We start from the raw sequence: 56,167 nt of genomic DNA on the forward strand, positions 1-56,167 counted from the left end.
CGCACGTGCCGGGCCTCCTCGATGACGTGGATCCGCGACACCATCCGGACCAGCGGCTGCACGGTCTCGTCGGCGGCGGCCTCGCGTTGCAGGGCGTCCAGGATCTCCTCGGCGATGAGGATGGCCGCGTACATCCGGGGGCCGGTGGCGGTGGCGGCGATCCACTTGCCGAGGGCGTCGTCGAAGGCGCCGACCCGGTAGACCGGGCACTCCAGCTTGGCGATCATCCGGCCGAACATGACCGAGTGCCGGCACTCGTCGGCGACCTCGGTGAGGGCGTACTGGGAGTGGGCGGCGGTGGGGTCGGCGCGGTAGTACTCGCGGATCAGCAGTTGCATGAGGATGGTCTCGAACCAGACGCCGAGCCCGGCGATGCTGGCCACCTCGTGCCGGGTGAGGGTGATCCGCTGCTCCTGGCTGAGCCCCCGCCACAGGTCGGTGCCGTAGAGGCTGGAGCGGTGCTCCGGGGTGTAGAACCGGTCGCTCGCCAGCGGCGCGTCCCAGTCGATCTCCACTTCCGGGTCGTAGGAGTGCTCGGCCGACGAGCGCAGCAGCCGGTTCGCGGTCCGGTCGCGGTCGGAGACGACCATGGAGAACCTCCCAGGGGTTGACGTTACCGGAAGTAACAGCTACTTCTCGTACTATGAACTCTGCCGATGAGGGCGTCAACCGTTCCGACGGGCGCAGCCGCCGCTGGGCCGATCACCGCGAGCGCCGCCGCGCCGAGCTCGTCGAGGCGGTGATCGAGGCGATCCGCGAGCTCGGGCCCGAGCCCGGCATCGACGCCGTCGCCGCGCACGCCGGGGTCAGCAAACCCGTGCTCTACCGCTACTTCGAGGACAAGTCCGGACTGTGGCTGGCGGTGGGGCGGCAGGCCGCGACGGCAGTGGTCGAGGCCATCGCGCCGGCCGTGGCCGCGGTCCGGGAGGAACGCGACGTGGTCGCCGCGGCGATCGACGCGTACCTGACCTTCATCGAGGCGGACCCGCACGTGTACCGCTTCGTGGTGCACCAGCGTGGCATCGCCCGGGACACCGACGTGGTCGCGGACGCGATGGACACCGTGGCCAGCGGGCTGGCCCGGATCCTGGGCGACCGGCTACGGGCGCTGGGCCTGGACTCCGGGCCGGCGCTGCCGTGGGCGTACGGGATCGTGGGTTACGTCCAGACCGTCGCCGACTGGTGGCTGCGCCAGCAGCAGCCGATCAGCCGGACCGCGCTGGCGGAGTATCTGACGACATTCCTCTGGGGCGGCATCGCGGGTATCCGCACCGCCGCCGACACTCCGGGCGGGCTGGCGGTGACGGGGCGATGACCGAGGACGTTCCCGGCGAGGACGGGCGCGACGAGGACTACCGGGGCGAGGCGACGATCGAGACCGGCGAGCTCAGCGTCACCGTCGCGGTGCGGCTCTCGGCGCATTTCGAGCCGATCGAGGGCCGCTACCGCTGGGCGGGACGGGCCGCGCCCGACGACACCCTGACGGCGCGGCTGCGGGCCGGGCTGCGCGAGGCGACCGTACGGATCGGCGGCTCACCGGCCCGCGCCCGGCTCGGCGAGCCGGACCCCTGGGGCGGGGTACGCCTCACCGGGACGGGCCGGCCGCCGTGGCACGCAACTCCCGCGGGCTGACCCCGAACCAGCGCCGCGCCGCCCGGCTCAGCGCGGACTGCTCGGCCAGCCCGACCATCGCCGTGACCTGGCTCAGCGGCAGGTCGGTCTGGGTGATCAGCCGGACCGCGGTGACCCGGCGGACGTCGTCGAGGATGGCCTCGAAGGTGGTGCCCTCGGCCGCGAGGCGCCGCTGCAGGGTGCGCGGATGGGTCCGCAGCAGCCGCGCGATCGCGCCCACCTCGACCGGCGAGGTCCCGAGCGCCTGGCTCAGCAGCAGGCGCACCCGATCGGCGACGGACCGCCCCGGCGCCGGGAAGTGGCTGGTGATGTAGTCGACCGCGATGTCCCGCAGGACCTGGTTGCCGCCCGGCACCGCCATGGTGGCCAGCCCGCCGGGCACCCGCAGCACCGCGTCCGGGCGGTCGAAGCGCACATCGGCGCCGAAGAACGCGGTGTAGCTGCCGACCGGCGCGAGCGGCGCGTGCGGCAGGTGCACCGAGCGCAGCCCGTACGGGCCGCCGCGCAGCAGCACGATGATCCGGTGGAACAGGCCCAGCCCGAGGTCGACGACCTGCGGCGGCAGCAGCTCGGCGTCCGTACCGCGGTAGAGCAGTCCCACCACGCCGGGCCGGCCGGCCGGATCCGGGATCTGCGAGACGGTCAGCGCCGGGCTGTGCACGAACAGGAAGCGGTTGGCCGTCTCCAGGGCGGCGCCGAAGGTCGGGGAATTCTCGATGGCCAGGGCGAGCGGGCCGAGGACGGTGGCGTTCTGCTCCCCGGCCAGCCGCAGCCCCAGGTCCGGGCAGTCCAGCTCGGCCGCGGCGGTCTCCAGGATGCGCCCGGCGGCCGGCGCCGGGATCACCGCGTCGTCGGAGTCCAGCGCCGGCGCCGGCACCCGGAACCGAGCCAGCAGGGCGGTACCGTCGCCGCCCAGGCCGTCCACCAGCTGGGGCAGTCCGCGCAGCGACGCGGCGCGCACCATCGAGTCCATGCCGCACCCTAACCGCGGTGTCGCGCAGAGGTAAATGAGTGTCGCCTGAAGACAAGTCGGCGCCAGGCGCGGTGACCGAGACTGGCGCCATGGCCGAACACTTCGACGTGCTCATCATCGGCGCCGGCCTGTCCGGGATCGGCGCGGCGTGGCGGCTGCAACAGGAGCGGCCAGGCACCAGCTACGCGATCCTCGAGGCCCGCGACGCCGTCGGCGGGACCTGGGACCTGTTCCGCTACCCGGGCGTGCGCTCGGACTCCGACATGTTCACCCTCAGCTACCCGTTCCGTCCCTGGCAGGGTGACCGCTCGCTGGCCTCGGGCGAGAGCATCCGCGAGTACATCCAGGACACGGCGGACGAGGGTGGCATCACGCCGCACATCCGCTTCTCGGCCCGGGTCGTCGCCGCGGACTGGAGCGCCGGCCACTGGACCGTCCGGCTGGCCGATGGTGAGACCCTGACCTGCCGATTCCTGTACGCCTGCGCGGGCTACTACGACTACGCCCGGGGCCACCAGCCGGATTTCCCCGGGCTGGACGACTACACCGGCCGGTTCGTGCACCCGCAGTCCTGGCCCGAGGATCTCGACCACACCGGCCGGCGGGTCGTGGTCATCGGCAGCGGGGCGACCGCCGTGACGCTCGTGCCCGCGATGGCGGAGACGGCCGCGCACGTCACCATGCTGCAGCGCTCCCCGTCGTACCTGACCGTGCTGCCCGGCCGCGACGTGGTCGCCGACCTGTTGCGCCGGCGGCTGCCCGCCCGGGTCGCGCACAAGGTGGCCCGGGCCAAGAACGTTCTGCTTTCCCAGGCCTTCTACCAGCTCGCCCGGCGCCGCCCGGAACGCGTCAAGGCGATCCTGCGCGGCTTCGCGGTCCGGCACCTGGCCGACCCGGCGTACGTCGACGAGCACTTCACCCCCGCCTACCAGCCGTGGGACCAGCGGCTGTGCGTGATCCCGGACGGCGACCTGTTCACGGCGATCAGGAAGGGAACGGCGTCGGTGGTCACCGACCACATCGAGCGGTTCGTGCCGGAGGGCATCCGGCTGCGCTCGGGCCGCACGCTGGAGGCCGACGTCGTGGTGTCGGCGACCGGGCTGTCGCTGCTGCCGATCGGCGGCGTCACCCTCACCGTCGACGGCCGCGAGGTCGAGCCGGGCAAGAGCGTCGCCTACCGCGGCGTGATGCTCAGCGGGGTGCCGAACTTCGCCTACTGCATCGGCTACACCAACGCCTCGTGGACGCTGCGCGCCGACCTGTCGCACCGCTACGTCTGCCGGCTGCTGGCCTTCCTGGACAAGTCCGGATACGTCAGCGCCACGCCCAACGACGGGCCCGCCCACCGGCGGCCGCTGCTCGACCTGACGTCGGGCTACGTGCAGCGGGCGCTGGACCGCTTCCCGCAGCAGGGCGACCGGGACCCGTGGACGGTCCGGCAGAACTACCTGCTCGACGTGCTCACCACCCCGCGGGCCGACGTCCGCCGGGACATGACGTTCACCCGTTCGACCGCACCCGTGCTGGAGGAGATCCGATGACCGGGCTGACCCCGTACCGTTTCCCGGGCCGGACGGCCGTGCTGACCGGAGCCGCCAGCGGCATCGGTGAGCAACTGGCCCACGGCCTGGCCGCCCGCGGCAGCGACCTGGTGCTGGTGGACCGCGACGCGCTGCGGCTCGACGCCGTCGCCGAGCAGATCCGGGCCACGCATCCTGAGCGCGCCGTCGAGGCGCTGGTCGCCGACCTCGGTGACCGGGAGGCCGTGCTGAGCACCGCCGCCGGCATCCGGGAGCGGCACCCGGCGATCGGCCTGCTGGTCAACAACGCGGGGATGGCCCTGGGCGGGCGGTTCGACCAGCTCGGCGTGGCGCAATTCGAGCAGGTGATGGCGGTCAACTTCACCGCGCCCATGCTGCTCATCCACCACCTGCTGCCGGCCCTGACCGCTGCGCCGGGCAGCCACCTGGTCAACGTCTCCAGCCTGTACGGGCTCCTCGCCCCACCGGGACAGTCGGCCTACAGCGCGAGCAAGTTCGCGCTGCGCGGGCTCAGCGAGGTGCTGCGCGGGGAGCTGCTGGAGTCGGGCGTCGGTGTGACGACGGTGCATCCGGGAGGCATCCGTACCCGGATCGCGGAGACCGCGCTCATCGGCGCGGGCGTGCCGGCGGCCGACGTCGAGCCGCAGCAGCGGGTGTTCGCCGCGCTGCTGACGTATCCGCCGGACAAGGCGGCCCGGGAGATCCTCGACGCGGTCGAGCGGCGCCGCGCCCGGCTGCTGATCGCCGCGAGTGCGAAGATCCCCGATCTGCTGGCCCGGCTCATGCCGGTCGGCCACATGCGGCTGATCGGGCGGCTGACCGCCGCGGCCGGCCGGCGCGCCCGCACGGCGGTGCACCGGTGAGCGGCCCGGGCCCGGTCCGGGAGGTGACCGTCCGCGGAGCGCGGATCCGGGTGCGGGAGAGCGGCGACCCCGGCCACCCGCCGGTGCTGTTGCTGCACGGCATCGGCCGCAGCCTGGAGGACTGGGATCCGCAGCACGAGCGGCTGGCCGGCGACCACCGGCTGATCAGCGTCGACCTGCCCGGCTTCGGGCTGTCCGAGCCGCTGCCGGGCCGGGTGACCCTGGCCGCGCTGGCCGAGGGGGTGGCGGCCACCGTCGACGCGCTCGGCGAGGACCGGCCCCTGCACGTGATGGGCAATTCCCTGGGTGGCGCAGTGGCGATGCGGATGCTCGCCGTGGCCCCGTCCCGGATCGCCACGCTGACCCTGGTGAACAGCGCCGGCTTCGGCAAGGAAGTCACGCTGGCATTGCGCATTCTCGCCGTTCCGGGTCTCGGGAAAACGTTGTTGCGGCGCCTCGATGCTCGCTCGGCGTACCGGATCGAACGCAGCCTGTTCCACGACCGGGCGCACGTTACCCAGGAGCGGGTGGAATTCGCCCTGCGGGTCGCCGCCCGGCCGCACAACGCCCGGGTCTACCTGGAGACGGCCCGGGAGCTGGGCACCCTGCGCGGCATCCGCGCGCCCTGGCGGCAGACCCTGCTGGGCCAGGTGGCGGCCCAGGCCAAGCCGGCCCTGATCGTCTGGGGTGACCGTGACCTGATCCTGCCGGCGACCCACCTGGCCGCCGCCCGGGCGGCCTTTCCGCACGCCACGACGCATCTGTTCGCCGACACCGGGCACATGCCGCAGATCGAGCGGGCGGACGATTTCGCCGATCTGGCCCGGCTGTTCCTGGCCGCCCATTCCTCGCCTGTTTAGCGGACGGTCAGCGAACCGTTCCGGAGAGCAATTTGTATTGGCGCGTGCAACTTAAGCTACGTTTCCTACGTCTTGTTGCACAGCCGCTCTCCGGAAGGACCGCCCTTTGCGACCCCGCTCCGCCACGACGCTGCTGCTGGTGCTCCTGCTGCTGCCCGCGGTCGCCGCCGGGCTCGTGCTCGGCCCGGCGGCCCCGGCCCGGGCAGGCGGGTCACCACCGGCGATCGCCAACGGTGAGGACGCCGTGCCGGGGCGGTACGGCTTCGCGGTGAAGCTCACCATGACCGGGATCCCCGTGGCGGGCGGCGGGCGCCGCGACAGCTCCTGCACCGGCGCGCTGGTCGCGCCACGCTGGGTGATCACGGCCGGGCACTGCTTCAAGAACACCAGGGGGACCCACGTCTCCCGTGTCGTGGCCCGGCTCACCACGGCCACCGCCGGCCGGACCGACCTGTCCGGCACCGGCGGGCACAAGGTCAAGGTGATCGCGGTCAAGCAGTCGCCGGTCACCGACGTCGCGCTGGCCCGTCTGGCCGAGCCGATCACCGACATCGCCCCGGTCACGCTGAACCGCAAGGCCCCGAAGATGGGCACGCTCGTGCGGCTCGCCGGCTACGGCCGTACGGTCGACGACGACCCGTCCAGCCTGGCCACCCACCTGCAGACCGGCCAGTTCAAGGTCGCCTCGCTGAGCCGCGGGTACGTCGGCATGCGCGGCCACGCCCCCCGGTCCACCACCAGCCCCTGCTCGCAGGACTCCGGCGGCCCCTACTTCACCCAGCGGGGCGACGAGGCGGTGCTGGTGTCGGTGGTCAGCCGCGGGCCGTCGTGCCCGCACGCGAAGGTGGACCTGAGCGGGCGTGTCGACACCATCGCCGGCTGGATCACCGGCATCATCGGCCGCCCGGCCCCACCCAAGGCGTCCGCCCCGAAGCCGGCCAAGGCTCCGGCGAAGAAGCCCGTGACCGCCACCCCGAGCGCTCCGGCGTCCGACGACAGCGCGCTGGCCGCCGCGGTCCGCGGCCCGGGTGCCGATCCCGTGGTCCGCACGGCCCTGGCCACCTTCGTGGTCGTCGGCTTCGGCGCGGTGCCGGCCCTGGTCCTGGGCAACCGCCGCCGCCGGCGTGACCACCAGCGCAGCGGGGTACGCCGGCACCGCCGCTGACCCGCCTCCGGTCGCCCGCAGCCGGGTGGGATGAAAGACTGTCCTGATGGACGCGGTCTCGTCCCGCTCCGCCGGGAACCCCTCGGAGCTTGCCGCCCTCGTGGGCGACGACACCGACGAGCTCTACGACAACGCGCCCTGCGGCAATCTCGCCACGCTGCCCGACGGCACGATCGTGCGGGTCAACTCCACGCTGCTGGGCTGGCTCGGGCACACCCGCGAGGAGCTGGTCGGGCGGCGGCGCTTCGTCGACCTGCTGACCGTCGGCGGACAGGTCTTCCACGAGACCCACCTGGCGCCGCTGCTGCGGATGCGCGGCGAGATCAACGGCATCGCCCTGGAGCTGCGGGCCGCCGACGGCACCCGGCTGCCCGTGCTGGTCACCGCCACGGTCAAGAACGGGGCCGACGGCACGCCGCTGGTGGTGCGCATCACGATCTTCGACGCCCGCGAGCGCCGCGCGTACGAGCAGGAACTGCTGCGGGCCCGCCGCGACGCCGAGGGTGACCGGGAACGCCTGCGCGGCCTGGTCTCCGGCCTGCAGCGCAGCCTGCTGCCGGTCAGCCTGCCCGCTCCGGCCGGCCTGCGCACGGCCGGCCACTACCGGATGGCCTCGCCCGACGAGGTCGGCGGCGACTTCTACGACCTGTTCCCGCTCAGCGAGGGCCGCTGGGGCTTCTTCCTGGGTGACGTCTGCGGCAAGGGGGTCGAGGCGGCGGCCGTGACCGCCGCGGCCCGCTACACGCTGCGCGCCGCCGCGGTCTACGACCCCACGCCGGAAGCGGTCCTGCGCAACCTCAATTCGGTGCTCTACCAGGAGTACCGCAGCCAGGCCCACCGGCATTGCACAGTCGTCTTCGGCGTGCTGACACCGGACGCGACCGGCTGGACGGCCACCATCGCCGGCGGCGGGCACCCGCCCCCGCTGCTGCTGCGGCCCGACGGCACCGCCGGCTACCAGCACACCACCGGCGGCACGCTGATCGGGATCATCGCCGATCCCCGGCTGGTCACCCGCACGTTGCGGCTGGATCCGGGCGACACGCTGGTGTTGTACAGCGACGGGCTGACCGACGCGCGGACCGGCGGTGAGCGCTACGGCAGCGACGCGCTGGAGGCGTTCGCGCGCACGCTGGCGCCCACGGACGCGCCGGGTGCCCTGGCGGCGTTCGCCGAGTTGCTCGGCACGTTCGAGGAGCTCGACGACGACGTCGCGCTGATGGCCCTGAGCGTCGACCGGCCCGGCCACGGGGATAGCTCCCGCGTTCCGGCGCCGGTCCCCCTACAGTGATTCAGATGTCCTCCTGGCCGACGAACCCCGCCCATCACCGCTGGCTGGACCAGCACACCCGGGAGCTGCTGGCGTTCGGGCGCCGGACCGCCGATCCGGCCGGTGGCGCCCGTTGGCTCGACGCCCGCGGCCGGCCGGATCCGCGGCAGCCGGTCTCCACTCTGCTCAGCTCGCGGATGACCCACGTGTACGCGGTCGGCACCCTGCTCGGCGTGCCCGGCGCCGCCCCGATCGCCGAGCTGGCCCTGCGCGGGCTCACCGGCCGGCTGTGCGACGAGCAGCACGGCGGCTGGTTCCCGGCGCTCGGCGACCGCACGGTCAAGGCGTGCTACGACCACGCGTTCGTGCTGCTCGCCGGCGCCTCCGCGACCAGCGCCGGGCTGACCGGCGGTCCCGCCCTGCTCGCCGCGGCCGAGGAGGTCTTCGTGCGGCGCTTCTGGGACGAGGACGCCGGGCGCTGCGTGGACACGTGGAACGCCGGCTTCACGGTCCTGGACGGCTACCGGGGTGTCAACGGCAACATGCACGCGGTCGAGGCGATGCTGACGGTGGCCGGGGTGACCGGCGACGACGCGTGGCTGGAGCGGGCGCTGCGGGTCTGCCGGTTCGTGGCCGACACCGCGCGGGCGCACGACTGGCGCATCCCCGAGCACTACGACGAGCACTGGCGGCCGTTGCCGGAGTTCCACCGGGACCAGCCGGACCACCCGTTCAAGCCGTACGGCGCCACGGTCGGTCACGGCCTGGAATGGTCGCGCCTGTTCCTGCACGCCGAGGCCGCGCGGCCGGCGGAGTCCTGGCTCGCGGAGGCCGCCCGGTCCCTGTTCGACCGGGCGGTGCGCGACGGCTGGGCGGTCGACGGGCGGCCCGGCTTCGTCTACACCACCGACTGGACCGGCGCCGCGGTGGTCCGCGACCGGATGCACTGGGTGACCACCGAGGCGATCAGCGCCGCCGCGGCCCTGCACCGGCGCTTCGGCGACGAGCAGTACGCGACCTGGTACCGCACCTGGTGGGACTACGCGGCGGCGTACCAGGTCGACCACGAGCATGGCTCCTGGTTCCACCAGCTCGACGCGGAGAACGTGCCGACCGAGACGGTGTGGCCGGGTAAGCCGGATCTGTACCACAGCCTGCAGGCGACGCTGACCGCCCGGCTGCCGCTGACGCCGATGCTGGCGCCGGCCGTCGCGCAGAAGCTGACCGGCCCGGTGTAGGAGGGCTCACCGAGGGCGGCGCAGGGCAACCGCCAGCCCGAGGTCGAGGATGATGACCGCGGCCAGGGCCGGTGCGATGGCGGCCGGCCCGAGCCGGTCGTGGGTCAGGCCGATCAGCGGTGAGATCAGGATCGGTCCGAAGCTGGCTCCGGCGATCACCAGTGCGGTCGACGGGCCGGCCGCGGGGGTGGCCTGGACGAACCACGACAGGGCGGTGGGGAACACCGGGGCCAGGAAGAGGCCGGTCAGAACGAAGCTGTAACCGGCGGCCGGTGGCCACCAGGCCAGGGCCATGCTCACCGCGGCTAGGAGCAGGGTCAGGGGCACCAGCCGGGCCGGCGGCAGCCGCAGACTGAGCGGGGCGGCGAGCAGGCGGCCGACGGTGAAGGCGACCCAGAACGCCGCGGTGGCCCCGGCGGCGGTGTCCGCGCCGGTACCGACGACTTCGATGAGGTACGTGGCGGCCCAGCTGGCCACGCCGGTCTCGGCGCCGACGTAGAGCAGGAAGAGCACCAGGAACGCGGCCACGATCAGGGGCCGGCCGACGACTGTCCCCCGGCCCCGGGCCGGGCCGGCCGGCGGCAGGCTCCGGGCGCCGGCCAGCAGCGGCATCGTCCCCAGGGCGATGACCAGGTACGTGAGCCCGATGACGAGCCTGTTGCCGTCGGTCGCCGCCACGAGCAGCGGACCGGCGACGGCGCCCACCCCGAAGGCGGCGCTGAGCAGGTTGAGGACCACGGCGCCGCGCTCGCCGTACGCGGACGCGAAGTAGACGTTGAGGTCGAGGTCGAGCCCGCCGAAGCCCAGCCCGAGCAGGAACGCCCCGCCCAGCAGAACCGGCCAGGAGGGTGCGGCCGCCAGCACGACGGCGCCGGCAGCGACGAAGGCCAGCGCGACGAGGAACCGGGTGCGGGAGGTACTGCGCCCCGCCGCGCCCGCCGCCAGCACGCCGAGGACGGATCCGGCGAAGTGGGCGCTGACCAGCAGGCCGGCCGCGGTGGCCGAGCCGCCGAAGCTCGCGCGCAGGACGGGTATGAGCGGCCCGTACACCGCGACGAGCAGCCCGATCAGGAAGAATGCCGCACCGCCTCCGATGGCGACCCGGAGCGACGGCGGGCCGGCGAGCGACGGCGCTCGGGAGGGTGCGAAAGTCTCGGCCACGGGCATAGTATGCAGAGAACCGCAGATTCCAGCAAGAAACCTCAGAATTTCCGGAAGGAAACCGCAGATGTTCGCAGCCGAGCGCCAGGACCGGATCCTGGCCGAGCTGGTCGCCCACGGCCGGGTCACGGTGACCGCGCTGGCCGCCGCCCAGGGCGTCTCCGAGGACACCGTCCGGCGCGACCTCAAAGTCCTGGCCGACCGCGGCTACCTGCAGAAGACGCACGGGGGCGCGGTCGCCCTGGATCCGGCCCGGATGGCCTGGACCGCCCGCTCGGACCTGCACACCCAGGCCAAGGCGGCGATCGGCGCGGTCGCGGCACCGCTGGTCTCCCCCGGGCAGACGATCTTCCTGGACGCCGGCTCGACCGTGCGGGAGCTGGCCCGGCAGCTCACGACCCGCCCGCTGACCGTGATCACCAATTCCCTGGACATCGCCGCCGTGTTCGCCGACGACCGGCAGGTCCAGCTCACCGTCACCGGGGGCGACTGGCAGCCGGAGGGTCGCCTGCTGACCGGCTCGGCCACGCTGGCGGCCCTGGGCGCCCGCCGCGGCGACTGGGCGTTCCTGGGCGCCTGCGCGATCGACCCGCAGGTCGGCGTGACCGCGGAATCCGACCCCGACGCCCAGGTCAAGCGGGCCATGTCCGGCGCCGCCCGGCACACGGTGGTGCTGGCCGACCGCACGAAGTTCGGCTCGATCAGTCCGTACCTGGTCGCGCCGGTCACCGACCTGTACGCCGTGGTCACCGACGACGCCGCGGCCGCCGAGGCGCTACGCGCAGCCGGACTGCCCCGGGCCCTGCACGCGCCCGGCGCTCGCCCCGCCGGCGCGCCTCCGGAGTGAGCGCGGCCCGGCCGTCCACAGCGGACGGCCGGGCCGGACGTGCGTCCCGGTCAGACGCCGGCGAGCTTGCGGCTCGACGAGCGCAGGTAGACAGCCCAGGTGACCAGCACGCAGAGCGCGTAGAAGGCGATGAACGCGATGTACGCGGCGTCCGCGGTCTGGTAGGTCAGGAACGACTGCCGAAACGCCAGGTTGACCAGCACCCCGCCGAAGGCGCCGATCGCCCCGGCGATGCCGATCACCGCGCCGGACAGCCGCCGGGCCTCGTGCTCGTCGGCCGGGTTCTTCAACGCGAAGATGCGCGGGATCATCTTGTACGTCGAACCGTTGCCGATCCCGCTGAAGATGAACAGCGCGATGAAGCCGACCAGGTAGAGCGGTAGCGAGCGCAGTTGCGAGGCCAGCAGCACGATGCTCGCGCCGGCCGCCATCGCGACGAAGTTCCAGAAGGTGACCCGGGCGCCGCCGAGCCGGTCGGCCAGCGCCCCGCCGACCGGGCGGATCAGCGAGCCCAGCAGCGGGCCCAGGAAGGTCAGGTACGCGGCCTTGACCGGGGTGTTGAAGTCCTCGGCGAACTGCACCTGCAGCACCTGGCCGAAGGCGAAGCCGAAGCCGATGAACGAGCCGAAGGTGCCGATGTAGAGCAGCGCCATGATCCAGGTGTGACCCTCACGGGCGGCGTCGCGCATGCCGCGTTTCTCGTTGCGGGCCTGGGTCAGGTTGTCCATCTTCAGCGCCGAGCCGAGCACGGCGAGCACGATCAGCGGGATGTAGATGCCGGCCACGATGCCCGGGTGCCCGGCGCCGAAGACGGCCAGCACGAACAGGCCGATCAGCTGCACGGCCGCGACACCGAGGTTGCCGCCGCCGGCGTTGATGCCCAGCGCCCAGCCCTTGAGCCGGTCCGGGTAGAACGCGTTGATGTTGGCCATCGACGACGCGAAGTTGCCACCGCCCACACCGGCGATCGCGGCGAGCACGATCAGCGTCGTGTAGGACACGCCGGGCTCGATCAGGAAAGCGGCCAGCACCGCCGGGATCAGCAGCAGGGACGCGCTGATGATGGTCCAGTTACGGCCGCCGAACCGGGCCACCGCGAAGGTGTACGGGATCCGCAGCGCCCCGCCGACCAGCGCGGGCACGGCGGTCAGCAGGAACTTGCCGGCCGGGTCGATGCCGTACGCGGGGCCGAGGAACAGCACCAGCACCGACCACAGCGTCCACACCGAGAAGCCGATGTGCTCGGAGAAGATCGAGAAGACCAGGTTGCGCCGGGCGATCGGGGCGCCGGTGGTGTCCCAGAACGCCCGGTCCTCGGGCCGCCAGTCGTCGATCCAGTGTCCGCGGACGGTTTTCGCCGCGGGACGTTCCAGGGTGCTTGCGGTCATGACGGGACCTCCGAAGCGGTGAGCGACGAGATGACGAGGTGACCGTCGGCGTCGACGGTGACGGGGTAGACGGTGAGGTCGCTGATGCCGGACAGCGAGCAGCCGGTGGTGATGTCGAAGGCCATCAGGTGCAGCGGGCAGACCAGCACCTTGTTGTCGATCTGGCCGTCGGCCAGCGGCCCGCCACGGTGCGGGCAGACGGCGGACAGCGCGCGCACCGAGCCGTCGCGCAGCCGGAAGACCGCGACCATCTCGCCGTCGACCTCGTAGGTGCGTCCCTCGCCCAGCGGGATGTCGGTGACCGGCCCCAGGATCCTCATCGGACCGGCACCTGCGGCAGCACGACCAGCGGCAGCGACGTACGGAACTGCCCGGGAGTGGCCGGTTCGGCGCGTTCCTTCCACGGATCGCGGTAGGCGGCGACCGAGGCGGCCATCGCGGCGTCCAGGTCGGCGGCGATGCCCTCGGCGTCGTCCACGACCACCGCGCGGATGTGCTCGATGCCCAGCCTCGGCACCCACGCGTACGTGCGCTCCAGCCAGTTCGCGCTCTCCCGGTAGTACTGCAGGAAGCGCCCGGTCAGCGTGATGACCTCTTCGGGCGACTCGACCGTGGCCAGCAGGTCGCCCTTGCGGACGTGGGCGCCGGCCGCACCACCGACGTAGAGCTCCCAGCGGCCGCCGTCGATGGCCACCACGCCGAGGTCCTTCACGTACGCCTCGGCGCAGTTGCGCGGGCACCCGGTGACCGCGAGTTTCATCTTGCCGGGCCCCTCGATGCCCTGGTAGCGCTCCTCGAGGGCGATGCCCAGCGCGGTGGAGTCGCCGACGCCGAAGCGGCAGAAGTCAGAGCCCACACAGGTCTTCACCGTGCGGAAGCTCTTGCCGTAGGCGTAGCCCGAGGGCATGTCCAGGTCGGCCCAGATCTTGGGCAGCGTCTCCTTGGGAATCCCCAGCAGGTCGATGCGCTGCCCGCCGGTCAGCTTGACCATGGGTACGGCGTGCTTCTCGGCCACCTCGGCGATCCGCCGCAGCTGGGCCGGGGTGGTGACGCCGCCCTTCATCTGCGGCACCACCGAGAACGTGCCGTCGCGCTGGATGTTGGCGTGCACCCGGTCGTTGATGAAGCGGGCGTCGCGCTCGTCGATGTAACGGTCGCCCCACATCATCTTCAGCAGCGACGCCAGGCCCATCTTGCTCTTGGCGTCCTCCTCGCCACCGGGCACGAGCTTGGCGAAGACCGACGACACCGAACGCAGGTCGTACTTACGGATCGCGGCCATCAGCTCGGGCTTGGGCATCGGGACGCCGGGCACGTACCAGCTGGCCTTGGGGTCCTCCTCGACGGCGCCGCCGGCGGCCCACTCGACGATCTGCGCGACCAGGCTCTTGCAGGTGCCGCAGCCCTTGCCGGCCCGGGTCCTGTCCATCACGCCGCTGACCGTCTTGCAGCCGCCGTGCACGGTCTCGGCGATCGTGCCCTTGGTGACGCCGTTGCAGTTGCAGACCTGGGCGTCGTCGGCCAGCTCGGCCGCGCTCACCTCGGCGGGCGGACCGCCCAGGTCGAACATCAGCTCCACGCGGTCCTCGGGCAGGGCCAGCCCGCGGTCGAAGGCCTGCATCAGGAACGCGACCTTCTTGACGTCGCCGACCAGCGTCGCACCGACCAGCCGGCCGTCGCGGATGATCACGCTCTTGTAGATGCCCTTGCGCGGCTCGCTGAAGACCAGCGTCTCGTCGTCCTCGCGGTCGGACTCCTTCAGGCCCATCGAGGCGACGTCGACCCCGGCCACCTTGAGCTTGGTGGCGATCCGGGAACCGTGGTACGCGGCCTGCGGGTCCCGGCCGGTGAGGTGGTCGGCGAGCACCTTGGCCTGGTCCCAGAGCGGGGCGACCAGGCCGTACGTCTCGCCGCGGTGCTGGGCGCACTCCCCCACCACGTAGATGTCCGGCTCGTCCTGGGCGCGCATCTGGTCGTCGACCACGATGCCGCGCTCGACCACCAGCCCGCTGGCCGCGGCCACCTCGGTGTTGGCCCGGATGCCGGCGGCGACCACGACCACGTCGCAGTCGATGACCCGGCCGTCGGAGAGCTTGACGCCGGTGACCGCGTGCTTGCCGAGGATCTCGGTGGTCATCGCGTCGCAGACCACCTCGATGCCCAGCTTCTCCACGCTGCGCTGCAGGATCGCGCCGGCCTGGGCGTCCAGCTGGGTGTTCATCAGGTGGCCCATGGCGTGCAGCAGCGTCACCTGGGAGACGTGGTTCTGCAGGCCGCGGGCCGCCTCCAGACCGAGCAGGCCGCCGCCGATCACCACCGCCCGCTCGTGCTCGCGGGCGTAGCGGATCATGCTGCGGGTGTCGTCCAGCGTGCGGAACGCGAAGACACCCTGGTGGTAGCCGCGGCCGGGACGGTGGATGCCGGGGATCGGCGGGACGAACGCCCGGCTGCCGGTGGCGATGATGAGCTTGTCGTACGGCGTGGCGGTGCCGTCCTCGGCGTACACCTGCTTGGCGAACCGGTCGATGCGGCTGATCCGGCGGCCGGCGTGCAGGGTGATGCCGTTGTCGGCGTACCAGCTCAGGTCGTTGAGGAAGATGCCGGACTCGTCCTCGACCCCGGCCAGGACGTTGGACAGCATGATCCGGTTGTAGTTGCCGTACGGCTCGTCGCCGAACATGGTGATGTCGAAGTCGCCGCCGCGGCTGAGGATCTCCTCCACCGTCCGGGCGCCGGCCATGCCGTTGCCGATGACGACCAGGCGCGGGGCCATCAGACCTCCACCAGCCCGAGATCGAGGACCACCGTGCCGGTCACTCCGGCCGGTGCGGCCAGCCACAGCTCGACGGCCGTCCCGGAGTCCAGATCCTCGACGACGCGCAGCGGGACGTGCACATCGGACTTGGCACCGATCGGGAAGTAGCGCATCTGCTTGCCGTCGCGCATCAGCACGACGCAGATCAGCTCGTCGGCCGAGTTGCCGCCGCGGAAGTAGACGGCCTGCGCCACGACGCCGGCGGGCACGACGTAGCCCGGCACGCCGATCGGGGCCGGCTGGTCCAGGCCCTTGCCCTCGAAGGGCAGGACGCCCTGCAGGAAGCGGGGTGTGGAGTTCACCTAGGTGTTCCTTTCGTGATGGCGACCGCGCACGCCTTGAAAGCGGGCATCTTGGAGTGCCGGTCGAGGGCCGGGTCGGTGAGCAGGTTGACGGCCTGGTCGCCGCCCCAGTGGAACGGCGCGAAGACGGTGTCCGGCCGGATGCCGGGGTTGAGCCGGGCCCGGAACACCGCCCGGCCGCGGCGGCTGGACAGCTCGACCATGTCGCTGTCGGCGATGCCGAGCCGGCGGGCCAGGTCGGGGTGCAGCTCGACGCGGGGCTCGGGCAGGGAGACGGTCAGGGCGGAGACCCGGCGGGTCTGGTTGCCGCTCTGGTACTGCTGCATGTTGCGCCCGGTGGTGAGCACGTACGGGTAGTCCCGGTCGGGCATCTCGTGCGGGTCGCGGTGCTCGACCCGGACGAACCTCGCGCGCCCGTCCGCGGTCGGGAACGTGTCGGCGAACAGTCGCGGCGTACCCGGGTGGTCCTCGGCCGGGCACGGCCAGAAGACGCCCTGCTCGGCCTCGATCCGCTCGTAGGTGATGCCGGCGTAGTCGGCGATCCCGCCGGCGCTGGCCCGGCGCAGCTCGTCGAAGACGGTCCGCGGGTCGTCGCTGAAGAACCGCCCGCGGCCCAGCCGGTCCGCCAGCCCGCTGAGAAACTGCAGGTCGGTACGCACGTCCGGCGGCGGCGGGAGCGCCATCCGGCGGCGGATGACCCGGCCCTCGAGGTTGGTCATCGTGCCCTCCTCCTCGGCGAACTGGGCCGTGGGCAGCACCACGTCGGCCAGCGCCGCGGTCTCGGAGAGGAAGATGTCGGAGACGACGAGCAGGTCCAGCGCCCGCAGGCGCTCGATGACGTGCCCGGCGTGCGGGGCCGAGACGGCCATGTTGCTGGCCAGCACCAGCAGGGCCCGGACCCCGCCGTCGGTGCCCAGGCGGTCGAGCATCTCGTACGCGGACTTGCCCGGCTGCGGAAGCTCGTCCGGGTCGACGCCCCAGACGCCGGCCACGTGCGCCCGCGCGGCCGGGTCGTCCAGCCGCCGGTAGCCGGGCAGCTGATCGGCCTTCTGCCCGTGCTCGCGCCCGCCCTGCCCGTTGCCCTGGCCGGTGATGGTGCCGTAACCGGAGTAGGGCCGCCCGACCAGGCCCAGCGCCAGGGCCAGGTTCAGGTACGCCTGCGCGGTGTCGGTGCCGTTGCTGTGCTGCTCGGCGCCGCGGGCGGTGAGGATCATCGAGGGGCGCTCGGTGGCCAGCAGCCGGACGGTCTCGCGCAGGTCGGCCTCGCTGACCCCGGTCATCCGCTCGACGCGTTCGGGCCAGTAGGCCGCGACCGCGGCGCGCACGCCCTCGAAGCCGGTGGTCCGGTCCCGGATGTAGTCCTCGTCGACCAGGCCCTCCCGGACCGCGATGTGCAACAGGCCGTTGGCCAGCGCCAGGTCCGTGCCGGGCAGCGGCTGCAGATGCCGGTACGCGCCCGCGGCGGTCGGCGTTCGCCGCGGGTCGACGACGATGTGCCGCGCACCCTCGGCCCGCCCGGCATCGAGGTACTGCATCGACGGCGGCATCGCGTCGGCCGGGTTGGCCCCCACCAGCAGCACCGTGCGGGCCTGCGCCACGTCCTCCAGCGGGAACGGCAGCCCCCGGTCGACACCCAGCGCACGGTTGGCCGCGGTGGCGGCCGACGACATGCAGAAACGCCCGTTGTAGTCGATCGACGCCGACCGCAACGCCACCCGGACGAACTTGCCCAGCGTGTACGCCTTCTCGTTGGTCAGGCCACCACCGCCGAAGGCGCCGACGCTGTCGGGGCCGTACTCCCGCTGGCACCGCTCGATGCCGGCGACGATGCGCTCGTACGCCTCGTCCCAGCTCGCCTCCCGCAGGGGGCTCCCCCGGTCCGCGGGATCCTTGCGCACCAGCGGCGTGAGCAGCCGGTCCTTGTGGTCGAGCAGCTCGGCCGCGGTCCAGCCCTTGGCACACAGACCACCCCGGTTCACCGGGAACTCGGTGGGCTCGAGCCGGACCCGCGGGATCTCAGGCGTCAGCGCGATGCCACACTGCAGCGCGCAGTACGGGCAATGCGTCTCGGTCACCGTCACACCGAAGATGCTTGCCGGTAACCGTTTCCTCACCGGACCGCCGCGGTTGCCGCAGCGTTCAGAAAACCCTACAAGGGGCCCGGCGCCGTTGTGAGGAAGATCGTGGCGAGGTCAGTCGGCCTGCAGGCCGGCGCTGCGCCGCTCCTCGGTCGTGAGAGCGCGCACCGGGTGGGCGAGAAGCTCGGCATCGGCGGACCCGTCATCGGCCGCGACGGACCAGGTGAAGATCCACCCGTCGGCCGTCGTGACGGAGATGCTCCGGCGCTCACTGTGCCAGATCATCGCCAGCGCGTCGGCGGCGCCCGGCAGGTCCAGGACACCGAGACACTGGCCGGAGGCGGGATCCCACAGGCGCAGGGTGCGGTCATGAGGGTCTCCGCCGAGACTGGCGAGGTAACCGGTCGCACGGTCCCAGGCCAGCGCCCGCACCCGGCCGAGACGCAGACGTCTATGACGTGCGGTTCGCCGTCACCACCCCGGCGGCGGCCGTCCGCAGCGGTGTGCCGGCCAGGTCCTCGTACCGTCGCAGCACCAGGTCCTCCACGGCCGGGTCGGCGCACAGCGGCGGCGTCACCAGATCCGCACCCGCCCGGTGCAGTGACCGGTAGAACAACCCCTCCGCCAGCAGATAAGCCGCTACCGCGATCCGCCGGGCGCCCTGCTCGCGGAGCCGGGCCACCACCTCGGGCACCCGCAGCTCGGCGCCGGACGCATAGGCCACGTGGGCTCCCAGCTGCGCGGCCACGCCCGCGATGTCGGCCCGCCACGCCGGGTCGGAGGACCCCGCGGCCGCCAGCACGACGGCGTCCGCGTCCGCCCCCGCGATGCCGCGTTCGAGGCTGCGCGCCAGCAGCGGATCCGGTCCCAGCGGGGGCGCGGCCACCGCGTCGTTCGCGGCGACGGCCTCGGCGATGTCGACCCGGACGTGGTAGCCGGCCGAGAGCAGCAGCGGCACGGCCACCGCGCGCAGGCCCTGGATCGCCTCGCCGACGCGGGGCTGCTGCACGTCCACATAGGCCAGCCGGACGTCCAGGTCGGGGCGCCGGCAGGCCACCCGGTCGACCAGGTCGCGGATCTGCGCCTGGCCGGCCGCCGAACGCGTACCGTGGGCGACCGCCAGCAGGACCGGCGGCCGGTCCGTCGGGGCGGTCATCCGGCCGGCTCGTCGACGCGCAGCCGGTAGCCGCGTTTGATGATGGTCTCGATGTGGCCGGCCGGGCCCAGGGCCGTCCGCAGCCGGGCGATCGCGACGTCGACGGCGTGCCCGTCGGTGCCGCGCGGCAGGGCGGCGGCCAGGCGGTCCTTCGAGACCACGGCGCCGGGCCGGCCGGCCAGGGCGGTGAGGATGGCCATCGCGGCCGGGGGCAGGGCCTGCAACCGGCCGTCGATGAGGACGGCGTGTCCGCGGATCTCCAGGACCGTGCCGGCGACGCCGAGCCGCACGGCGCGGCGTGGCAGCTCGTCGGTCACCACCTTGACCAGGGCACCCAGCCGGGAGCGGTGCGGGGTGACCACGGGGACGTCCTGCTCGACCAGGGAGGCGGCGGTGACCGGCCCGACGCAGGCGGCCATCGTGGCGCCGCGGAACCGGTCGAGGACCTCGTGCGCGCTGTCGCCGGCGATCTCCAGCAGCGCCTGGACGGCGGGGGCGCTGGTGAACGTCACGGCGTCGACCTGGCCGGCCGCGAGCTGGGTGACGAGACGGCGTACCGGGGCCAGGTCCGGCGGCAGCGTCCACCGGTAGACCGGGACCTCCACGACGGCGGCGCCGGCGGCCCGCAGGGCGCCGGTGAATTCCGCCTGCGGGCCGCCGTGCAGCTGCACGGCGATGCGCCGGCCGGCGATGCCCTGCTCCAGCAGCCGTTCGAGGATCTCCTCGGACGACTCGGAGACGGCCGACCAGTCCTCGGTGAGGTCGGCGGCCCGGATGGCCCCGCACGGCTTGGCGCCGCGGGCGATGAGCCGGGCCCGGCTGAGCGCCGCCCGCAGCGTGTCGCCCATCCCCCAGCCCTCGGCCGCCTCCAGCCAGCCGCGGAAGCCGATCCCGGTGGTGGCCACGACGATGTCGGGGGCCAGGCCCACGCAGGCCTCGGTGGCCGCGTGCAGCGCCTGGTCGTCACCGAGCGGCACGATCGTGATCGCGGGCGCCACCAGAACCTTGGCGCCACGCCGTTCGAACAGGGCGGACAGCTCCTCCCGGCGCCGTTCGGCGGTCACGGCGACGGTGAAGCCGGCCAGGGGCGCGGCGGGGGTTGCGGGTCCGCCGACGCCCGCGGGCGTCACCGGCCCGGTCGAGTCGGCCATGGCAGCAGGCTCTCCACCAGCCATTACCTCCGGGGGTAAGACGTGTTACGACGGTGAAAACCATGACTCACTTCGCCGATCTTGATGCGGTGAGGCTCGTCTCAGCCGTTCGGGGTCGGATGTTCCGCCCGGATTGCCGTCCACCCGGCCGATGGGCACGTCGCCGGCGGCTCTCGGGCGTTCGACGTGCGTAGTCGCCCGAACCTCGTGGATGTGAGTGCTGTGAGACGTACCTTCACCCTGCTGGCCCTGGCCGGTCTCGGTGGCGCCGCCCTGCTGGTCCTGCCGCACGCGTCGGCCTCGGCGGTACCGGACACCACGCCGGCCCTGGTCGCCACCGGAACCGATGCCCTGCGCGTGGTCTGGCACGGTTCCGCGCCGCGCCGGCTGCACGAGCAGGTCTCGACGCTGGGGCGCTGGGCCGAGGCGACGACGTTCACCGGGGCCCGGCCGCTGGACGACACCAGCGGGGTCGGCCTCGGCGCGGACCCCGCCTCAGGTCAGGTGCTGGCCGCGACCGTCGCCGACGAGCAGGTCTGGGTGCGTACCGCTGCGGGTGGCCCCTGGTCCGGCCTCGGCGGCTCCGCCACCGGCGCGCCCGCCGTCGCCGGTCTCGGCGGCGGCGCCTTCGCCGTCGTGGTCCGCGACGACGAGGGTACGGTGCGCGTCCGTCAGCTGCGGGGCGGCCGGTGGAGCGGCTGGTCGTCACTGGGTGGCCGGTTCAGCACCTCGCCGGCGGCGGTGGGCCGGTCGGGGAGCCTGGTGATCGCCGTGGCGGGCCGGGACCGCAAGGTCCGCACGACCGTGGTCACCGGCGGCCGGCCGTCGGGCTGGCGCGACACCGGCGTGGTCTCGACGGCCACGCCCGGCCTGGCCGCCGAGCCCGGCACCGGCCGGCTGCACCTGATCACCCGCAACCGGGACCTGACCCCCTCGGCGCGGGTCTCCGTCAACGGCGCCCGCACCTGGGGCCGGGCCACCCGCCTCGACGGGCGCCTGGGCTCGGGCATCGCCGCCGCCTCGGGTGCGGCCGGCACGGTGGACATCGCCGCCCTAGGTCTGGACGGGCGGGCGGTGCAGAGCAGCCTGCGGTCGGGCCGGTGGAGCGACTTCCGCCTCATCGCGGCGAGCACCGCCACCGTGCTGCCCGAGACCGCGGTCACCGCGGTGACCGGCGACCCGGCCGGTCGGCAGACGCTGCGTTTCGCCCCGGACGCGCGCCTGCCCCGGCCGGGCGAGATCCTCGCGGCGACCAGCACCCCGGTCACCCCGCACGGCCTGCTGGTCAAGGTGCGGTCGGTCGACGGCCGCACGGTCGAGGCCATGCCGGCCCGGCTCACCGAGGCGATCCCGGAGGGCACCATCGACGAGACGTTCACCCTGGGGGCCGGCGGGGTCACCGCCCGCTCGGCCGGCGACCCGGTGGTCCAGCCGATCAGACAGACCGTGCCCTGCTCCGGCGGGGCGACGGCGGAGATCACCGGTTCGGTGAGCATCGCGCCGCGCTTCGACCTCGACGCCTCGTGGACCTCGCGCGGCGTCTCGGCCGTGTCCTTCACCGGCACTCTGACCGAGGACGTGCAGCTCAAGACCTCGATCAACGGCAGCGGATCCTGTTCGCTCAAGGAGACGGCGCTGCTGGCCGCGCCGATCCGCTTCCAGCCGGTCACGTTCTCGGTCGGCCCGGTGCCGGTCGTGATCACCCCGGAACTGCAGCTGTACCTGGACGCCACCGGCTCGGTGCGGGCCGCGCTGGCCACCTCGGCCGGGCAGACCGCGTCGGTCACGGCGGGCCTGGCCTACCGCGACGGTACGGTGCGCCCGGTCGCCGACTTCAGCGCCAGGTTCACGTACCAGCCGCCGACGGTGAGCCGGAACGCGACCGCGCAGGCCGGGGTGTCGCCGAAGTTCAGCTTCCTGATCTCCGGGGTCCCCGGGCCACGGCTGAGCTCCCGCGCGTCCGTCCGCCTCGGCGGGACGCCGCAGTGGACGCTCGAGGCGGGACTGACCGCGGGTGTCCGGCTGGCCGTCCCCCAGCTCGGCGTGGACCACGGCCGGGACGACGTCGTCCGGTACGAGCAGGCCCTCGCCACCTCCAGCAGCCCGGCCACGACCCCCGTCGGAGGGTGAACCGAATCGGGGGCGGTCCGGCGTGAACCGGGCCGCCCCCGCGCCCGGCAGGATGCCGGGGCATGGATGTGGTGCTGACCTGCGCTACCGCAAGGCGGTCACGTACGGGTTCCCCGTGCTGCTCGGCGCCCTCGAGCAGCACGAGACCGCGACCTCGTCGCCGCCGGGGGTGACCCGGCCGGCGCGCCCGGTCTGGTCCACCGCGACGGCACCCGGACCGACGAGCCGGACCTGGCCCGGCCCCGCCGACCAGCCGGCGTGGGGCCGGCATCCGACGATGCCCGGGGTGCTGACCCGCGCGGGCCGGTCGCTCAGGGCCCGGCCAGCAGGCGTCCGACCGCGTCCCCCGCTTTCAGGGCCGAGCCGGTCAGGATGACCACCGTCGTCCCGCCGGGACGCAGCGTGCCACGGCGCACGAACTCGCGGATCGCCGGGACCACGATGGAACTGGTCGGCTCCGCGTACAGGCCGCGGCGGGCCAGCTCGAACGTCGCCGGGGCGATGGCGGCCTCCGGCACGGCCGCCAGGTCGCCGTCCGACTCGCGGATCGCCGCGAGCACCTCCCGGTCGCGGACCGGGACCGCGATCGCCGTGCCCTCGGCCACCGTCGGGCTCCACGGCCCGGGCGAGACCGCCGGGGCCCCGGCCGCGAACGCGGCGACCAGCGGGCTGCAGTGCTCGGGCTGGGCGACCAGCAGGCGGGGACGGCGGTCGATCGCGCCGGAGCGCAGCAGCTCGCCGAAGCCGAGGTGGAAACCCAGGACCAGGCTGCCGGCCCCGGCGGGCAGGACGACCGCGTCCGGCGCGCGGAAGCCGAGGTCCTCCCAGATCTCGTACGCCAGCAGCTTCGTTCCCTGCAGGAAGTAGGGGTGCCAGTTGTGGCTCGCGTAGAAGGTGGCAGCCGAACGCCGGACGGCCTCGTCGGCGGTGGCCTGCCGGCTGCCGGGCACCAGCTCCACCACGGCCCCGTGCACCCGGCTCTGCTGGATCTTCGCCGGTGAGGTCGACTCGGGCGCGAGGATGGTGGCCCGGATCCCGGCCGCCGCGGCGTACGCGGCCACCGACGAGCCGCCGTTGCCGCTGCTGTCCTCGAGCATCGCGGTGACGCCCTGCGTGGCCAGGGCCGACATCATCACGGTGGTGCCGCGGTCCTTGAAACTGGCGGTCGGGTTGAACCACTCCGGTTTGACCGCCAGCGGCACCCCGTCGACGTCGAAGTCCAGCAGCGGGGTGAGGCCCTCGCCGAGGGTGATCCGCCGGCCGAGCGGCTGCGGGAGGGCGGCCGCGTACCGCCACTGGGAGCGCACGGTGCTGTCCACGTCGTCGCGGGTGATGCCGGGCATCGGCTCGACCAGCAGCGGCGATCCGTCGTCGCCGCGCCAGCGCGGCTCGTCCAGCGGGTAGCGGCGCCCGGCGCGGTCCACAAGCATGCCCCCGATCTTGCCAGAGCCGTGATTTTTTCCGGAAAGGGTTGGCACTCATCCGGTGACAGTGCTAAAAAATGTCTTGTCGCTGCTGCTCACCGCGGTGATGGACCACCACGATGCGCGGCGCGACCTCGGCAGATCTGATCTGAGCCGAGCGCCACGAGCCCGCCGGACAGGCCGGCGGGTCACGTCGAGGAGGTGGATCCCGTGGTGCTGACTTTTGATCCTTTCCGCGAGTTCGACCGGCTGGCCGGGCAGGTGTTCGGCGCCGCCGCAGGCGGTTCGGCGACCATGGCGATGCCGATGGACCTGTACCGCTCGGGTGACCACTTCGTGCTGCACTGCGATCTGGCCGGCATCGACCCCGGCTCCGTCCAGGTGGACGTGGACAACCGGACGCTGACCATCCGCGCCGAACGCAGTGCCCGCACCGACGCCGACGTGCAGTGGGTACGCCGCGAGCGCGCGACCGGCACCTTCGAACGCCGGCTCACCCTGGGCGACGGTCTCGACCTCGACAAGGTCGCCGCGACCTGGCAGGACGGTGTCCTGACCCTGACCATCCCGGTGGCCGAGGCCGCCAAGCCCCGCCGCATCGAGATCGCCACCGGCACGCCCGCGGTCACCAGCGAGGCCGCGCCGCAGCAGGCGATCACGAGCTCCTGACCGCACTCCTCCCGAACGCCCGGCGGGCGGTTGCGCCCGCCGGGCACCAATCTCAGCGCGTCACCCGGATCGAGAACTCGTTGTTCGCGTCGTAGTGCGGCTGCATCGTGACACCGCCGGTGGTGATCGGCGGCAGCACGTACGCGACGTCCTTGCGGGCCACGTCGTCCAGGAACCGGCCCGGCCGGACCGCGGGTCGTCCCGGCGGGTAGCGCAGCCAGAGCTGCCACGTGCCCGCCGGCAGCGCGCCGATCCGTACCGCGAACCCCGTACCGGTGATCGAGCCCGGCAGCTCCCGGGTGGCGGCGCTCCGCAGCTCCAGCACCGGGTCGGCCGCCACCGCGCCGATCAGGCGGCCCTCGATCCGCAGGCCGTCCGCGTCGATCAGCACCGCGCCGATCTCGGCGTACACCGGCCGGTCCCGGACCGCCGCGCCGTCCGGGGTACGCAGCTGCCAGTCCCCCTCCGTCAGATCGCCGCCGACCGGCACCTTGTCGTCGTCGCGGCACCAGACCAGCTCCGCGTCGTCCGCCAGCACCAGCTCGCCGGCCGCGGTGACCAGCGCGTCGACGGTCGGAACGGCGGAGGTCGGGGCCGGGCCGAGCACCGGCTGCGGCGTGGCCGGCCGGTCCGGGCGGTGCCACCAGCGCCGGCGGGTGGCCTTGCGGGTGGCGAGACGTTCGAACAACTGCTCGTACTGCTCGGCGATCAGTGCCGGGTCGTAGCGCTGCGAGCGCGATCGCGCCCTTGGCCCACTCCGTCTCGATCGGCGTGTACGGGCCCATCATCAGCACGTTGTCGTGCAGCCCGAGCTCGGCGACCAGAGCGCGCAGCTCGTTGCGGAGCCTGCCCTGGCCGTAGACCCGCAGCTGCCAGTCCGGGCGTTCGGCCGTCACCGCGGCGAAGGCCCGGATCAGCAGGTCGTACCGCTTGCCCTGGACCAGCCGGCCGGCCGCGACCACGATCTTGTCCCGGCCGTGCGACGGTGGCACCGACGGCACCGGCACGCTGTTCGGGATGAACGTCAGCTCGGTGTGCGGGAGCCGCACCACTCGGCACCCTAGACCGGTCGCGCAACCGGCTGTCCATCCCGGGACCGGTCGCGGACCGCTCAGGAGCCGCCGTGGCGGGCGGGCGGCCGACGGGGTGCGGCAGGCGCGGGAGATCATCACCGGCAGCGCCGACGCTGACCGGCCGGGGGAACCGGTGCCGTGGTCAGCGGCCCGTGACGTCGTCGTCGCGGTCCGGGCGCCGTCCGCGCAGCAGCTTGCCGCCCAGGTTGACCAGGTCGTCGCCGACCAGCAGCAGCTCACCGACGTAGGCCGAGGCCCGGTCCATCACCAGCAGGGCCCGGTCCAGGTCCTCCGGGTCGTCGCGCAGCGCCCACAGCCGCTCGGCCTGCTCCCAGGCGTGCGCCCGGGTCACCGACACCAGCACCCGCTGGCTCCAGTCGTCCAGGCTGCCGACCAGGCGGTCGATCGTGAGCTGGAACGGCGTCGAGTAGCGCCGCCGCAGGGGCGGGATCTCCTCGAAGAAGATCTTGTTGACCAGCAGGTAGTCCGGGTGCTTCTCGTCCTCGTCCGGCGGGCCCAGCTGCTCCCAGGTGCTGACCAGGGCGAGCGCCAGGTCGTGGTTGATGTGCGCGTTGACCCCGAGCATGGCGGCGGCCAGCGGGGTCACCCGGTCGTCCTGGGCCCGGCGGAACAGCACCTCCCAGGCGTCCGGGGTGGCGGTGTCGTCGTCACCCCAGAGCCGCAGCGCGGTGAAGTAGCGCTTGGCGAACTCGACGTCGAGCAGCTCCAGGAAGTCCTTGTCGCGCACGTCCGCGGTGCGCAGGGCCTGGGCCACCCGGTCGGTGATGGTGAAGTACAGCGAGTTGAAGGCGGCGACCCTGTTCTCGGCCGGCGGGGGCAGGCGGTCGAAGATCTGCTGGGCGGTGGTCAGGTGCTTGAGCACCGTGCCGATGTCGGGACACTCGGCCCCACAGAGGTCCGCGACCTCGATGTGCGCGGGTGCCCAGCCGCGCCCCCGCGGCACGGCCGGCTGGAGCTGCAGGCGCTCCTCGCGCAGCACCCCGGCGCTGCGCTGGGCGTCGTCACGGTCGAAGGTGACTGTCATCGATTCCTCCACGCCGTACACCATGGAGAACACGGTCCCGGCTGACCAGGGTCCCGGCGGCTACCCGACAGTAAACGCCGGATTGACCAGCTCCGCGAAGCGTACGGCGTCGACGTTGCCGCCGGAGAGGATCACGCCGGTCCGGCGCGGCAGCGGCCGGACCCGCCCGGCGAGCAGCGCGGCCAGGCCGGTGGCGCCGCTGGGCTCCAGCACGATGCGCAGCCGCTCGAAGGCGAACCGCATGGCGTCGCGGATCTCGTCGTCGCTGACCAGCACGACCTCGTCGAGCAGCCGGCGGTTGATCGAGAAGGTCAGCTCGCCGGGGATGTCCGCGGCCTGGCCGTCGGCGATCGTGCGGGGCACCGGGATCGCGACCCGCTCCCCCACGGCCAGGGACCGCCGGGTGTCGTCGCCGTCCTGCGGCTCCACGCCGATCATCCGGATCCCCGGGTGCACGCCCTTGGCCGCCGTGGCGCTGCCGGCCATCAGCCCGCCGCCGCCCACCGGCGTCAGCAGCGCGTCGAGTTCGCCGGCCTGGTCGAGCAGCTCCAGCGCGGCGGTGCCCTGCCCGGCGATCACGTGCGGGTGCTCGTACGGCGGGATCAGCGCGAGCCCCCGCTCGGCCGCCAGCGCCGCGCCCAGCGCGACCCGGTCGCCGGTGTAGCGGTCGTAGGTGACGATCTCGGCGCCGTACCCGGCCGTGGCCTCCTGCTTGGACGCCGGGGTGTCCGCCGGCATCAGGATGACCGCGGTGGTGCCGAACTCCCGGGCGGCGAGCGCGACGGCCTGCGCGTGGTTGCCGGACGAGTACGCGGTGATGCCCCGGGCCCGTTGCTCCGGGTCGAGCCGGGAGACCGCGTGGTACGCGCCGCGGAACTTGAAGGCGCCGATCCGCTGGAAGTTCTCGGCCTTGAGGTGCACCTCGGTGCCGGCCAGCCGGTCCAGGGTGCGCGAGCGCAGCACGGGCGTGCGGTGCGCGACGCCGTGCAGCCGGGCGGCGGCGTCGCGGACGTCGCCGAGCGTCACACTCACGCGGCAGCACCGCGCAGAATGGCGTCCACCAGGTGCTCGGCGAAGTCGTCCTCGGGGACCTGCGGATTCCAGTGCACCATGTTCTGCATCGCGGCCGGCCCCGAGAGCATCAGCAGGGTCAGCTCCACGTCCAGGTCGGCGCGCAGCTCGCCGGTGGCGATGCCCCGGCGCAGCACGCCGCGCATCACCTCGCGCCGCGGCTCGATGACGCCCTGGTAGATCCGCCGCATCTCGGGGCTCTTGGCGATCTCCGGCAGCAGGCACATGGTGATCTTCCCGTAGTGCTCCATCCGCTTGTTGCGCATGGCGGAGATCAGCATGATGAGGTCGTCGCGGACCGAGTCGCCCACCGGCTCCGGCAGCGGGCCCTTCATGGCGGCCACCGCGTCGACCAGCAGGGCCTCCTTGTTGGGCCAGCGCCGGTAGATCGTCGCCTTGCCCACACCCGCCTTGGCCGCCACCGCCTCGATGGAGACCGCGTCGGCGCTCTGGCCCGAGCTGAGCAGGTCGAAGACCGCCTGGATGATGGCCTGGTCGGCCTGCGCGTTGCGCGGCCGGCCAGGAGCCTTGCGGTCCTGGCCGGCCGATTCGTGCACGCTGACCGTCGTCATGGGCTCCATTGTTACCGAGCCTTCATGGCGCGGCCACCTGCCCCGGTCATGACGCGTCGACCAGCGCGATGCCCTGCTCCTCGGCCAGCCCCTCGGCTGTCGTCGGGGCGGAAGCGCCGGCCGGCGGCTTGCCCGGCAGCCAGATGGCCGCCACGAGCGCGCCGAGCAGCGCGAAGATCGTGCTGCCGATCGAGGCGTAGTGCATCGCGGTGATGAAGGCGTCGTTGGCCGCGCCGATCAGCGCGTCGCCGCCCGGGCCGGCCTGGGCCGCCACCCCGTACGCGCCGGAGATGGATTCGCGGGCCACCTCGCGGGCGGCGTCCGGCAGCCCGGCAGTGGCCGTCGTGACGTCGTCGCGGTACGAGGAGGAGACGACCGCACCCAGCGCGGCCACACCCAGGGCGCCACCGATCTGCCGGATGGTGTTGCTGACCGCCGAGCCGACACCGGCCTTCTCGCGGGGCAGCACGGACATGATCGCCTCGGTGGCCGGCGGCATCACGTTGGCCATGCCCACGCCCATCAGGAAGAACAGCGCCCCGACGACCCAGATCGGCGTGGTCGCGCCGACGACCATCCAGCCGGCCAGGCCGGCCGCCACCAGGAGCAGGCCGACGGTGCTGACCAGCTTCGGGCCGAACCGCTTGACCATCGCGGCACTGCGCGGCGCGAAGACCATCTGGGCCACCGCGAACGGCACGAACAGCGCGCCGGAGGCCAGCGGACCGTAGCCGCGGACCAGCTGCAGGTAGAAGGCGCTGAAGAACATCGCCCCCATGGCCGCGAAGAAGACCAGGCCGATGGCGCCGACCGAGGCCGAGAACTGCGGGATGCCGAAGAGCTTGACGTCCAGCGAGGGGAAGGTGATGCGGCGCTCGTACAGGATGAAGGCGGTCAGGACCGCGACCGAGGCGACCAGCGTGCCCCAGGCCTCGGGCCGGCCGAAGCCATTCTCGCCGCCCTCGATGACGCCGTAGGTGAGCAGGGTGAGCCCGACGATGCTGAGCAGCACGCCGACGATGTCGATGCGGCCGGGCCGCGGGTCGCGCGATTCGGGGACCAGCATGCTGACCAGCACGACTCCGGCGATGACGACCGGCACGTTGATCAGGAAGACCGAGCCCCACCAGAAGTGCTCGAGCAGCAGGCCGCCGACGATCGGCCCGATGGCGACGCCGAGGCCGACGGCGCCGGCCCAGACGCCGATCGCCCGGCCGCGCTCCCGCGGGTCGAAGACGTTGGAGATGATCGACAGCGTCGACGGCATGATCGCGGCGGCGCCCAGGCCCATCAGCGCGCGGGCCCAGATGAGCTGGTCGGCCGTCTGGGCGTAGGCCGACACCAGCGAGGCCAGGCCGAACAGGACCAGGCCGACGTTCAGGGTGATCCGGCGGCCGAGCCGGTCGGCCAGGATGCCGGCGGTGAACAGCAGGCCGGCGAAGACCAGGGTGTACGAGTTGATGGCCCACGCGAGCTGGCTCTGGCTGGCGCCGAGCCCCTCGTCCGGGTCGGCGATGGTCCGCAGGGCGACGTTCAGGACGGTGTTGTCCAGCACGACCACCAGCAGGCTGATGACGAGTACGGCGAGAATGGCCCAGCGCCGGGGATGCCCGGTGTTCTCTGCGGTGGGAACGTCCATGCGGTGCCACTCCTGAACTCTGGCGGCGGATCCGATACGGAACAGTTCCGTATCTCTGGCCGACCGTAGACCCGTCTCCGGCGATACGGAACAGACTCGTATCGTATTGTGGGCGCCGTCACCCTCGGTCAGGTCGCTAGAGTCGGCGACCGTGCGCGCCGTACGGCCGGCCACCGGCTTCCTCACCGGTGTCCTGACCGCCGTCCTGGCGCTCGGGGGCCTGGTCATCGGCGGGCTCGGGCTGCTGCCGGCGTTCCTGTGGCCCGGCTCGCGACCCGCCGCCAGGCGCTGGGCCCGGGCCGGGGCCGACCGGCTCGCCGCCGTCGAACTGCGCCGCCGCTCCCTGTTCTTCGGTGAGCAATGGCCGCCTGCCCGGCAGCCGCTGCCCTACCTGCTCGCCCGCGTCGGTGCCGGGCTGCTCTCCGGCGTCGTGCTGGGTCTGCTCGGGGTGGGTCTCGTGCTGGCCGTGCTGGTCGTGCGCGGGCTGCTGCGCGGCTCACTCGGCGGCTGGGACCTGCTCGCCCAGCTCGTGCTCGGCGGCGTGCTGCTCTTCCTCGACCTGCAGGGCATCGCCGCCCTCGCCCGGCTCGACGCGCGGCTGGCCCGCCGGCACCTCGGGCCGCCCGAGCACGAGGTGCTGCGGCGCCGGATCGCCGAGCTCTCCGCGAGCCGGGCCGGCATCGTCCAGGCGGTGGACCGCGAACGCCGGCGCATCGAGCGCGACCTGCACGACGGTGTGCAGCAGCGGCTGGTCGCGCTGGCCGTGCTGCTCGGCCGGGCCCGGCGCCAGCGTGACCCCGCGGCGGCCGCCCGGCTGCTGGCCCAGGCCCACCAGGAGTCCGAGGACGTGCTGGTCGAGCTGCGCGAGGTCGCCTGGCGGGCCTACCCGACGGTGCTGGACGACCTCGGGCTGGCCGAGGCGCTGACCGGCGTCGCGGAACGCTCCGGGATTCCGGTGCACCTAAAGCTGCGGGTGGACCGGCCGCTGCCGCGCCCGGTGGAGACCGCGACCTACTTCGTGGTCTCCGAGGCGGTCACCAACGCCGTGAAACACTCCGGCGCGGCCCGGATCGACGTCACCGTCACCCGGACCGCCGCCGGGGTGTCCGTCCTGGTCGCCGACGACGGTGCCGGTGGTGCCGACCCGGGCGGCAGCGGCCTGTCCGGGCTGGGCCTGCGGGTCGCCGCGCTGGACGGCGTCCTTACCGTGCACAGCCCGGCCGGTGGGCCGACCGAGATCAAGGTGGAGATCCCGTGCGACTGATCCTGGCCGAGGACTCGACCCTGCTGCGCGAGGGCCTGGTCCGCCTGCTCGCCGAGGAGGGCCACGAGGTGCTCGCGGCGGTCGGCGACGGTGACGCGCTGCTGCGGGAGGTGGAACGGCACAGCCCCGAGGTGATCGTCGTGGACGTGCGGATGCCGCCCACCCACACCGACGAGGGGCTGCGGGCGGCGCTGGAGGTCCGGCGCCGGTGGCCGGCCGTGGGGGTCCTCGTCCTGTCCCAGCACGTCGAGAAGACGTACGCCACCCAGCTGCTGGGCGCCGACTCGGCCGGCGTCGGCTACCTGCTCAAGGACCGGGTGTCGCGGGTGGACGAGTTCCTCGCCTCGCTGGAACGGGTCCGCACCGGCGGCGCCGCGATCGACCCGGAGGTGGTCCGCCAGCTGCTCGCCCGGACCTCCCACATGGACCCGCTGGCCCGGCTCACCGAGCGGGAACGCGCGGTGCTGGAACAGATGGCGCAGGGCCACACCAACGCCGCCGTGGCCGCGAAGCTGCACGTGTCGCAGAGCGCGGTGGAGAAGCACGTGAACGCGATCTTCGACAAGCTGGAACTGAACCGGGCGGCCGGTTACAGCCGCCGGGTCCTGGCCGTCCTGCGTTACCTGAGCTCCTGACGGGCCCGCGATCCGGCCCCTGCGGAAACCTCGGGGCAGGGGTTTGTTGCGTCGCGGTAAAAGTCTCGATCGCCCATTGACCGGCGCCACCGCCGCTGCCGATCCTGTGACGACGGAGAGGCGGCCCGCTCCTCGGCACGGCACGTTCGTTCGGCGAAGGGACGCGGGCATGACGATCGTCATCATCGGAGCCGGAATCGTCGGGTGCGCCCTGGCGGACGAGCTCACGCTGCGCGGCCGCACCGACGTGACGGTGCTGGAGCAGGGCCCGCTGTTCAGCACGGGCGGATCCAGCTCGCACGCGCCCGGCCTGGTGTTCCAGACCAATCCGTCCCGGACGATGGCCGCTCTGGCCCGCTACACCGTGGCCAAGCTGACCAGGCTCGGCTGCTTCGACGCGGTGGGCAGCCTGGAGGTGGCTACCACGCCGCAGCGGCTGCGCGAGCTGCACCGCCGGCATGGCTTCGCGACCGCGTGGGGCATCGCCGCGGAGGTCCTCGGGCCGGACGCCTGCCGGGAGAGGTATCCGCTGCTCGGCGACGTGCGGGGCGGGCTGCACGTGCCCGGTGACGGACTGGCCCGGGCGGTCGACGCCGGCGAGGTCCAGGCCCGCCGGGCCATCGCCCGCGGCGCCCGGTTCCTGGCGCACCAGCGCGTGGTGGCGGTCGAGCACAACGGCGGCCGGGTGACGGGGGTACGCACCGACGACGCCACCTATCCGGCCGACATCGTGGTCAGCTGCGCCGGCTTCTGGGGCCCGGCCGTCGGTGCCCTGGCCGGCGTGCCCGTACCCCTGCTGCCCATGGCCCACCAGTACGCCCGCACCGCGACGCTGCCCGGCCCGCTGCCCACCCCGATCCTGCGGCATCAGGACCGCGACCTGTACTTCCGCTCGCACGGCGACCGGCTCGGCATCGGCTCCTACCTGCACCGGCCGATGCCGGTCGAGCTCAGCGAGCTGGCCGCGGGCCCGCAGCCGTCCATGCTGGCCTTCACCCCCGGCGACTTCGCCGAGTCGTGGACCGCCGCCACCGAGCTGCTGCCCACGCTGGCCGGCAGCGCGGTCGAGGAGGGCTTCAACGGCGTCTTCTCGTTCACCGCCGACGGCTTCCCGCTGCTCGGCGAGTCCCGGGAGGTGCGCGGCTTCTGGACGGCCGAGGCGGTCTGGGTGACGCACTCCGCGGGGGTGGCCCGGGCGATGGCCCAGTGGCTGGTCGACGGGCGGCCGGGCCTCGACCTGCACGAGTGTGACCTGAACCGCTTCGACGTGTCGCAGCTGTCCCCGGCGTACGTGCGGGAGCGCTCGGTGCGCAGCTTCGTCGAGGTGTACGACATCATCCATCCGCTGGACCCGCCCTCGGTCCGGGACCTGCGGGTGAGCCCGTTCCACCCCCGGCAGCGCGAGCTCGGTGCGGTGTTCGGCGAGGCGGCCGGCTGGGAGCGGCCGCTCTGGTACGAGGCCAACGCCGGGCTGCCCCGTACCGCCGTACCGCGCGACGAGTGGTCGGCCCGGCACTGGTCCCCGATCGCGGCGGCGGAGGCCCGGGCCACCCGGGAGCGCGTCGCCCTGTACGACATGACCCCGCTGACCCGCCTGGAAGTGACCGGGCCGCTCTCCTTCCTGCAGGGGCTGAGCAGCAACGACCTCGACCGGCCGGTCGGCACGGTGGTCTACACGCTGCTGCTGGACGAGGCCGGCGGCATCCGCAGCGACGTGACCGTGGCCCGCCTGGCCGAGGACCGGTTCCAGGTCGGCGTCAACGGGCCCCTGGACCTGGACTGGCTGCTGCGGCGCGCGCCGGCCGGGGTGGTCATCCGGGACATCACCGGCGCCACCTGCTGCGTCGGCGTGTGGGGTCCGCTGGCCCGGGAGCTGATCGGGCCGCTGGCCGACATCGACGTCTCGCACACCGCGTTCGGCTACTTCAGGGCCCGGCGCGCCCATCTGGGTCCGGTGCCGGTCACCATGCTCCGGCTGTCCTATGTGGGCGAGCTGGGCTGGGAGGTCTACACCACCGCCGAGCTGGGGCTGCGGTTGTGGGACACGCTGTGGGAGGCCGGCGCCGGGCTCGGGGTGGTCGCGGGCGGGCGGGCCGCGTTCACCAGCCTGCGGCTGGAGAAGGGCTACCGGGCCTGGGGCACCGACATGACCGCCGAAAACGACCCGTACGAGGCGGGCCTGGGTTTCGCCGTCAGGCTGGACCGCGGTGACTTCGTCGGGCGGTCCGCCCTGTTGCAGCGGCGTGAGCCCGCGCGCCTGCTCACCTGCCTGGTGCTGGAGGACGAGGGCTGCGTGCCGATGGGCCGGGAGCCGGTCTACGCGGACGACCGGCCGGCGGGCTTCGTGACCAGCGCGGCGTACGGGCACACCGTGGGCGCGCCGATCGCCTACGCCTGGCTGCCCGCCGAGATCGCCGTGCCCGGTACGGCCGTGCAGATCGGCTACTTCGACCGGCTGCTGCCCGCCCGGGTGACGGCCGAGCCCCTGTTCGACCCGAAACACGAACGCATCCGGCGATAGGAGCCAGCGTGGCCGCATTCGACGTCATCGTGGTCGGACTCGGTGGAATGGGCAGTGCGGCCGTCCACCAGCTCGCCGAGCGCGGGGTCCGGGTGCTGGGCCTGGAGAAGTTCGGCCCGGCGCACGACCGGGGAGCCAGCCACGGCGGCTCCCGCATCACCCGGCAGTCGTATTTCGAGAGCCCCGACTACGTGCCCCTGCTGCTGCGCGCCTACGAGCTGTACGACGCGCTGGCCCGCGACTCCGGCACCGACGTCGTCACGCTGACCGGCGGGGTGATGGTCGGGCGCCCGGAGAGCCTGACCGTCTCGGGCAGCCGGCTCAGCGCCGAGCGCTGGGGGCTCGAGCACGAGATGCTCGACGCGGCCGCGCTGCGCCGGCGCTTCCCCACGCTGAGCCCGCGCCCGGACGAGGTCGCGCTGTACGAGGCCAAGGCCGGCTTCGTGCGTCCCGAGGCCACCGTGTCGGCCCAGCTCACCCTGGCCGCGCGGGCCGGCGCCGAGCTGCGCTTCGACGAGCCGATGACCAGCTGGGCGCCGGGGCCGGGCGGCGGTGTGCGGGTGGAGACCGGATCGGGTTCGTACACGGGCGGGCAGCTGGTCATCACCCCTGGGCCGTGGGCGCCCCGGCTGCTGGCCGATCTCGGCGTGCCGTTCACCATCGAACGCCAGGTGCAGTACTGGTTCCAGCCGGTCGGCGGGGTGGCGCCGTTCACCCCCGAGCGGCACCCCATCTACATCTGGGAGGACGCCGCCGGCAGCCAGATCTACGGCTTCCCGGCCATCGACGGACCGGACGGCGGGGCCAAGGTGGCGTTCTTCCGGCGCGGCGTCGTCACCACCCCGGAGACCATCGACCGCGAGGTGCATCCGGACGAGATCCGCGCGATGGCCGACCGGACCCGGCGCAACCTGCCCGACCTGCCCGGCACGTTCCTGCGGGCCAAGACCTGCCTGTACAGCAACACCCCGGACGAGCACTTCGTGATCGCCCGGCACCCGGCGCACGAGGCGGTCACCGTCGCGTGCGGGTTCTCCGGGCACGGCTTCAAGTTCGTGCCGGTGGTCGGCGAGATCCTGGCCGACCTGGCCACCACGGGCGCGACGGCGCACCCGATCGACCTGTTCCACCCACGCCGCCTCACAGGGGTGACCTCATGACCATGACCGAGCTGCCGGCCAGCCTGCTGCGGACCCTGCCGGGCACCTACTACACCGACCCCGCCGTCTTCGCCGCCGAGCAGGAGCGGATCTTCGAGCAGATGTGGTTCTGCGCGGTGCGCGGCTCGGACATCGCCACGCCGGGCGCCTTCCGCACGGTCCGGGTGGGCCGGGAGAGTGTGCTGGTGACGCGCAACGCGGCCGGTGCGGCGCGCGCTTTCCTCAACATCTGCCGGCACCGCGGCGCCCAGCTGTGCGCCGACGACAGCGGGTCGGTCCGGCGGACGTTCCGGTGCACGTACCACGCGTGGGCGTACGACCTGGACGGCAAGCTGGTCGCGGCGCCCAACCTGGTCAAGATGCCCGACATCGACCGGGTGGAGTACGGCCTGAACGCCGTGCACGTCCGCGAGTGGCTGGGCTACGTCTGGGTCTGCCTGGCCGCCACCGCCCCGTCGTTCACCGAGACCGTGCAGGGCGCCTGCGAGCAACGGCTGGGCGACCTGGCGTCGGTCGAGCGCTACGGGATCGAGAACCTCACCGTCGGCCGGCGGATCCGCTACGACGTGCGGGCCAACTGGAAGCTCATCATCGAGAACTTCATGGAGTGCTACCACTGCGCGACGATCCACCCGGAACTGGTGCACGTGCTGCCGGAGTTCGCGGGCGGCTACGCGGCCCAGTACTACGTGGGTCACGGCGCCGAGTTCGGGCCGGACGTGGAGGGCTTCACCGTGGACGGCAGCGCCGGGACGGCCCCGATCGCGGGCATCGACGCGAGCCAGGACCGGCGCTACTACGCCGTGACCATCCGGCCGCAGGTGTTCCTCAACCTGGTGCCGGACCACGTGATCCTGCACCGGATGTACCCGCTGGCGGCGGACCGCACGGTGGTCGAGTGCGACTGGCTGTACCCGCACGAGGTGGTCGCCGAGGGCCGGGACCTGTCGCGCTCGGTGGAGCTCTTCGACCGGGTCAACCGGCAGGACTTCGACGCCTGCGAGCGCTGCCAGCCGGGGATGGCCTCGCGGGCGTACGCCGGCGGCGGGGTGCTGGTGCCCAGTGAGCACCACATCGCCGGTTTCCACGACTGGCTGCGTACCCGGCTGGCCGGCTGACCGGGTCGTAGGGTGGGTGCATGATCATCGCCCTGACCGCGGCCGGCGTCACCGTGCTGATCGACGGCACCGCCGGGCGGCTGCCCGCGGTCACCTATTGGGGCCCCGCCCTGCCGGAGCTGGACGAGGAGCAGGCCGAAGCGCTCGTCGCCGCAGCCCAGCCGGTGACCGGCTCGAACGACCCGGACGTCCGGCCGCGGATCGCGGTGCTGCCCGGCCACGACACCGGCTGGACCGGCCGACCCGGCCTGCGCGGCTCCTTCGCGGGCGCCGGCTGGTCCCCCGCGTTCGGCGTCACCGGGCTCACCGTCGACGACGTCCCGGTGGGCGCCTTCCACGCCGGTGGTACCGGGCGCGTCGAGGCCCGGGCGGTGGACGACGCCGGCCGGCTGGAGCTGCGGCTGACCCTGGAACTGCTGCCCACCGGGCTGCTGCGGGCCCACGCGGCGGTGCGCAACCTCGCCGGCGAGCCGTACGCCCTGGACGACCTGGTGCTGGCGCTGCCGGTGCCGGCCGAGGCCACCGAGCTGCTCGACTTCACCGGCCGGCACAACCAGGAACGGGTGCCGGTGCGGACACCGTTCCCGGCCGGCACGCACCTGCGGGAGAGCCGCAAGGGCCGCACCGGGGCCGACAGCGCGTACGTGCTGCACGCCGGCACGGCCGGGTTCGGCTTCGCCGCGGGCCGGATCTGGGCGGTGCACACCGCGTGGAGCGGCAACCACACGCACTACGCCGAGCAGGTGCACAGCGGCGAACGGCTGCTCGGCGGGGGCGAACTGCTGCTGCCCGGGGAGATCCGGCTGGCCACCGGCGAGAGCTACGAGAGCCCGTGGCTGTACGCGGCGTACGGCGACGGCCTCGACCAGATCGCCCGGCGTTTCCACCGGCACCTGCGCTCCCGCGAGCCCGAGGTGTCCACCCGGCGCCCGGTGACCCTCAACGTCTGGGAGGCCGTCTACTTCGACCACGACACCGACCGGCTGATCGACCTGGCCGAGCGCGCTGCGGCCGCCGGCGTCGAGCGGTACGTGCTGGACGACGGCTGGTTCGGCTCCCGCCGCGACGACACGTCCGGGCTCGGCGACTGGGTGGTCTCGCCGCAGGTCTGGCCGGCCGGGCTGCATCCGCTGGTGGACCGGGTCCGGGCGCTGGGCCTGCAGTTCGGCCTGTGGTTCGAGCCGGAGATGGTCAACCCGGACTCGGACGTGGCCCGGACCCACCCGGAGTGGATCATGTCCGCGCGTGCGGCGTGGCCGGTCGAGGCCCGCACCCAGCAGGTGCTCAACCTGGGCATCCCGGAGGCGTACGAACACGTCAGGAACCAGATCCTCGCGGTGCTGCGGGAGTACGACATCGGCTACCTCAAGTGGGACCACAACCGCGACCTGGTCGAGGCCGGCGACCGGACCCGCGGCGGGCGGCCCGGGGTGCACGCGCAGACCCTGGCGTTCTACCGGCTGCTGGACGAGATCCGCGCCGCGCACCCGGAGCTCGAGATCGAGTCCTGCTCCTCCGGCGGGGCCCGGGTCGACCTGGCGGTGCTGGAGCGTACCGATCGGGTCTGGGTCTCGGACAACATCGACCCGCACGACCGCCAGCGGATGATGCGCTGGACCACCCAGCTGGTCCCGCCGGAATACCTCGGCTCGCACATCGCCTCGGGCCGCTCGCACGTCACCGGCCGCCGCCACGACCTCGCGTTCCGGGCCGGCACGGCGATCTTCGGCCACCTGGGCATCGAATGGGACCTCGCCGAGGCCACCGCGAGCGAGACGGCCGAGCTGCGCGAGTGGGTGGCGTTCTACCAGCGCGAACGCGACCTGCTGCTCGGCGGTGACCTGGTCCGGCTGGACGGCTACGAGGAGCGCGTGCTGGTGCACGGCGTCGTCGCGCCCGACCGGTCCCGGGCGCTGTTCGCGATGGCGGTCACCGACAGCATCGCCCCGGACCCGGGCGCCCGGCTGCGCCTGCGGGACCTGGACCCGCAGGCCCGCTACCGGATCCGCCCGGTCATCATCGGCCCGGAGCCGTCCGGCCTGATCGCCCCGCGGTGGTGGGGCCCCGACCGCTCGGGCCGGATCCTGACCGGCGCGGCACTCGAACACGCCGGCGTCGCCTCTCCCCGCGTGCACCCGGACCAGGTGCTGCTCTACGCGGTCGACAGGGTCCAGCCTCGCGGCAGTGCCGGTACGAGATCACCCGGGAGTGACGATGACCCGAGCTGACGGCAGCGACGACCAGTGGGACGCCGACGAGGACGACATCGCCCGCCGCGGCACGGAGCAGGACCCGCGCTCGGGCCGGCTGTACGCCGAGGACGAGGGCCTCGGCCCGGACGAGGAGCGCGACGCGGTCGCCTTCGACGCGGGGATCGACTCCGGCACGGCGAGCGCCGAGGAGGCCACGATCCACATCAGTGACGACCCGAACGGGCCCGGCGAGGGCCCGCGGCGCTAGCGGCTCCCCGCGCCTCCCGGCCCATCCGCCCACCGGTCTCGTGACCTTGGGCGGGTGGGCTTCCGCGTGTCCGGGCAGGTCACCGCCTTCGCGCCCGGGACGGCACCGCCCGTGCATGCCGCCGAGGCCGACGTCCGGGCGCGACCGGGCGACGGACGGATGACCTCCGTCGCGTGATTACCGGACCGGGCCGGTTCACCTATGTTTCGAGGGGCCACACATCGACCGGACCCACTGAATGGATCAAGAGCCCCGATGACCCCCGGACCCGGCACCACCGCTGCGGCGGGCCCCCGCCACAGCGCCGGCAGCACCCGGATCCCCGTGCCGCGGCTCGCCGGTCAGCAGACCCGGCGGGTGACCGTGCGGCCGCGGCTGCTGCGGGTGGTGGCCGTCGTGCCGTCCTGGTCATGGACGCCGACACGACGTTGTCGCCGGAGTTCCTCGAGGTGGCCGAGCGCAACCTCACCTCCGGTGTCGGCGGCGTCGGCGGGACCTTCGCCGGCCGGCCCTGCGCGAGCGCGCTGGGCTACCTGCAGCGCATGGAGTTCCACCGGTACGGCCAGGTCGCCAAGCGGATGGGTGAACGGGCCTTCGTGCTCACCGGCACCGGCACGCTGTTCAGCTACGGCGCCCTGCTCGACGTGCGCGAGCAGCGGCGGACGGCGACCCTGCTGCCGGCCGGGCGCAGCTTCTACGACACGCATTCGCTGACCGAGGACAACGAGCTCACCTTCGCCCTGCAGACCTGCGGTTACGCGGTGCGCTCACCGGTCGGCATGTGGGCCACCACCGACGTGATGGAGACCGTGGGCAAGCTGGTCGGGCAGCGGGAACGCTGGTATCTCGGCGCGCTGCGCAACATCGCCCAGTACGGCCGGCTGATGCCGTTCCACATGCGCTGGACGTACTGGCGGCAGCAGGCCGGCCTGCTGCTCTCCGCGCTGGTCGCCGCTTTCTACCTGGTTGCGCTCGCGGTGTCGGTCATGCTGCTCGGCGGCGTGGACTTCCGCTGGTACTGGACCCTGCCGTCGCTGATCCTGCTGGCCGAACGGGTCTGGAGCGTCTGGGCCATGGGCCCGCGCGCCCGCCTGTACGCCGCCCTGTTCCTCCCGGAGCAGCTCTACACACTGCTGCTGACCTTCAGCTACGCCAGGGCTCTGGTCAAGTTCGTCCGCGGCGACAAGGGCGCCTGGGTCGCCACCTGATTCCGGCGACCATCTTCCATCGACGAAAGGCACCGAGACGTGTATTCCGCCATGCTTCCCAAGACCGGCATCGGCCTCACCCTGGGCGGGGTGACGATGAGCGTCCTGAACCTGCTCTGGCTCGGCATCGCCGTGGCGGTGCTGGGCGGCGTTCTGATCACCCTGACCAAGTTCGGCCCGCGGATCGCCCTCGAGCCGGTGCCGGTGGGGGTGCGCGGCAGCCGCTTCCGGCTGACCTTCAACGGCCGGCCGGTGACCGCCCGCAGCGCCCCGCGACACCGGCGCCGCTGACGTCCCCGCTCAGGCAGCCTCCGCCAGGGCTGCCTCGGCCTCGGCCAGCACCGCATCCGGAGCCGAGGTCGTGAGCACGTGTTCGAGGGCCTTGCGGTACGCGAGATCGAACGCCGCCGCGGCCGGCACCCCGATGTCCGGCACCACGCCCGTGCCCTCCCAGTTGCCGCCGGTCACCGGGTTGACCGAGCGGGCCAGGGGCACGGTGATCTCGACGGTGGCGGTGATGGGGAAGACCTCGGTGGGGTGGGCTCCGCCCCGCGTGGTCTCCCCGATCAGCGTCGCGCGGCCCAGCGCCTGCAGGTTGTAGCAGAACTCCTCGCCCGCCGAGAACGTGGCCCCGCTGGTCAGCACGAAGACGGGCCGGTCCGGGTACCGCTCACCGGGCAGGTGGGCGAGGCTCCAGAACTGCCGGGTACGGCCGGACGGGCCGTCGTAGATGTCGTTCAGATGCGTCTCGTCGTCACGGAACAGATAGCTGAGCCAGAACGTGACGCCGTTCGGCACGCCGCCGCGGTTCCGGCGCAGGTCGATGATCAGGGCCTCGGTGTGCACGATCAGCTCCATCGCCGCGGCGATGGCCCGGCCGCCCACCGCGGCCTCGGCGATCTGCCGCAGGTCGAGGTAGCCGACGTTGCCGTCGAGCCGTTCGACCCGGGCGATGCCGTAATTGGCGTGCCGCAGACTCTCCCGGTAGGCCGCCTCCAACTCGTCCCGGGTCAGCACGTCGTGCAGCGCCGCCTCCCGGGTCCGGACGCGCAGATGCTTGTCGGCGCAGACCTCGGCCAGGTCGGCGGTGAGCCGCGCCGCCAGGGTCTCCTCGTCCAGTCCGTCGTACTCGCCGGCCGCCCGGCGCCGACGGATCGCGTCGGCTGCCGCCGCGGCTTTCTCCGGGAAGATGTAGTTGGCGCAGAGCAGATCCAGCGCTGGGTCGATGATGTGCGGCGACATGCCGGCCAACCTAACCGGATCCGGCCGGTCCCGGTGCCCCGTCCGGGAGCCGGCACCGGACGACGTCCCGGTGCCGGCTCCGGCGATCGGTATCTCAGGTGGCCGGGGTGCCGGTCACCTTCAGGGCGTCGAGGCGGCCGATGTTGTCGAACGAGCCGAAGCCGACCCGCCCCGAGCCGAACGTCGTGTCGCGGGCCGTCATCAGCGGGTCCCGCGATCCGTCCACGTACACCGCGATCTCGCCGGTCGCCGGCAGGTGCCGGACCACCACGTCGTGCCAGTCGCGGTCGACCACCGCCGGGTTCGCGCCGCGGGAGCGGCCGTTCCACTGGTAGTCGAGGCGCTCCCGGTCGGCGTTGTTCACCTTGAAGATGCCGTTGTGCGGGTAGATCGTGTTGTCCGTGGACAGGTGGGCGTAGTAGAACTCCGTGTCCGAGCGGTAGCCGAAGACGATGATCACGTCGCGGTTGGTGACCTCGACCGGTTCGTCCAGGCGTACCGTCGCCTTGATCTCGACCGACGACAGGGCCGGGCCCGCCGTCAGGACCGCGTACTCGAACGGGCGCCGCGGGCCGGGGCGCTGCACGCCCGCCTCCGCGAGGATCACCTCGTCGCCGGTGAGGCGCCACTTGGCCGGGGTGACCGGCGCCCAGCTCGCCGGTTCCATCGTGGGCCGCACCCGGGTGTGGCCCACCGGCCCGGCCGCGAAGGTACGGGTGCCGGTCACCTTCCAGACCTTGCCGTTCGCCTTGGCCAGCAGGTAGAGCTCGCCCCGGGCGTCGGTGCCGAACCGCAGGTCGACCCGGTTGGGGTCGCCGGGCGCGCCCGGTCCGGACAGGTCCTGCATGCGCACTGCGGTGCCGGAGGCGTCGAACAGCTGGAGCCGGTGGATGGTGGCCGCGGGCCGGCCGCGGCGCATCTCGCTCGCCTCGGTGTAGAGCACCCGGCCGTCGACCAGGTCGCCGAAGACGTACTTGCCGCGCAGGGCGGGCACGTCGCGGCCGCGGTAGACGAAGCCGCCGGCCACGGCCACCCCGACGTCGGAGGTGCAGTTCCAGCCCGGCGGCGGGTTGTGGTCGTACGCGGCCACCGGGTACGTGTAACCGGCGTCGTCGGCCGGCAACGGCAGCAGCCGGTCGCACGGGTTCGTGGCGCTCCTGTCGTAGACGTACGTGCCCTCGCGCTCGCTCCAGCCCAGGTTGTCCCCGGCGCGCACCTCGTAGATGGCCTCGACCGCGTGCTCACCGATGTGGCCCAGGTACAGCCGGCCCGTCGCCCGGTCCCAGCTGAACCGGTGCGGGTCGCGCATGCCGTACGCGTAGATCTCGCCCAGCCGCCCGGCCTGCCCCACGTACGGGTTCGACGCCGGGATGCCGTACCTGCCGTTCGGCGCGTTGGTGCCGCTCGGGTCGATGCGCAGCAGCTTGCCGTGCGGCAGTGCCAGGTTCTGCGGGTCGGTGTTGTTCGCGCCCTGGCCCCCGTCGCCGACGGCCAGGTAGAGCAGTCCGTAGTCGGCGTCGCCGGGCCGGGCGGTGGAGTTGAAGTTGATCTCCTGGATGCCGTGGATCTGGCCGCCGAAGCCGATCCGCAGCACCTCGCGGTGGGTGCCGGCGAAGGTGCGGGCGGCCGGGTCGGTGGCCTTCCACTCGGTGATGACCCCGTGGAACAGCACGGTCGTCTGCCGGTAGTCCGGGACGTCGCTGGTGATCGCCCCTTCCTCGGTGTGGATGGTGTAGAACAGGCCGTTGCGCTGGAAGTCCGGGTGGAACGCGACGTACCCGAAGCCCTGGCCGAGGCCGCGGCCGGAGAAGAACTCCGGCTGGAAGGTCGCGGCCACGTCGAGGTAGACGTGCGGCACCCCGTTCTCCACGAAGTACAGGTTGCCGTTCAGGTCGGGCACCGCGCGCCGGCCCGAGCCGTCCGGCACCTCCATGATGGTGTTGATCCGGGCGACCCGGTTGAGCCGCTGGTCGATCAGCGGCGGGTCGGTGGACGACTGCGGGAAGCTCGCGTACTCGGAGAGCACCAGGCCGAGCCGGGAGGTCACCGGTTCGGTGGGTATCGGGTCGTGGACGGCGCCGTCCGCGGCCTGGGCCGCCTGGGGCAGACCGACCAGAGCGGACAACAGCAGGGCGGCGACGGGCAGGATCCTTCGGAACATCATTACCCCCGGGTCATGAAGCGGTACTGGCTCGCGACGTCGCGCGCCGGGAGCGAGCGGTCGAGGAGCATGAGCGCGTCCATCCGGCAGTCGCACGGGTTACGGTCCGGCGAGCCCTGCCAGGGGAAGCTGCCGCCGATCTTGATGCCGCGCGGATCGGTGGCCGTGGTGACGTGCGGTCCAGGGCCGTTGATCAGCCACGGGTCGTCGGTACGGGTGGAGAAGCCCTCGACCGCCCGGCCGTTGCGGTAGAGCGCCATGGTGCCCGTGGTGAAGTCGAACGTGGCGGTCAGGTGCACCCACTCGTCCTTGGGCAGCAGGGTGCGCCAGTCCTCGTTCGCGGCGAACGTCTGCGAGGTGCCACCGTCGATGCGGCGGCCGAGCGCGACCAGGCGCAGCGTGCCGTTGACGTCGATCAGTTCGAGCAGCGCGCGCACGGCGTGCCCGTCGGAGTCGCCGGTCAGGACGCCGGCCAGGCCGATCGCGTTGAAGCCGGCGGCCGGGCCGTCCATCGAGCGTTTGAACCAGCCCATCACGGTGGTGCCCTCGGCCGCGTTGAAGGCGCGCAGCGTACGGACGCCGCTGGCCGACCAGATGCCCGCCTTCCAGTCGTCGGTGGTGCCGGCGGCGACCGGCCGGGTCTGCAGGACCTTGCGGCCGCCGGGGTAGGCCCGGTCGGTCACCCGCATGGCGGCGCCGCCGTTGACCAGCTCGATCTCGGTGCCGGAGCGGCCCCGGTCGGCCTCCAGCGCGGGATCCGAGGGCATCGGGTGGTCGAAGTCGTAGAAGGCGACCAGGCTCGATCGCAGCGACGGATGGACGTCACGCGGGCCGGTGGAGCCCGCCTGCGCCGGGACCGCGGCGGCGCCGATCGCGACGACCACGGCGGTGGCGAGGAGTGCGCGCCTCATCGGAACACCTCTCAGCTCTTCGGAGTGACTTTCGGCTCGGCGGGACGGCCACCGAGGTAGAGCTCACCGAGCTGGGGATCGGCCAGTAGCTGGGCGGCCGGGCCGGAGATGTGCACCCGGCCGAGGTCGAGCACGCAGCCGATGTCGGCGGTCTCCAGCGCCCGCCGCGCGTTCTGCTCGACCAGCAGCACGGCTGTGCCGGCGTCGCGCATCCGCGCGACCTGCTCGAAGATGGTGCTGGTGGCCTTCGGGTCGAGGCCCATCGAGGGCTCGTCGAGCAGCACCACCTTCGGGTCGACCATCAGCGAGCGGGCGAACTCGACCTGCTTCTGCTGGCCGCCGGAGAGCAGGCCGGCGAGCGATCCCCAGCGCTCGGCGACCACCGGGAAGAGGTCCTTGACGAAGGCGGCCCGGTCGGCGGCCTTCGCCTTGTCCTTCAGGGTGTAGCCGCCGAGCAGGACGTTCTCCTCGACGGTCATCTCCCGGAAGACGCTGTGGCCCTGCAGCACCAGAGCGACGCCGGCGGCCAGCATCCGCTGCGGGCCGGTGCCGGTGACGTCCTTCCCGCCGACCAGGATCCGCCCGGACCGGGGCTTGAGCAGCCCGCTGGCCACCTTGAGCACGGTGGACTTGCCGGCCCCGTTCGGCCCGACCAGGCAGACCACCGAGCCGGCCGGCACCGCGACGCTGAAGCCGCGCAGCACCGGGGCGGCCCGGCCGTAGCCGGCCTGGACGTCGACCAGTTCAATTTCACTTTGTGAATTTGCCTGGGTTTTCCGCCGCGGGGATTCAGCTGCCAAGGTAGGCCCCCAACACGCGCTCGTCGGTGCGGATCAGCGACGGCGGGCCCTCGGCGATCGGGCGGCCGCGGTCGAAGACCACGATGTGGTCGCTGATGCTCATCACCAGGTCCATGTTGTGCTCGACGATCACGAAGGTGCGGCCCTCGGCGTTGAGGTCGCGCACCAGGGTGCCGATGCGGTCGAGCAGTGCCGGGTTGACGCCGCCGGCCGGCTCATCGAGCAGCACGGTGGCCGGCTCGCCCATCAGCACCCCGGCCAGCTCCAGCAGCTTCTGCTGGCCCCAGGACATGTTGCGGGCCTCGATGTCGATCAGGTGCTCGATGCCCAGCCGGGTCAGCCAGCCGCGGGCCCGGTCGACCTCGGCGCGGTGCCGCGCGCCGCGCAGCCCGCCGCTCACCCCGCCCGGGCGTACGGCGGCCAGCACGTTGTCCAGCGCCGTCATCCGGGGGAACACCCGGCAGAGCTGGAACGTACGGCCCACCCCGGCCCGGGCGATCGCGTGCGGCGCCTTGCGGGTGATGTCGGTGCCGCCGTACGTGACCGTGCCGCTGTCGGCCCGGATCATCCCGGTGACGCAGTTGAAGTAGGTGGTCTTGCCGGAACCGTTGGGCCCGATGAGCGCGTTGATCCGGCCCTCGCGGAAGGTCACCGTGGCACCGTCGAGCGCCACCACTCCCCCGAACGCCTTGCGCAGGTCCACCGTCGCGAGGCTCACTTGGCCACCTCCGCCCGTTGCCGTTCGGTCTGCAGGTCGGCCGCGCTGACCTCGCGGATCGAGCTCTGTGGCGACTTGCGCAGGCGCTGCCACAGGCCGGTGATCGCGGGGAGCACGCCGTCGGGCATGAACATCACGACCAGCCCCAGTAGCACACCGGTGGCGACCAGGTGCAGCGGGGTGTTGCCGAACTGGCCCTTGAAGTACTCCAGCGCGGTGCCCACGATCAGCGCGCCGGCCAGCGGGCCGAACAGGTTGCGCACGCCGCCGAGCAGCGCCATCAGCACCAGGTAGGAGCCGGTGAGGATGGAGAACTGGAAGACCGGGTCGAGGTCGCCGAACCACAACGCGTAGAGGCCGCCGGCCAGCGCGGTGAAGCCGGCCGACACCACGAAGACGATCAGCTTGTACGTGAACGTCGGGGTGCCCAGCGCCTCGGCCTTGTCCTCGTCCTCGCGGATGGCCTTCAGGCCCAGGCCGAAGCGGGAGCGGTCGATGACCCACCAGGCCAGCAGGGCGAGCGCCAGCAGGCCGGCGAACAGGTAGTAGAAGACCCGGTGGTGTTCCGGGCGCAGCAGGTCCGGGAAGGGCCGGGGCACGACCAGTCCCCGCGAGCCGCCGGTCACCGAGGACCAGCTCTGGAACACCAGCAGCAGGATCAGCACCAGGGCGATCGAGACGATGACGAAGGACGCACCGCGTACCCGCAGCGCGGCCAGGCCGATCGGCACCGCCAGGGCCGCGACCGCCAGCGCGGCCACCGCCAGGGCCACGAAGCTGGGCAGTCCCGCCTTGGTGACCAGCAGCGCGGTGCCGTAGCCGCCGAGGCCGGCCAGCGCGCCGTGCCCGAGCGAGATGTAGCCGGTGAAGCCGCCGACGAAGTTCCACGAGGTGGCCAGCACCGCGTAGTTCAGCACCACGATGCCGGCCGACAGGATGTACGGATTCGGGGCCAGGCCGGGGAACGACAGGACCGCCGCGGCCAGCACGACCAGCCCGACCGCTCTAGAAACGCTGAGCAAGGCGACCTCCGAAGAATCCCTGCGGCCGGAACGCCAGCGTGGCGAAGAGCGCCAGGTAGAAGATGGTCTGCGCCCAGGTGGTGCCGAGCGGGATCTGCAGCAGGCTCTGGATCAGCCCGAGCAGCACCGCGGCGGCCGCCGCCCCGGGCACGCTGCCGAGCCCGCCGACCACGATGATGGCCATCAGCGGGCCGATCCAGTGCCAGTGCAGCGACGGGTAGATGGTGGTGTCCAGCGACAGCGCCGTGCCGCCGATCGCGGCCGTGGCCAGCCCGAGCCCGAAGCCGTAGCCGGCCACCCGCTCGGTGTCGATGCCGACCAGCCGGGCCGCGTCGCGGTGCTGGATGGTGGCCCGCAGCGCCCACCCGAAGGTGGTCTTCTTCATCAGCAGGTACAGCGCGGCGAGCGCGAGCACGGCCAGCCCGAAGGCGATCAGCTTGACCACCGCGATCCGTGCGCCGAACACCTGCAGGCCGGCCGAGCCGTAGCCGAGCTGGATGCGGCGCTGGGTGCCGGTGAACGCGTACCCGAGCAGTCCCTCGATGATCAGCGCGACGGCGAAGGTCAGCAGCACCGACATCATGGTCAGCGTGATCGCCCGCAGCCGCGACAGCAGCCCCCGCTGCAGGAGCACGCCGGCGCCGAAGAACAGCGGCACGGTCACGATCATCGAGAGCAGCGGGTCGATGCCCAGCCGGGTGTGCGTCCACCAGGCAAGGTACGCGGCCAGGATCAGGAACGCCGAGTGCGCGATCATGACCACCCGCATGATGCCGAAGTAGAGCGTGAGCCCGGCCGCCAGCAGGGCGTAGAGCCCGCCGAGCAGCAGACCCAGGATCACACTCTGGAACAGCAGGGCGCCGGAGGGCATGAGCGCCTCACCAGGCCGGCTTGGGGTAGACGAACTCGGCTTCCTTGACCGCCTCCGGCAGCACGATCCTGATCCTGCCGCCGACCCACTGCTGGATCATGTGCGCACCCTGCGGCTTGCCGGTCTGGTCCCAGCTCAGCGGCCCGACCACGGTCTCCACCTTGTTGCCGTGCACCCAGTCGACCAGCTTCTTCTGGCAGTCACCCTGCTCGGCGCAGCCCACGGCGGTCACCGCGGCCGCGACGACCTGCCCGGTCGTGTACGCGTTGGCCTGGTCCTCGTCGGGCGCCTTGCCGAACTGCGCGGTGAACTTCTCGACGAACTCCTTGTTGCTCGGGTACGGCGCGTCCGGGCTGTACCCGGTCGGCGAGAGCACGCCCTCGGTCTTGTTGCCGATCGCCTTGGCGAACTCGGGGTTGGTCGGCGCCCCGGAGAAGGCCGCGAGCTTCGGCTGGTAGTTCAGCTGTTGCAGGGCGACGATCAGGTTGACGCCGTCCTGGTACTGCGAGCCGCCCACCAGCATGTCCGCCTTGGACGAGGCGATCTTGGCGGCGATGCTGCTGAAGTCGGTGGTGTTCGGCGGATAGACCTCGTTGACGACGGTCTTGATCCCGGCCGCCTCCAGCTTGTCCTTGAGGCCGTACGCCGTGCCCTGCGCGAACGGGTCGTCCATGGCCGCGTAGGCCACCGTCTTCGGCCGCTTGTCGGCCGGCAGCGCCAGCAGGTATTCGGCCAGGTGGTTGTAGTGGTCGTTCGCCACCGCCGGGGCCGCGTAGAACAGGTTCTTGAAACCCTGGGAGAAGACCTCCTTGGCCGCGCCGGCCGGCTCGACGAAGAGCATGCCGTACTCCTCCGCGACCCGGGCCGCGGGCACCACGAGGCGGGTGGAGAACGGGCCGACCACGAGGTCGGCCTCGTCGCTGCCGATCAGCTGCTCGTAGTCGGCGACGACCCGGTCCGCGTTGGACTGGTCGTCCAGGATCTTCAGCTGGATCTGGCGCCCGAGCAGGCCGCCCTTGTCGTTGGTGATCTTGGCCCAGGCCTCGTAGCCCTGCTGCACGCCCTTGCCCGGCTCGGAGAAGTCGCCGGTCAGGGGCAGTGAGATGCCCACCAGGATGGGGTCGTCGGTGGCGGTGGAACCGCCGTCGCCGTCGCCGCTGCACGCGCCGAGGGCGAGGATCGTGGTCGCGCCAAGGGCCGTGGCCCAACGTGTACGCCGTAGTGATGAACGCATCCTCGGAAGCTCCTTTGCCCCGGACGTAAGCGCTTGCGAAAGCGCTTACGTAGCCTAGGGTGTGGTTCACGTCACTGGCAATAGCGGCGTAACCTCAGCTTCACCGTCGGTGATCAACTACGTGTGACCGTTTCCGTGGAGAGTGGACGGATGCCCAAGCCCGGTCCGAGGCTGCGCCTCGTCGACGTCGCCGAACGTGCCGGTGTCTCGCTGGCCACCGCCTCCCGGGCCCTGGCCGGCCGCGACGGGGTCAGCGAGGAAGTGGCCAACCGGATCCGGCAGATCTCGCGCGAGCTGGGCTACGTGGCCAACCCGTACGCCCGGACCCTGGCCGGCGGGGCCAGCTCCACCGTGGGCCTGGTCGTGCACCAGGTGGACGACCCGTACTTCTCCGAGATCGCCGGCGGGGTCATCCAGGTCGCCGACGAGCAGAGCCTGCTGGTGCAGATCTGCCACTCCGGCCGCGACCCCGGCCACGAGCTGCGCCAGATCCGCAACCTGATCGCCCAGCGGGTCGGCATCATCATCGTGGCCGGCTCGGGCTACGACGACCCGCGCATCGAGGCGGAGGCCAAGGCCGACCTGTCGGCGTTCCAGAGTCTCGGCGGCCGGGTCGCGGTCATCGGCCGGCACTCGCTGGGCGTCGACGCCGTGCTGCCCGACAACGAGGCCGGCGGCCGCGCGCTCGGCGACCACCTGGTCGGGCTCGGCCACCGCCGGATCGCGGTGGCCGCGGGCACCCCGGGCCTGACCACGGTGGCCGACCGGCTCGCCGGGGTGGCGGCGGGACTGCGCGCGCACGGGCTCTCCCTGGCCGGCCTGCCGGTCGTACACACCGACTTCACCCGCGACGGCGGCCGGGCCGCAGCCGACCGGATCATCGACGAGCACCCGAACACCACGGCGATCGTGGCCCTCAACGACGCGATGGCGATGGGCGTGCTGTCCACGCTGCGCGCCCGCCGGATCCGGGTGCCGGAGCAGATGTCCGTGGTGGGCTTCGACGACGTGTCGGTGGCGGCGGACCTGGCGCCGAGCCTGACCACGGTCCGGCTGCCGATGACGGACATGGGGCGGATGGCGCTGGACCTGGCCCTCAAGCCCCGGTCGGCCCGGCCCCGGCGGCGCCCCACCGGCCATCAGCTGATCGTCCGCGACTCGACCGGGCCGGCACCCACCCGCTGACTACGCGGCCGGGGCGACCTCGCGCCGGGCCCGGACGAATCCCCGCACGGCCTGGAAGACCGTGAGGTAGCCGTAGCCCTGCACGGTGGTGGCGATCCACCACCTCGGGCTGCTCCAGTGCCAGCCCCGGACCAGCTCGAAGTCCACCAGCCACCACCCGGCCACGACGGCGGCCAGACCCACGACACCGCGTACCACTGCTCCCGTTGTGCTCATGGGAACGACGCTATCGACGACGCGGCCCCGGCCTCTTCCCTCTCGCGACCGGAACCGGCTATGCCTCAGGCACTAGGTGGGCCGGCTTCGACGAAAGCCGGGCCTCGCCGAGGACAATGGCTTCCATGAACGCCAGCGATGACGGCACGATGACGGCGGACGGCCGCTACCTCGTCGTCTCCGGCCGCCGGCGGCAGGCCGCCGACCCCGCCATCCCCGAGCCGCTCCGCCGGGAACTGGTGAGCGAGTTGACGGCAGCCCGTCGGCTCCTCGGCGACGACCCGGACGCGGCCCGCCCCCGGGTGCGGGATGCCGAGGTGGCGCTGGCCGAACGAGGCGATCCCTGGTGGGAACCGACGCCCGACGGCCGGCGTGCGCGGCTGGCTGCCGCAATGCGCGCACTGTTGCGGCACCGCCGCCCCGATGCGACCATCTGCCCCAGCGATGCGGCCCGGGCCGTTGGCGGGGCGGAGTGGCGTGACCTGATGGGCACCGCGCGGGAGGTGGCCGCCGAGCTGGCCACAGCGGGAATCATCGCCGTTCGCCAGCACGGCGCCGACGTCGACGTGGCGACCGCGGCCGGGCCTGTCCGCCTGGCCCGGGGGCCTGACTGGTCAGGCTGACCGTCGCGGTCAGGACGGCTGCGGCAGGTGCTGCGCGATCTCCCACATGGTGCCGGCCGGGTCGGCGAAGGCGGCGGTCCGGCGGCCCCACGGGCGGTCGACCGGGCCGTTGAGGATGGTGACACCGTGCTGCTGGAGCTCCTCGCATACGGCGTCGGCATCATCGACCTGGATGGTGATCAGCAGGCGGGCGCCGTTCTCCGGGGTGCCCACCGGCTGCGGCTCGATGAGCGTTCCGGCCCGGTCGGCGCGGAGGACATTGATCATCAGGTTGTCCAGCCGGACCACGGCCGACGCCTCGTCCGCGTAGACGACCTCGAGCCCGAAGACGTTCTCGTAGAACGCCCGCGTGGCGGCGAGATCCTCGGCGAACACCGTGATGACCTCGATCTTGCTCAGTCCCTTGATCACGCGCCAGTTCCTTCTCCCCCGATCGATCACGCGGCGCCTGCCGCCTGGCGGGACAGTAGCGGAACCCGGGCGTCCCGGCCGCCCCGCCGGAGGCCGGCTGCTACTCGACGTGCTCCCGGTAGCGTTCCAGGGTCTCGGTGAGGACCTCCCGGCCCGGACGGGACCAGACGTCCTCGGCGAAGACCTCCACCTCGACCGGTCCCGCGTACCCCGCCGCGTCCACCGCCTCCCGGAAACGGCGCAGCTCCACGCAGCCCGTACCGGGCAGCCCCCGGCCCAGCAGCACGCCGGCCGGCAGCGGCGTCACCCAGTCGGCCACCTGGAAACAGGCGATCCGCTGCTCGCGGCCGGCCCGGGCGATCAGCTCCCACACCGCGTCGTCCCACCACAGGTGGTACGTGTCCACCACGACCCCGACCGCCTCCGCCGGGTACGGCCCCGCCAGGTCCAGCGCCTGCCCGAGGGTGGACACGACGCAGCGGTCGGAGGCGTACATCGGGTGCAGCGGCTCGATCGCCAGCTGCACGCCCGCGTCCAGCGCGTACGGGACCAGCGTGCCGATCGCCTCGCCAACGTGGGCCCGGGCCGCGTCGATGTCCCGGCTGTCCTCGGGCAGGCCACCGGAGACCAGCACCAGCGCCGGGGCGCCCAGGGTGGCCGCCTCGTCGATCGCGCGCTTGTTCTCGTCCTGCCAGCCGTCCTGCTGGAAGAAGCCGCCCCGGCACAGCGACGTGACGGCCAGCCCGGCGTCGCGGACCAGCGCCGCCGCCTTCTCGACGCCGTACGCCTGGACGTCCTCGCGCCACAGGCCGACGCCGGTCACGCCGGCCTCGACGCAGCCGGCGACCAGGTCGGGAAGCGGCCAGTGCTTGGTCGTCGCCTGGTTCAGGGAGAAGCGCTTCACGGCTGCGCCACCCCCACGGTCGTGAGCCAGGCCCGGGCCCGGTGGGCCGCGAGGTCAGCGTCGGGCAGCAGCCCGGCGGCATCGGCCAGCCGCAGCAGCTGCGCCAGGTGCCGCGGGGAGCGACCGCTCTGCACGCCACCGACCATCGTGAAGTGGTCCTGGTGGCCGGCCAGCCAGGACAGGAACACGATGCCCGTTTTGTAGTACCAGGTCGGGGTCTCGAAGAGGTGCCGGGACAGGGTCACGGTCGGGGCCAGGATGCGGTCGTAGAGCTCGAGGTCGCCCGCGTCCAGGGCCCGCAGCGCCGCCGCGGCCGGGGGTGCGATCGCGGCGAAGACACCCAGCAGCGCCTCGGAGTGGCCCTGCTCGTCGCCGCGGATCAGCACCGGGTAGTTGAAGTCGTCGCCGGTGTAGAGGCGTACGCCGGCCGGGAGCCGCCGCCGCATCGCCACCTCGAAGTCCTCGTCCAGCAGCGACAGTTTGATCCCGTCGACCTTGCCGGGGTGCGCGGCGATCAGCTCGGCCACCGTGTCGGCGGCCCGGCCCTGCTCGCCGGCTCCCCAGTAGCCGGCGAGCAGGGGGTCGAAGGCCGGGCCGAGCCAGTGCAGCACCACCGGCTGGTCGGAGTCGTCGATCAGCTGGCCGTAGACGTCCAGGTATTCCTGGGCCGTCCGGGCCGCGGCGGCCAGGTGCCGGCTGCACATCAGCACCGGGACGGCGCCGGCTTCCTGCACGTCGGCCAGCTGTTCGCCGTACGCCTTGCGGATCTCGTCCAGGGTGGCCGGGCCGGGCGCGAGCTGGTCGGTGGCGACACCGGCGACGACCGTGCCGCCCACCGCCGCCGCCTCGCGGGCCGAGCGGCGGATCAGCTCGCGGGCCGCCGGATAGTCCAGGCCCATGCCGCGCTGCGCGGTGTCCATCGCCTCGGCCACGCCGAAGCCGTGCGCCCAGAGGTGCCGCCGGAAGGCCAGCGTGGCGTCCCAGTCCACCGCGGGCGGTGCACCCGGCACGTTCTCGGCGGCGGGATCGGCCACGACGTGGGCGGCGGCGTAGGCAACCCGGCTGGTGAACGGCGCCCCGGGCGTGGCCCACTCGGCGCCCGCGCCGGACAGGGTCAGCGGCCCGTCCGGCAAGTGCAGCAACCGGGTCACTGCTCCAGCTCCGGGATCTCGATGCGGCGGCCCTCGCGGGCCGACTGCAGGCCGAGCTCGGCCAGCTGCACGCCGCGCGCCCCGGCCCACAGGTCCCAGGTGTACGGAGTGTCCTCGGCGACGTGGCGCAGGAACATCTCCCATTGCGCCTTGAAGCCGTTGTCGAACTCCTCGTTGTCCGGCACCTCCTGCCACTGGTCGCGGAAGGAGTGGGTCAGCGGCAGGTCGGGGTTCCACACCGGCTTCGGTGTGGTGGCCCGGTGCTGGATCCGGCAGTTGCGCAGGCCCGCCACGGCGCTGCCCTCGGTGCCGTCCACCTGGAACTCGACCAGCTCGTCGCGGTTGACCCGGACGGCCCAGGAGGAGTTGATCTGCGCGACCACACCCCCGTCGAGCTCGAAGATCCCGTACGCGGAGTCGTCGGCGGTGGCCTCGTACGGCTCGCCGCGCTCGTCCCAGCGCTGCGGGATGTGCGTGGTGACGTGCGCGGTGACCGCCCGGACCGGGGCGAACAGCTGCTCCAGCACGTAGTGCCAGTGCGGGAACATGTCCACCACGATGCCGCCGCCGTCCGCGGCCCGGTAGTTCCAGCTCGGACGCTGGGCGGCCTGCCAGTCCCCCTCGAAGACCCAGTAGCCGAACTCGCCGCGGATCGACAGGATCCGGCCGAAGAAGCCACCGCTGATCAGCCGTTCCAGCTTGCGCAGGCCGGGCAGGAACAGCTTGTCCTGCACCACGCCGTGCTTGACCCCGGCCGCGTCCGCCGAGCGGGCCAGCTCGATCGCGCCGTGCAGCGTGGTGGCCAGCGGCTTCTCGGTGTAGATGTGCTTGCCGGCCTCGATGGCCAGCCCGATGGCCTTCTCCCGCTCGCTGGTCACCTGGGCGTCGAAGTAGATCTGCATGTCGGGGCGGGCCAGCGCCGCGCCCAGATCGGTGGTCCACTCGGTCAGGCCGTGCCGGGTGGCCACGTCCCGCAGCTTGGCCTCGCTACGGCCGACCAGCAGCAGCTCCGGCCAGAGCACGGAGCCGTCGCGCAGCGGCAGGCCGCCGCTCTCCCGGATGGCGAGCAGGGAACGCACCAGGTGCTGGCGATAGCCCATCCTTCCGGTGACACCGTTCATGACGATCCCGATCGGGACGCGAGCGGACATGGGCCGACCCCCTAGGTAAGCGCTTTCCCGGCAGGTTACCGGCGCGCGGACACTCCAGGCAAGCGGTTGCTCCGGGCCGCTGATGGACTAGTGTTCTCTTCCGTGGCGACTCTCGCGGACGTCGCGCGGCGGGCGGGGGTCTCGACCGCGACCGTGTCCCGCATCATCAACAACAGCCCCAAGCCGGTCGCCGAGGCACTGCGCGAGCGCGTCCTCGCGGCCGTCGCCGAGCTCCAGTTCGTGCCCAACGCCAACGCGCAGCAGCTGGCCCGGGCCGACCGCACCGCCGTCGGCGTGATCGTGCACGACGTCTCGGACCCGTACTTCGCCGAGATCACCCGCGGCCTGCAGCGGGTGGCCACCGACCACGGCCGGCTGGTCATCATCTGCAACAGCTACCGCGATCCGGAACGCGAGCTCGCCTACGTCGACCTGCTGCACGCCCACCAGACCGCCGCGATCGTGCTGGCCGGCTCGGGTTACGTCGACGCGCCGATCACCGCCCGGCTGGACGGCAAGCTGCGGCTCTACCAGAGCACCGGCGGCCGGGTCTCGGTGATCGGCCGGCACGAGCACGCCGGTGACGCCGTCGTTCCGGAGAACGAGCCTGGCGGCTACCTGGCCGGTGACGCGCTCTACCGGCTCGGGCACACCGCCGTCGGGGTCATCGCCGGGCCGCGGCACCTGACCACCACCACCGACCGTCTCGCCGGGCTGCGCCGGGCGGCCAAGGAGCACGGGCACCGGCTGGGCGCCAAGCAGGTGGTCTACGCCGACTTCGACCGCAACGGCGGCGCGGCGGCGGCCGCGACCCTGCTGGAGCAGAACCCGGGACTGACCGCCATCGCCGCGCTGAACGACTCCATGGCCGTGGGGGCGCTGGCCTGCCTGCGGGAACGGGGCATCGACGTCCCCGGGCAGGTGAGCCTGATCGGCTTCGACGACATGCCGATCTCGGTCGATGTGACGCCGCCGCTGAGCACCGTACGGCTGCCGCTGGAGGAGATCGGCGTCCGCGCCATGTCGCTGGCCTTGCGCGACGGCGACCGGGAGGGTCCGCTGGTGGAGCACGCGGCGGCGAAGCTGGTGCTGCGGGGCAGCACCGCCGCCCCGCCCGCGCGTTAGGCGGCCAGCTGGG

General features: G+C 72.9%; 54 protein-coding genes and 1 pseudogene (2 of these 55 only partly in view). 23 read left to right on the top strand and 32 right to left on the bottom strand.

Translation table 11 applies throughout. From position 1 onward, the window contains the following. Window positions 1–590, bottom strand: partial view of an AurF N-oxygenase family protein gene (locus Aau02nite_RS14915; protein ID WP_212989004.1) — the 5' portion only. The gene continues 295 nt to the left of window position 1, outside the view; only the first 590 of its 885 coding nucleotides appear in the window; the start codon lies at window positions 588–590; its stop codon lies off the left edge, out of view. Window positions 591–643: 53 nt separating this feature from the next. Between Aau02nite_RS14915 and Aau02nite_RS14920 the strand changes: the two genes are divergently transcribed. Both Aau02nite_RS14920 and Aau02nite_RS14925 read left to right on the top strand, forming a co-directional pair. Beyond that, the gene (locus Aau02nite_RS14920; protein WP_212989005.1) at window positions 644–1,315 is read left to right on the top strand and encodes a TetR family transcriptional regulator; all 672 of its coding nucleotides are present in this window, start codon (window positions 644–646) and stop codon (window positions 1,313–1,315) included. Continuing rightward, window positions 1,312–1,632: a DUF4873 domain-containing protein gene (locus Aau02nite_RS14925; protein WP_212989006.1), complete on the top strand. Its 321-nt coding sequence runs from the start codon at window positions 1,312–1,314 to the stop codon at window positions 1,630–1,632. The genes Aau02nite_RS14920 and Aau02nite_RS14925 overlap by 4 nt, the downstream gene beginning before the upstream one ends. On the opposite strand, the gene Aau02nite_RS14930 is transcribed toward Aau02nite_RS14925, so the two are convergent. Further along, window positions 1,586–2,605, bottom strand: coding sequence for an AraC family transcriptional regulator (locus Aau02nite_RS14930; RefSeq protein ID WP_246595156.1), 1,020 nt, complete (start codon window positions 2,603–2,605; stop codon window positions 1,586–1,588). The genes Aau02nite_RS14925 and Aau02nite_RS14930 overlap by 47 nt on opposite strands. An 89-nt stretch (window positions 2,606–2,694) precedes the next feature. Here Aau02nite_RS14930 and Aau02nite_RS14935 point away from each other — a divergent pair, with 89 nt between their 5' ends. The 6 genes from Aau02nite_RS14935 (at window position 2,695) to Aau02nite_RS14960 (ending at window position 9,542) form a co-directional block, all read left to right on the top strand. Then, entirely contained in the window at window positions 2,695–4,146 is a 1,452-nt protein-coding gene (locus Aau02nite_RS14935) for a flavin-containing monooxygenase (RefSeq protein ID WP_212989007.1), read from the top strand. After that, the gene (locus Aau02nite_RS14940; protein ID WP_212989008.1) at window positions 4,143–5,009 is read left to right on the top strand and encodes an SDR family NAD(P)-dependent oxidoreductase; all 867 of its coding nucleotides are present in this window, start codon (window positions 4,143–4,145) and stop codon (window positions 5,007–5,009) included. Before Aau02nite_RS14935 ends, Aau02nite_RS14940 begins: the two co-directional genes overlap by 4 nt. Next, the gene (locus Aau02nite_RS14945) at window positions 5,006–5,869 is read left to right on the top strand and encodes an alpha/beta fold hydrolase (protein WP_212989009.1); all 864 of its coding nucleotides are present in this window, start codon (window positions 5,006–5,008) and stop codon (window positions 5,867–5,869) included. The genes Aau02nite_RS14940 and Aau02nite_RS14945 overlap by 4 nt, the downstream gene beginning before the upstream one ends. A 106-nt stretch (window positions 5,870–5,975) precedes the next feature. Then, window positions 5,976–7,034, top strand: a complete 1,059-nt coding sequence (locus tag Aau02nite_RS14950) for a S1 family peptidase (protein WP_246595157.1) — start codon at window positions 5,976–5,978, stop codon at window positions 7,032–7,034. Window positions 7,035–7,080: 46 nt separating this feature from the next. Then, complete coding sequence (locus tag Aau02nite_RS14955) at window positions 7,081–8,325, top strand: PP2C family protein-serine/threonine phosphatase (RefSeq protein ID WP_212989010.1); 1,245 nt, start codon at window positions 7,081–7,083, stop codon at window positions 8,323–8,325. Window positions 8,326–8,330: 5 nt separating this feature from the next. Beyond that, window positions 8,331–9,542, top strand: coding sequence for an AGE family epimerase/isomerase (locus Aau02nite_RS14960; RefSeq protein ID WP_212989011.1), 1,212 nt, complete (start codon window positions 8,331–8,333; stop codon window positions 9,540–9,542). 6 nt (window positions 9,543–9,548) lie between these two features. On the opposite strand, the gene Aau02nite_RS14965 is transcribed toward Aau02nite_RS14960, so the two are convergent. Then, a complete protein-coding gene (locus Aau02nite_RS14965) occupies window positions 9,549–10,703 on the bottom strand; it encodes an MFS transporter (protein ID WP_212989012.1) in 1,155 nt (384 codons plus the stop codon). A gap of 67 nt (window positions 10,704–10,770) precedes the next feature. Here Aau02nite_RS14965 and Aau02nite_RS14970 point away from each other — a divergent pair, with 67 nt between their 5' ends. Beyond that, a complete protein-coding gene (locus Aau02nite_RS14970) occupies window positions 10,771–11,550 on the top strand; it encodes a DeoR/GlpR family DNA-binding transcription regulator (RefSeq protein WP_212989013.1) in 780 nt (259 codons plus the stop codon). 50 nt (window positions 11,551–11,600) lie between these two features. Here Aau02nite_RS14970 and Aau02nite_RS14975 read toward each other — a convergent pair whose 3' ends face one another. The 8 genes from Aau02nite_RS14975 to Aau02nite_RS15010 all read right to left on the bottom strand — a co-directional run bounded on the left by Aau02nite_RS14975 (window position 11,601) and on the right by Aau02nite_RS15010 (window position 20,440). Further along, a complete protein-coding gene (locus Aau02nite_RS14975; protein WP_212989014.1) occupies window positions 11,601–12,938 on the bottom strand; it encodes a nitrate/nitrite transporter in 1,338 nt (445 codons plus the stop codon). Continuing rightward, complete coding sequence (locus Aau02nite_RS14980) at window positions 12,935–13,258, bottom strand: Rieske (2Fe-2S) protein (RefSeq protein ID WP_212989015.1); 324 nt, start codon at window positions 13,256–13,258, stop codon at window positions 12,935–12,937. The genes Aau02nite_RS14975 and Aau02nite_RS14980 overlap by 4 nt, the downstream gene beginning before the upstream one ends. Beyond that, complete coding sequence (gene nirB, locus Aau02nite_RS14985) at window positions 13,255–15,711, bottom strand: nitrite reductase large subunit NirB (protein WP_212989016.1); 2,457 nt, start codon at window positions 15,709–15,711, stop codon at window positions 13,255–13,257. Before nirB ends, Aau02nite_RS14980 begins: the two co-directional genes overlap by 4 nt. Beyond that, window positions 15,711–16,055, bottom strand: coding sequence for a molybdopterin oxidoreductase (locus Aau02nite_RS14990; RefSeq protein ID WP_212989017.1), 345 nt, complete (start codon window positions 16,053–16,055; stop codon window positions 15,711–15,713). Before Aau02nite_RS14990 ends, nirB begins: the two co-directional genes overlap by 1 nt. After that, complete coding sequence (locus Aau02nite_RS14995) at window positions 16,052–18,136, bottom strand: molybdopterin oxidoreductase family protein (RefSeq protein ID WP_212989018.1); 2,085 nt, start codon at window positions 18,134–18,136, stop codon at window positions 16,052–16,054. Before Aau02nite_RS14995 ends, Aau02nite_RS14990 begins: the two co-directional genes overlap by 4 nt. A gap of 111 nt (window positions 18,137–18,247) precedes the next feature. Further along, entirely contained in the window at window positions 18,248–18,565 is a 318-nt protein-coding gene (locus tag Aau02nite_RS15000) for a WD40 repeat domain-containing protein (protein WP_212989019.1), read from the bottom strand. Window positions 18,566–18,584: 19 nt separating this feature from the next. Next, window positions 18,585–19,289 carry a sirohydrochlorin chelatase gene (locus Aau02nite_RS15005; protein WP_212989020.1) on the bottom strand — a complete coding sequence of 235 codons (705 nt, stop codon included), beginning with the start codon at window positions 19,287–19,289 and terminating at the stop codon, window positions 18,585–18,587. Then, the gene (locus Aau02nite_RS15010) at window positions 19,286–20,440 is read right to left on the bottom strand and encodes a uroporphyrinogen-III synthase (RefSeq protein WP_212989021.1); all 1,155 of its coding nucleotides are present in this window, start codon (window positions 20,438–20,440) and stop codon (window positions 19,286–19,288) included. Before Aau02nite_RS15010 ends, Aau02nite_RS15005 begins: the two co-directional genes overlap by 4 nt. A 222-nt stretch (window positions 20,441–20,662) precedes the next feature. Between Aau02nite_RS15010 and Aau02nite_RS15015 the strand changes: the two genes are divergently transcribed. Next, window positions 20,663–22,570: a DUF8189 domain-containing protein gene (locus Aau02nite_RS15015; protein ID WP_212989022.1), complete on the top strand. Its 1,908-nt coding sequence runs from the start codon at window positions 20,663–20,665 to the stop codon at window positions 22,568–22,570. A gap of 311 nt (window positions 22,571–22,881) precedes the next feature. Here the strand turns inward: Aau02nite_RS15015 and Aau02nite_RS15020 are convergent, their stop codons facing one another. Continuing rightward, complete coding sequence (locus Aau02nite_RS15020; protein WP_212989023.1) at window positions 22,882–24,000, bottom strand: pyridoxal-phosphate dependent enzyme; 1,119 nt, start codon at window positions 23,998–24,000, stop codon at window positions 22,882–22,884. Window positions 24,001–24,204: 204 nt separating this feature from the next. Between Aau02nite_RS15020 and Aau02nite_RS15025 the strand changes: the two genes are divergently transcribed. Continuing rightward, window positions 24,205–24,663 carry an Hsp20/alpha crystallin family protein gene (locus tag Aau02nite_RS15025; RefSeq protein WP_212989024.1) on the top strand — a complete coding sequence of 153 codons (459 nt, stop codon included), beginning with the start codon at window positions 24,205–24,207 and terminating at the stop codon, window positions 24,661–24,663. Between the two features lie 52 nt (window positions 24,664–24,715). Here the strand turns inward: Aau02nite_RS15025 and Aau02nite_RS15030 are convergent, their stop codons facing one another. The 6 genes and pseudogenes from Aau02nite_RS15030 to Aau02nite_RS15055 form a co-directional block, all read right to left on the bottom strand. After that, on the bottom strand, window positions 24,716–25,351 hold the full coding sequence (locus tag Aau02nite_RS15030) for a hypothetical protein (protein ID WP_212989025.1): 636 nt from the start codon (window positions 25,349–25,351) through the stop codon (window positions 24,716–24,718). A gap of 43 nt (window positions 25,352–25,394) precedes the next feature. Then, window positions 25,395–25,832, bottom strand: a pseudogene (locus Aau02nite_RS47860) (glycosyltransferase); the annotation flags it as partial. A gap of 46 nt (window positions 25,833–25,878) precedes the next feature. Continuing rightward, window positions 25,879–26,781, bottom strand: a complete 903-nt coding sequence (locus Aau02nite_RS15040) for a DUF5995 family protein (RefSeq protein WP_246595158.1) — start codon at window positions 26,779–26,781, stop codon at window positions 25,879–25,881. A gap of 60 nt (window positions 26,782–26,841) precedes the next feature. Further along, complete coding sequence (locus tag Aau02nite_RS15045) at window positions 26,842–27,813, bottom strand: threonine ammonia-lyase (protein WP_212989027.1); 972 nt, start codon at window positions 27,811–27,813, stop codon at window positions 26,842–26,844. Then, window positions 27,810–28,424: a TetR/AcrR family transcriptional regulator gene (locus tag Aau02nite_RS15050; protein WP_307857891.1), complete on the bottom strand. Its 615-nt coding sequence runs from the start codon at window positions 28,422–28,424 to the stop codon at window positions 27,810–27,812. Before Aau02nite_RS15050 ends, Aau02nite_RS15045 begins: the two co-directional genes overlap by 4 nt. Window positions 28,425–28,470: 46 nt before the next feature. Then, window positions 28,471–30,063: an MFS transporter gene (locus Aau02nite_RS15055; RefSeq protein ID WP_212989029.1), complete on the bottom strand. Its 1,593-nt coding sequence runs from the start codon at window positions 30,061–30,063 to the stop codon at window positions 28,471–28,473. Window positions 30,064–30,214: 151 nt separating this feature from the next. Between Aau02nite_RS15055 and Aau02nite_RS15060 the strand changes: the two genes are divergently transcribed. The 9 genes from Aau02nite_RS15060 to Aau02nite_RS15100 all read left to right on the top strand — a co-directional run bounded on the left by Aau02nite_RS15060 (window position 30,215) and on the right by Aau02nite_RS15100 (window position 40,720). Then, on the top strand, window positions 30,215–31,327 hold the full coding sequence (locus tag Aau02nite_RS15060) for a sensor histidine kinase (protein ID WP_212989030.1): 1,113 nt from the start codon (window positions 30,215–30,217) through the stop codon (window positions 31,325–31,327). Continuing rightward, window positions 31,318–31,962: a response regulator gene (locus tag Aau02nite_RS15065; protein WP_212989031.1), complete on the top strand. Its 645-nt coding sequence runs from the start codon at window positions 31,318–31,320 to the stop codon at window positions 31,960–31,962. The genes Aau02nite_RS15060 and Aau02nite_RS15065 overlap by 10 nt, the downstream gene beginning before the upstream one ends. Before the next feature lie 169 nt (window positions 31,963–32,131). Then, window positions 32,132–34,483 carry a GcvT family protein gene (locus Aau02nite_RS15070; RefSeq protein WP_212989032.1) on the top strand — a complete coding sequence of 784 codons (2,352 nt, stop codon included), beginning with the start codon at window positions 32,132–32,134 and terminating at the stop codon, window positions 34,481–34,483. A gap of 8 nt (window positions 34,484–34,491) precedes the next feature. Then, entirely contained in the window at window positions 34,492–35,643 is a 1,152-nt protein-coding gene (solA, locus tag Aau02nite_RS15075; RefSeq protein ID WP_212989033.1) for an N-methyl-L-tryptophan oxidase, read from the top strand. After that, on the top strand, window positions 35,640–36,761 hold the full coding sequence (locus Aau02nite_RS15080; RefSeq protein WP_212989034.1) for an aromatic ring-hydroxylating oxygenase subunit alpha: 1,122 nt from the start codon (window positions 35,640–35,642) through the stop codon (window positions 36,759–36,761). The genes solA and Aau02nite_RS15080 overlap by 4 nt, the downstream gene beginning before the upstream one ends. Before the next feature lie 20 nt (window positions 36,762–36,781). Beyond that, a complete protein-coding gene (locus Aau02nite_RS15085) occupies window positions 36,782–38,989 on the top strand; it encodes an alpha-galactosidase (RefSeq protein WP_212989035.1) in 2,208 nt (735 codons plus the stop codon). Then, on the top strand, window positions 38,976–39,221 hold the full coding sequence (locus Aau02nite_RS47375) for a DUF5709 domain-containing protein (protein ID WP_212989036.1): 246 nt from the start codon (window positions 38,976–38,978) through the stop codon (window positions 39,219–39,221). Before Aau02nite_RS15085 ends, Aau02nite_RS47375 begins: the two co-directional genes overlap by 14 nt. 173 nt (window positions 39,222–39,394) lie before the next feature. Next, the gene (locus Aau02nite_RS15095; protein ID WP_281420990.1) at window positions 39,395–40,429 is read left to right on the top strand and encodes a glycosyltransferase family 2 protein; all 1,035 of its coding nucleotides are present in this window, start codon (window positions 39,395–39,397) and stop codon (window positions 40,427–40,429) included. A gap of 51 nt (window positions 40,430–40,480) precedes the next feature. Beyond that, window positions 40,481–40,720: a hypothetical protein gene (locus Aau02nite_RS15100; protein WP_212989038.1), complete on the top strand. Its 240-nt coding sequence runs from the start codon at window positions 40,481–40,483 to the stop codon at window positions 40,718–40,720. 9 nt (window positions 40,721–40,729) lie between these two features. On the opposite strand, the gene Aau02nite_RS15105 is transcribed toward Aau02nite_RS15100, so the two are convergent. From Aau02nite_RS15105 to Aau02nite_RS15140, 8 genes are all read right to left on the bottom strand, one after another. Beyond that, entirely contained in the window at window positions 40,730–41,671 is a 942-nt protein-coding gene (locus tag Aau02nite_RS15105; protein WP_212989039.1) for a S41 family peptidase, read from the bottom strand. Window positions 41,672–41,765: 94 nt separating this feature from the next. After that, on the bottom strand, window positions 41,766–43,832 hold the full coding sequence (locus tag Aau02nite_RS15110) for a PQQ-dependent sugar dehydrogenase (protein WP_212989040.1): 2,067 nt from the start codon (window positions 43,830–43,832) through the stop codon (window positions 41,766–41,768). 2 nt (window positions 43,833–43,834) lie between these two features. Then, window positions 43,835–44,743 (bottom strand): LamG-like jellyroll fold domain-containing protein, encoded by a 909-nt coding sequence (locus Aau02nite_RS15115; RefSeq protein ID WP_212989041.1) that lies wholly within the window; start codon window positions 44,741–44,743, stop codon window positions 43,835–43,837. Between the two features lie 11 nt (window positions 44,744–44,754). Then, window positions 44,755–45,543, bottom strand: coding sequence for an ABC transporter ATP-binding protein (locus Aau02nite_RS15120; RefSeq protein ID WP_212989042.1), 789 nt, complete (start codon window positions 45,541–45,543; stop codon window positions 44,755–44,757). Then, window positions 45,533–46,261 (bottom strand): ABC transporter ATP-binding protein, encoded by a 729-nt coding sequence (locus Aau02nite_RS15125; protein ID WP_212989043.1) that lies wholly within the window; start codon window positions 46,259–46,261, stop codon window positions 45,533–45,535. The genes Aau02nite_RS15120 and Aau02nite_RS15125 overlap by 11 nt, the downstream gene beginning before the upstream one ends. Continuing rightward, a complete protein-coding gene (locus Aau02nite_RS15130) occupies window positions 46,258–47,283 on the bottom strand; it encodes a branched-chain amino acid ABC transporter permease (RefSeq protein WP_212989044.1) in 1,026 nt (341 codons plus the stop codon). Before Aau02nite_RS15130 ends, Aau02nite_RS15125 begins: the two co-directional genes overlap by 4 nt. Next, window positions 47,267–48,154 (bottom strand): branched-chain amino acid ABC transporter permease, encoded by an 888-nt coding sequence (locus Aau02nite_RS15135; RefSeq protein WP_212989045.1) that lies wholly within the window; start codon window positions 48,152–48,154, stop codon window positions 47,267–47,269. Before Aau02nite_RS15135 ends, Aau02nite_RS15130 begins: the two co-directional genes overlap by 17 nt. Window positions 48,155–48,161: 7 nt before the next feature. Next, window positions 48,162–49,388, bottom strand: coding sequence for an amino acid ABC transporter substrate-binding protein (locus Aau02nite_RS15140; protein WP_212989046.1), 1,227 nt, complete (start codon window positions 49,386–49,388; stop codon window positions 48,162–48,164). Between the two features lie 150 nt (window positions 49,389–49,538). Here Aau02nite_RS15140 and Aau02nite_RS15145 point away from each other — a divergent pair, with 150 nt between their 5' ends. Next, entirely contained in the window at window positions 49,539–50,573 is a 1,035-nt protein-coding gene (locus Aau02nite_RS15145) for a LacI family DNA-binding transcriptional regulator (RefSeq protein ID WP_212989047.1), read from the top strand. On the opposite strand, the gene Aau02nite_RS15150 is transcribed toward Aau02nite_RS15145, so the two are convergent. Next, window positions 50,574–50,789 (bottom strand): hypothetical protein, encoded by a 216-nt coding sequence (locus tag Aau02nite_RS15150; RefSeq protein WP_212989048.1) that lies wholly within the window; start codon window positions 50,787–50,789, stop codon window positions 50,574–50,576. Between the two features lie 125 nt (window positions 50,790–50,914). Here Aau02nite_RS15150 and Aau02nite_RS15155 point away from each other — a divergent pair, with 125 nt between their 5' ends. After that, on the top strand, window positions 50,915–51,412 hold the full coding sequence (locus Aau02nite_RS15155) for a DUF3253 domain-containing protein (RefSeq protein ID WP_212989049.1): 498 nt from the start codon (window positions 50,915–50,917) through the stop codon (window positions 51,410–51,412). A 9-nt stretch (window positions 51,413–51,421) separates the two neighbouring features. On the opposite strand, the gene Aau02nite_RS15160 is transcribed toward Aau02nite_RS15155, so the two are convergent. From Aau02nite_RS15160 to Aau02nite_RS15175, 4 genes are all read right to left on the bottom strand, one after another. Next, complete coding sequence (locus Aau02nite_RS15160; RefSeq protein ID WP_212989050.1) at window positions 51,422–51,823, bottom strand: VOC family protein; 402 nt, start codon at window positions 51,821–51,823, stop codon at window positions 51,422–51,424. A 100-nt stretch (window positions 51,824–51,923) separates the two neighbouring features. After that, window positions 51,924–52,727, bottom strand: a complete 804-nt coding sequence (locus Aau02nite_RS15165) for a sugar phosphate isomerase/epimerase family protein (protein WP_212989051.1) — start codon at window positions 52,725–52,727, stop codon at window positions 51,924–51,926. Beyond that, window positions 52,724–53,869: a dihydrodipicolinate synthase family protein gene (locus Aau02nite_RS15170; protein ID WP_438841134.1), complete on the bottom strand. Its 1,146-nt coding sequence runs from the start codon at window positions 53,867–53,869 to the stop codon at window positions 52,724–52,726. Before Aau02nite_RS15170 ends, Aau02nite_RS15165 begins: the two co-directional genes overlap by 4 nt. 5 nt (window positions 53,870–53,874) lie before the next feature. Further along, complete coding sequence (locus tag Aau02nite_RS15175; protein WP_212989053.1) at window positions 53,875–55,029, bottom strand: Gfo/Idh/MocA family protein; 1,155 nt, start codon at window positions 55,027–55,029, stop codon at window positions 53,875–53,877. A 102-nt stretch (window positions 55,030–55,131) separates the two neighbouring features. On the opposite strand from Aau02nite_RS15175, the gene Aau02nite_RS15180 reads away from it, so the two are divergent. Next, a complete protein-coding gene (locus tag Aau02nite_RS15180; RefSeq protein ID WP_212989054.1) occupies window positions 55,132–56,154 on the top strand; it encodes a LacI family DNA-binding transcriptional regulator in 1,023 nt (340 codons plus the stop codon). Here Aau02nite_RS15180 and Aau02nite_RS15185 read toward each other — a convergent pair. Beyond that, window positions 56,151–56,167: the 3' end of a zinc ribbon domain-containing protein gene (locus tag Aau02nite_RS15185; protein WP_212989055.1), read on the bottom strand. 217 nt of this gene lie beyond the right edge of the window; 17 of the gene's 234 nt are visible here — the last part of the coding sequence; its start codon lies off the right edge, out of view — the gene reads right to left on this strand; the stop codon is at window positions 56,151–56,153. The genes Aau02nite_RS15180 and Aau02nite_RS15185 overlap by 4 nt on opposite strands.

Source organism: Actinoplanes auranticolor (assembly GCF_018332655.1).
Lineage (GTDB): Bacteria > Actinomycetota > Actinomycetes > Mycobacteriales > Micromonosporaceae > Actinoplanes > Actinoplanes auranticolor.

Coding starts and splice junctions, on each gene's coding strand:
- Aau02nite_RS14975 (WP_212989014.1), bottom strand. CDS start 12,938: ATGACCGCAAGCACCCTGGAACGTCCCGCGGCGAAAACCGTCCGCGGA.
- Aau02nite_RS15005 (WP_212989020.1), bottom strand. CDS start 19,289: ATGACCGCCCCGACGGACCGGCCGCCGGTCCTGCTGGCGGTCGCCCAC.
- Aau02nite_RS15010 (WP_212989021.1), bottom strand. CDS start 20,440: ATGGCCGACTCGACCGGGCCGGTGACGCCCGCGGGCGTCGGCGGACCC.
- Aau02nite_RS15050 (WP_307857891.1), bottom strand. CDS start 28,424: ATGACGACGGTCAGCGTGCACGAATCGGCCGGCCAGGACCGCAAGGCT.
- Aau02nite_RS15105 (WP_212989039.1), bottom strand. CDS start 41,671: ATGTCGCCGCACATCATCGACCCAGCGCTGGATCTGCTCTGCGCCAAC.
- Aau02nite_RS14925 (WP_212989006.1), top strand. CDS start 1,312: ATGACCGAGGACGTTCCCGGCGAGGACGGGCGCGACGAGGACTACCGG.
- Aau02nite_RS15070 (WP_212989032.1), top strand. CDS start 32,132: ATGACGATCGTCATCATCGGAGCCGGAATCGTCGGGTGCGCCCTGGCG.
- Aau02nite_RS14960 (WP_212989011.1), top strand. CDS start 8,331: ATGTCCTCCTGGCCGACGAACCCCGCCCATCACCGCTGGCTGGACCAG.
- Aau02nite_RS15085 (WP_212989035.1), top strand. CDS start 36,782: ATGATCATCGCCCTGACCGCGGCCGGCGTCACCGTGCTGATCGACGGC.
- Aau02nite_RS15020 (WP_212989023.1), bottom strand. CDS start 24,000: ATGCTTGTGGACCGCGCCGGGCGCCGCTACCCGCTGGACGAGCCGCGC.
- Aau02nite_RS14930 (WP_246595156.1), bottom strand. CDS start 2,605: ATGGACTCGATGGTGCGCGCCGCGTCGCTGCGCGGACTGCCCCAGCTG.
- Aau02nite_RS15150 (WP_212989048.1), bottom strand. CDS start 50,789: ATGAGCACAACGGGAGCAGTGGTACGCGGTGTCGTGGGTCTGGCCGCC.
- Aau02nite_RS15055 (WP_212989029.1), bottom strand. CDS start 30,063: ATGGACGTTCCCACCGCAGAGAACACCGGGCATCCCCGGCGCTGGGCC.
- Aau02nite_RS15040 (WP_246595158.1), bottom strand. CDS start 26,781: ATGACAGTCACCTTCGACCGTGACGACGCCCAGCGCAGCGCCGGGGTG.
- Aau02nite_RS14935 (WP_212989007.1), top strand. CDS start 2,695: ATGGCCGAACACTTCGACGTGCTCATCATCGGCGCCGGCCTGTCCGGG.
- Aau02nite_RS15080 (WP_212989034.1), top strand. CDS start 35,640: ATGACCATGACCGAGCTGCCGGCCAGCCTGCTGCGGACCCTGCCGGGC.
- Aau02nite_RS47375 (WP_212989036.1), top strand. CDS start 38,976: ATGACCCGAGCTGACGGCAGCGACGACCAGTGGGACGCCGACGAGGAC.
- Aau02nite_RS15100 (WP_212989038.1), top strand. CDS start 40,481: ATGCTTCCCAAGACCGGCATCGGCCTCACCCTGGGCGGGGTGACGATG.
- nirB (WP_212989016.1), bottom strand. CDS start 15,711: ATGGCCCCGCGCCTGGTCGTCATCGGCAACGGCATGGCCGGCGCCCGG.
- Aau02nite_RS14980 (WP_212989015.1), bottom strand. CDS start 13,258: ATGAGGATCCTGGGGCCGGTCACCGACATCCCGCTGGGCGAGGGACGC.
- Aau02nite_RS15115 (WP_212989041.1), bottom strand. CDS start 44,743: ATGAGGCGCGCACTCCTCGCCACCGCCGTGGTCGTCGCGATCGGCGCC.
- Aau02nite_RS14970 (WP_212989013.1), top strand. CDS start 10,771: ATGTTCGCAGCCGAGCGCCAGGACCGGATCCTGGCCGAGCTGGTCGCC.
- Aau02nite_RS15110 (WP_212989040.1), bottom strand. CDS start 43,832: ATGTTCCGAAGGATCCTGCCCGTCGCCGCCCTGCTGTTGTCCGCTCTG.
- Aau02nite_RS15145 (WP_212989047.1), top strand. CDS start 49,539: ATGCCCAAGCCCGGTCCGAGGCTGCGCCTCGTCGACGTCGCCGAACGT.
- Aau02nite_RS14920 (WP_212989005.1), top strand. CDS start 644: ATGAACTCTGCCGATGAGGGCGTCAACCGTTCCGACGGGCGCAGCCGC.
- Aau02nite_RS14955 (WP_212989010.1), top strand. CDS start 7,081: ATGGACGCGGTCTCGTCCCGCTCCGCCGGGAACCCCTCGGAGCTTGCC.
- Aau02nite_RS15175 (WP_212989053.1), bottom strand. CDS start 55,029: ATGTCCGCTCGCGTCCCGATCGGGATCGTCATGAACGGTGTCACCGGA.
- Aau02nite_RS14940 (WP_212989008.1), top strand. CDS start 4,143: ATGACCGGGCTGACCCCGTACCGTTTCCCGGGCCGGACGGCCGTGCTG.
- Aau02nite_RS15155 (WP_212989049.1), top strand. CDS start 50,915: ATGAACGCCAGCGATGACGGCACGATGACGGCGGACGGCCGCTACCTC.
- Aau02nite_RS15135 (WP_212989045.1), bottom strand. CDS start 48,154: ATGCCCTCCGGCGCCCTGCTGTTCCAGAGTGTGATCCTGGGTCTGCTG.
- Aau02nite_RS15140 (WP_212989046.1), bottom strand. CDS start 49,388: ATGCGTTCATCACTACGGCGTACACGTTGGGCCACGGCCCTTGGCGCG.